Here is a 55,862-nt window from a genome sequence, read left to right as displayed (position 1 = left end):
TGCCTCGGCACCGAGGCGCCGAGGATGGCCTCGGAGTTGGTCCGGGTCAGCTCGCCCAGCCGGGACGACAGGGCGGGCAGCGCTCCGGTCGCCCTCATCTCGTGCAGCAGCCGCTGCGTGCCCAGCGCCCCGGCCGCGAAGACCACCTGGTCGGCGTGGACCACCCGGCGCCGCCGGCGCAGCCAGGCCCCGGTGCGCTCGGTGTGCACCTCGTACCCGCCGTCGGCGGCCGGGCGGACCGCCGTCACCGTGGTCAGTGGGTGGACCTGGACGCCGAGCCGTTCGGCCAGCCACAGGTAGTTCTTGACCAGCGTGTTCTTGGCGCCGTGCCGGCAGCCCGTCATGCAGGAGCCGCAGTGGGTGCAGCCGGTGCGCTCCGGGCCCGCGCCACCGAAGTACGGGTCGGCCACCCGCTCGCCGGGCCGGCCGATGTGCACCCCGACGGGGGTGGCGTGGAAGGTCTCCCCCACCCCCATCCGGTCGGCCACCGCCCGCATCGCCCGGTCCGCGCCGGTCATCCTCGGGTACGTGGTGACGCCGAGCATCCGCTTCGCCTGGTCGTAGTGGCGGGCCAGCTCGGCGCGCCAGTCGGTGATGTCCCGCCACTGCGGGTCGGCGTAGAAGGCGTCCAGCGGCTCGTAGAGCGTGTTGGCATAGACCAGGGATCCGCCGCCGACCCCGGCGCCGGAGAGCACCATGACGCCGCCGCCCGCCTTCCGGTCGGCCGCGCGCAGCAGGGTGATCCGTTGCAGGCCGTAACAGCCGAGCCTCGGCGCCCACAGGAAGCGGCGCAGCCGCCACGAGGTGCGGGGGAACTCGTCGTCGGCGAAGCGGCGGCCGGCCTCCAGCACCCCGACGCGGTAGCCCTTCTCCGCGAGCCGGAGCGCCGTGACACTGCCGCCGAAGCCGGACCCGATGACGACCACGTCGTACCGCATGGACGAATCATTACCGGCGGGTAGACATTGCGCCAGGGGACGATTCGACGCATCGTGCATGATCCACCCGGCGGCCGCAACCCGATGCCCGTCTCGGAGCGTTGAGTCACGTAGGAAAGGGGCGGGCATGGTCCTCGGAATGGGAGTGCCGCGGCGCCGCTGGCTGCTGGGCCTGGCCGTCCTCGCCGCGGTCCTGCTCACGGCGGGCACGGTGGCGGTGGTCCGGCTGACCGGCGACCGGGACGGGGGCCGGCCGGGACCGGCGAGCCCCGGGGCGAACGCACCGGCCGCCACCGCGACGCCCTCGCCGTCACCGACCGGGCCGCCACCGGGTGCGAACCTCACCGGTCCGTTGAACCTGCTGCTGGTCGGGGTGGACACCCGGGTCAGCCAGCCCGGCTGGGAGCCGCACGGCGACGCCGTCCTGGTGCTGCACGTGCCGACGGGGCTGGACCGGGCGTACCTGTTCTCGCTCCCCCGTGACCTGCTGGTCGACATCCCGGCCTTCCCGAAGGCCGGCTACCGGGGTGGCCGGACGAAGCTCACCCACGCGATGAGCTACGGCAGCCGGGTGCCCGGCAAGCCGAAGGAGCCGAGCGCCGCGCAGGGGTACGAGCTGCTGCGCAGCACGGTCAGCGGCTACACCGGGCTGCGGATCGACGCCGGCGCCGCCCTCACCTTCGGCGGCTTCGACGAGCTGGTGGACAGCCTCGGCGGAGTGGACATCTACGTCGACCAGAAGGTCGTGTCGCTGCACCGCCGCCCCGACGGCCGGCACCGGGACCCGCAGCCCGGCGGCGGCGGGTACGTCGGGCCGCAGATGGTCTACGAGAAGGGCGACCGGCACCTCAACGGCTGGCAGGCGCTGGACTACGCCCGTCAGCGCTACCTCACCGGCGGCGACTACGCCCGCCAGCGGCACCAGCAGCAACTCGTCAAGGCACTGGTCACCAAGATCCTCGGCGAGGACCTGGCCCGGCAGCCGGACCGCGTCGAGCAGGTCGTCGCCGCCCTCGGCGACGCGCTCCTCTACGCCGGCGGGCCGCGCATCGTCGACATCGCGTACGCCCTCGGGGGGATGTCCCCGGACCGGTTCGTCGCGGTGGGTCTGCCCGGCGCCTCCGTCGGCCGGGGCAGCGGCTACCGGGGCGAGCAGTTGACCCAGGTCGGCCGGACGTTCCTCACCGAGCTGCGCGCCGGTCGCGCCGAGGCGTACCTCGACGCCCACCCGGAGCTGCGCGTCCGCCGTTGATCACCGCGGCTCCGGGCGGGCCGGACGCTCGGTGCCGTAGAGCCACGCGTCGAAGAGCGGGTCCAACTCCTTGCCGGAGACCCGCTCGGCCAGGGCGACGAAGTCGGCGGTGGTGGCGTTGTCGTCGCGCTTCTGCGCCGACCAGGTCTTCACCAGCTCGAAGAACGCCTTGTCGCCGACGGCGACCCGCAGCGCGTGCACGGTCATCGCGCCCCGCTCGTAGACGGACTCGCTGAACAGGTTCTCCCTGCCCGGCCTGCCCGGCGGCGTACGCCAGACCGCACTCGACGAGCCGCCGTACGCCGCGTCGAACGCCTCCTGCGCGGTGCCCTCGCCGTCGTGCTCGGCCCAGAGCCACTCCGCGTACGTGGCGAGGCCCTCGTTGAGCCAGATGTCCTGCCACCTCGCCAGCGCCACGCTGTTGCCGAACCACTGGTGGGCCAGTTCGTGCGCGACGACCCCGGTGTTCTCGCCGCGGCGGAAGAACCCGGCCGAGTAGACCGGCCGGCTCTGCGTCTCCAGCGCGTACCGGATCCGTGAGTCGGAGACCACCACGCCGCCGTACGACTCGAACGGGTACGGTCCGAAGACGCTCTCCAGGTAGTCCGCGACCTTCACCGTCCCGGCGATGGACCGGTCCGCCGCGCCCTGCGGGATCGACGACGTCACCGCGTGGAACACCGGCCGTCCCTTGTGCTCCGCCTGGGTCAGCCGGAACTTCCCGATCACCACGGTGCTCAGGTAACTGGCCATCGGGCTGCGCTCCGCCCACTTCCAGGTGGTCCAGCCGCCGGAGGTGCTCTTTCCCTGCGGTACGCCGTTGCTCACCGCCGTCAGGTCCTGCGGCACGGTCACCGCGAAGTCGTACGTGGCCTTGTCGGAGGGGTGGTCGTTGACCGGGAACCAGGTGCTCGCGGACTCCGGCTGGCCCAGGGCGATCGCCCCGTCGTCGGTGTGCAGCCACCCACCGCCCCCGAGCACCTCGTTCTCCAACGGCTGCGGCTCACCCTCGTACGCGACCTCGACCACGAAGCCGTTGCCCGAGACCAGCCCGGCGGCCGGCGTGACGACCAGCTCGTCGTCGGTGCGGGTGTGCTTCGCGGGGGCACCGTCCACCTTGACCGACGTCACCGTCAGACCGGCCAGGTCGAGGTTGAACGCGGACAGGTCGGCGGTGGCGGCGGCCCGCACGGTGGTGGTGCCGGTCAGCCGGTCCTTCTCCGGGTCGTACCGGACCTGCACGACGTAGTGGCCGACGTCGTAGCCGCCGTTGCCGTAGGTCGGGAAGTACGTGTCGCCGACACCGGCCGCACCCGGCTTGAACTGGCGGGACGGGCTGGGCGCGGCACTGGCGGCGGTCGACGTCGGCTCGGCCGGCGATTCGCACGCCGTCAACGCGAGCACCCCGGTCATCAGCAGCCCGGTGCTCCGGCGCAACAACGTCATCGCCCTGTCCTCCCCTGTGCCGACGGCCCCTGTCGACGCGGGCAGCCTACCCAGCGAGGATCCACCGTGGGTCACGGCAGGGCGGGGGCGGAGGTCCCGGTCAGCCAGGTGTCGAGGAACGACCGGAGCGACCGCCCGGAGACCCGCTCGGCCAGCGCCACGAAGTCGTCGGTGGTGGCGTTGCCGTCCCGCCGCTCAGTGGTCCACGTGCGCAGGATCCGGAAGAACGCGTCGTCGCCGACCGTACGCCGCAACGCGTGCACGACCAGCGCACCCCGCTGGTAGACCGCCGTGCCGAACAGCCGTGCCCGGCCCGGGTCCAGTGAGGCCCGCGACCAGTCCGTGACCGCGTACTCCCGCTCGAAGCTCTGCTGCGCGGTCCGCCCGCCGTCGTGCTCGGTCCACAACCACTCCGCGTACGTGGCGAAGCCCTCGTTGAGCCAGATGTCGCTCCACCGGTTCAGCGCCACGCTGTTGCCGAACCACTGGTGGGCCAGTTCGTGCGTGACCACGTCCAGGTTGGGCCGGCCGTCCCTGAAGAAGCCGGGCCCGTAGACCGGCCGGGACTGCGTCTCCAGCGCGTACCCGATCCGCTCGTCGGTCACGGCGACCCCGCCGTACGAGGAGAACGGGTAGGGGCCGAAGCGGCTGGCCAGGAAGTCGGCGATCGGGCCGGTGCGCGCCAGCGACCGTGCCTGCGGGCTGTCCTCCGGCATGCTCGCCGGGACGGCGGTGACGATCGGCCGGCCGGCGTGGGTGCCGGTGGACACCCGGTAGTCACCGATCACCAGGAACGCCAGGTAACTCGCCATCGGCGACGCCTCCGACCAGCGCCAGGTGGTGCGGCCTCCGGCGCTGGTCCGCTCCCCCGGCACGCCGTTGGCCAACGCCTCAAGCCCGTCCGGAACGGTCACCTCGACGTCGTACGTGGCCTTGTCGGAGGGGTGGTCGTTGACCGGGAACCAGGTGGCCGCCGAGTACGGCTGGCCGAGCGCGATCGCCCCGTCGGCGGTGTGCAGGAACCCGCCGGTGCCGAGCTGGCCGTCGTCCTTCGCCGTCGGCACGCCCGCGTAGTCGACCTCGACGGTGAACCGGCCGCCCCGCGCGATCCCCGCGTCCGGTGTCACCACCAGTTCGTCGCCGTCGCGCCGGTGCTCGGCGGGGCCGTTCCCGACGCGCACGGCCGTGACGTCCAGGCCGGCGAGGTCCAGGTTGAAGCGGGACAAAGCCTCCGTCGCCGTCGCGGTGAGCACCGCCCGGCCGGTGAGCCGGTCGCTCGGCGGGTCGTAGCCGACCGCGAGGCGGTAGTGCGACACCTCGTAACCGCCGTTGCCGCTGCCCGGCACGTACGGGTCGGCGAGGTCCACGGCGCCGAGGCGGAAGCGGTCGCCGTCGTCGGACGCGATGCACCCGCTGACCACCAGCGCCGCCGCGACGGCCACGACGAGAGCCGGCCGGATCCGGTCCGAGGTACGACGCACCGGTCGAGCCTAGCGGCGCGACCGGTGCGTCTGCGGCGTCTTGGGACGGGTCAGCGGTCCAGGACCAGGCCGACCTTCTGGAACTCCTTGAGGTCGCGGTAGCCGCACTTGGCCATCGCGCGGCGCAGGCCGCCGAAGAGGTTGAGCTGGCCGTCCGGCTCGTCGGCCGGGCCGAACAACAGCCGCTCCATCGAGCCGAGCGGCTCGCCGGCCACCTCGAACGCGCCACGGGGCAGCGACGGGTGGCTGGCGGCGGAGTGCCACCAGGCGCCGCCGGCCGGGGCCTCCTCGCAGAGCGACAGCGCCTCGCCGAGCATGACCGCGTCCGCCCCGCAGCCCAGCGCCTTGGCGATGTCGCCGGAGGTCTGGATGTCGCCGTCGGCGATCAGGTGCACGTATCGTCCGCCGGTCTCGTCGAGGTAGTCCCGCCGGGCCGCCGCGGCGTCCGCGATCGCGGTCGCCATCGGCACCCGGATGCCGAGCACCGACTCGGTGGTCGACCAGTCGTCGCCACCGATGCCGACGATGACGCCGGCGGCGCCCGTCCGCATCAGGTGCAGCGCGGTCTTGTAGTCGGTGCAGCCACCGACGATGACCGGCAGGTCCAGGTCGGCGATGAACTCCTTGAGGTTCAGCGGCTCGTCGGTGGTCGAGACGTGCTCGGCCGACACAATGGTGCCCTGGATGACGAGGATGTCCACGCCCGCGTCGAGGATCACCGGGGCCAGCGCCAGGGTGTGCTGCGGGGAGACCCGCACCGCCACGGTGCCGCCGCCGGCACGCAGCTCACGCACCCGCTCGGCGATCAGGTCGGGGCGGATCGGCTCCGCGTACACCTCCTGGAGGCGCTTGGTGGTCCGGGAGTCCTCGTCCAGGCCGGCCAGCTCCTCCAGCACCTTGGTCGGGTTCTCGTAGCGGGTCCACAGGCCCTCGACGTTGAGCACGCCCAGGCCGCCGAGCTGGCCGAGCCGCACGGCGGACCCGGGGCTCATCGTCGCGTCCGAGGGGTGCCCGACGCAGGGGATGCCGAACGGGTACGCGTCGAGCTGCCAGGACGTGGAGACGTCGTCGACGTCCCGGGTCCGGCGGCTGGGCACGATGGCGATGTCGTCCAGGTGGTAGCCGCGCTGCGCGGTCTTGCCCAGCCCGATCTCGACCACGTCACGCATGGGGGACTCCAGGTGGTTGGGGGTGGTGGGTCAGCGGGTGTGGTAGTTGGGCGCCTCGACGGTCATCTGGATGTCGTGCGGGTGGCTCTCCTTGAGCCCGGCCGCGGTGATCCGGATCAGCTGGCCCCGGTGGTGCAGATCGGGGATGTTCTCCGCACCGGCGTACCCCATCGCCAGGCGCAGCCCGCCGACCAGCTGGTGGGCCACCCGGGAGAGCGGCCCCCGGTAGGGCACCTGACCCTCCACGCCCTCGGGGACCAGCTTGTCGTCGCTGAGCACGTCCTGCTGGAAGTAGCGGTCCTTGCTGTACGACTTGGCCTGGCCCCGGGACTGCATCGCGCCGAGCGACCCCATGCCGCGGTACGCCTTGAACTGCTTGCCGTTGACGAAGATCAACTCGCCGGGGCTCTCCTCGCAGCCGGCCAGCAGGCTGCCGAGCATCACCGTGTCGGCGCCGGCGACCAGTGCCTTGGCGATGTCACCCGAGTACTGGATGCCGCCGTCGCCGATCACCGGGACGCCCGCCGGCCGCGCGGCACGCGCGGCCTCCATGATCGCGGTGATCTGCGGTACGCCCACACCGGCGACGATCCGGGTGGTGCAGATCGCGCCCGGCCCGACCCCGACCTTGACGCCGTCGGCGCCGGCGTCGACCAGTGCCTTCGCCCCGGCGTAGGTGGCGACGTTGCCGCCGACGATGTCGACGGTCACGTCCTTCTTGAGCCGGCGGACCATGTCCAGCACGGCTCGCTGGTGACCGTGCGCGGTGTCCACGATGATCACGTCGACGCCCGCGTCGACCAGAGCCCGGGCCCGCTTGTACGCGTCCTCGCCCACGCCGATGGCGGCGGCGACCCGGAGCCGACCGGCGTCGTCCTTGGTGGCGTCCGGGTACTGCTCGCTCTTGGTGAAGTCCTTGACGGTGATGAGGCCACGCAGCCGGCCGGCGTCGTCCACGATCGGCAGCTTCTCGACCTTGTGCCGGCGCAGCAGGGCGAGGGCGTCGTCCTTGCTCACCCCGACCGGCGCGGTGACCAGCGGCGTCCGGGTCATGATCTCGTGGACCGGGGTGTCCGGCTCGGAGACGAAGCGCATGTCGCGGTTGGTGACGATGCCGACCAACTGGCCGTCGCGGTCGACCACCGGGACGCCGGAGATGCGGTACCGCCCGCACAGCTCGTCGACCTCGCGGAGGGTGTCGTCGGGGCTGGCCGTCACCGGGTTGGTGATCATGCCGGACTCGGAGCGCTTGACCAGGTCGACCTGGAGCGCCTGGTCCTCCAGGGACAGGTTGCGGTGCAGCACGCCGATGCCGCCCTGACGGGCCATGGCGATCGCCATCCGCGCCTCGGTCACCGTGTCCATCGCGCTGGACAGCAGCGGGATGGACAACTCGACGTTGCGGGTGAGCTTCGTCCGGGTGTTGACCCTGCTGGGCACCACGTCCGACTCGCCCGGCTGGAGCAGCACATCGTCGAAGGTCAGACCAAGCGGGACCACCCGGGCCGACCCGGCGGGCAGCTCCGGCAGGTGGCCGCCCAGCTCGCCGTTGTCGGCGCCGGCCGGAAGATCGGTGCTGGGCGAAATATCCACTGTTGCTCTCCTGAGCTGCTTGAACGGGCTTCAGCGAGGTGGCGCGGGCGGGCACCGGCGCACGCCGGGTGACGGCGCGTCGTCCCATCGTACCCAGTGGCCTGCCCGTCCCCCGTCGGTGGCGGGGCAGGTCACCGGGCGCACCGGGGGCGGGCGTGGGCGGGGCGTTGGGTCTACGGTGAGGGGGTGCACGACGAGCCCATCGACCCGTTCAACGGCGACCCGGCCGATCCGGCAGCGGGGCTGCACGATCCCGGCGACGACCCGCTCGACCCGCTGACCGACGTCGAGCGGCAGGACGTGCTGGAGGACCTCGCCGACCTGGAGATCTACCAGGCGCTGCTGGCGCCGATCGGGGTCCGCGGGCTGGTCATCGAATGCGAGGACTGCCGGGAGCCCCACTACTTCGACTGGGACCTGCTCCGGGGCAACCTGCGCCACCTGCTCAGCTCCGGTCGCCCCCGCGTGCACGAGCCGGCGTACGACCCGGACCCGGACCACTACGTCACCTGGGACTACGCGCGGGGCTACGCCGACGGGGTGCACGACACGCTGACCGAGAACGCCGACGAGGAGCCCGGCGACCGCTGAGCGGTAAGGAAGGGCCCCCTCTTAACGCCTGGTGTAGAGGAAGGGCCCCCTCTTAACGCCGCGCCGCCGTGCCGCCGTGCCGCCGTGCCGCCGCGATGTTCAGGCGACCAGGCCGGCCCGGAAGCCGGCGGCGACCGCATGGGCCCGGTCACGGGCGCCCAGCTTGCGGAAGAGCCGCCGGGCGTGGGTCTTGACGGTGTCCTCCGACACGAACAATTCGCGGCCGATCTCCGCGTTGCTCTTGCCCTCGGCCATACCGAGCAGCACCTGCAACTCGCGCTCGGTCAGCCCGACGGACGACCGGCCGTTGCGCCCGGTCACCCCGTTCCGCGTACCGCCGGTGGTGGCCTGCTCCGGCTCGGCGGCCGGGTCGCCCGGGTCGTCGCCGCGCTGTACGGGCACCATGGCCGGAGCGGCGCCGGTGCCGTCGGCCGTACCGGCCGGCCACGGCGTCGACTCGGCCGGTGACCGGCCCGGCGGCGTGGAGCGGGCCGTCCCGCCGACCGCCGCCGTGTCCCGGGCCGGATCGGTGATCCGGTGTCGCGCCGCCCGCCCGGGGGCGGAGAGCAGCAACAGGGCCTTGGCCACCGCGCTGGTCAGGTCGTGGTCGGTGCCCTGGATGAGTCCCCGGGCTCCGGCACTGATGGTGGCGGCGGCGGCCTCGGACTCCTCTGTCCCGAGGAGCACCACGGCGGCCTGCGGCGCGCGGGCGAGCACCCGCCGGACGAAGCCGGCGCTGTCCGGCCGGGTGAGCGCCGTGTCGGCGAGCACCACGTCGGCCGGGCGTTCTGCCAACCGCAACATCACCTCGGGGTCGGAGACGGCCGTCCGCACGACCGCGGCCAGTCCCAGCCGCGCCGCCGCGGAGGTCAGATGTTGCGCCGCAAGCGGTGTCCGAACGCACACGAGAACCGTACGCACAGTGGGTCTCCTCTCCGATCACGAGCAGACCACGAGCGGGTCGGCTCGGGAGGAGGTTCCGGGCAATCCTCCGAACTTTTCCGACATCTAGGGCATTTGCCGCGCGTTGTCCGACGTTTTCGATCACAGACGTGTGAGTCGGGAAGGACGGGGGTACCGGGACGTCAGGCCGGAAACGGCGCGCCTGCGCGGACCGCCGCCCGGACGCCGGTTCACATGATCTCCGCGGTGCCGCGCGGGAGGAGGGGTGCTGATGTCGAACGTACGCAGACTGCCCGGACCCATCGTCGACCTTTGGGACTGGCAGCGTCTCGGTGCCTGCCGGGGCCGCGACAGCGCCCAGTTCTTCCACCCGGACGGGGAGCGGGGCTCGTCCCGCCTGCGCCGGGAGTCCGGCGCCAAGGCCGTCTGCCGCGCGTGCCCGGTCCGGGCCGAGTGCGCCGCGCACGCCCTCTCCGTCCGTGAGCCGTACGGCGTCTGGGGTGGCTTCAGCGAGTCCGAGCGGCTCCGCCTGCTGGCGCTGGGCTGGGAGGACCTGGCCGACCGCCGCCAGAGCCGCGTCGACATCGCCCGGCTGGAGGCCCGCCTGGGCCGGCCGCACAAGTCGGCCGTCCCGGACCAGCGCAAGGTCGCCTGACCCAGCCACCCCCCGAAGACACCGACGCCGCGTCCCCGAACGGAGACGCGGCGTCGCGTCGTGCGCGTTCCTCTGACCCGCACGGCTAGATCCACTCGGGTTCAGTGAAGTCGGGGCATCCCGCGGGGCCGGACACCCCGACATCAATGAGGTCGAGTGGATCACGGGCGAGGTACCCGGGTCGGCGGGGCGGGCCGCCGGGCGGCGGGCCGCCGGACGCCGGGCGGCGGGCCGGCGGGCGGCGGGCGGCGGGCGGTCAGCGGACGGTCACGGGGACGGTGTGCCAGCCGGTGGCGCCGTCCGGGGCGACCGGCGTCCGTCGCTCCGCCTGGGTTTCACCGGTGGAGTCGGTCGCCCGGACCTGGAGGGTGTGGTCGCCCGGGGTCGCTTCCCACCGCCAGGACCACTGCACCCAGGTGTCCACCGACACCGTCGCCGCCAGCGCCGCCTCCTGCCACGGGCCCTCGTCGACGCGTACCTCCACGCGGCGGATGCCCCGCTGCTGGGCCCACGCCACGCCGGCCACGGTGACCGGCCCGGCGGTCAGGCGGTTACGCCGGCGGGGCGTGTCGATCCGGGACTGCGTCTTGATCGGCCCCTGGGCGGACCAGCCGCGCGGAACCCAGTACGCGTCGAAGTCCGCGAAGCTGGTCAGCTCCAGCTCGGTCACCCACTTGCAGGCCGACACGTACCCGTAGAGGCCCGGCACCACCATCCGCGCCGGGAACCCGTGCTCGACCGGCAGCGGCTCGCCGTTCATGCCGACCGCCAGCAGCGCGTCGCGGCCGTCGCGCAGCACCGCCGTGGGGGTGCCGCACGTCCACCCGTCGACCGACCGTCCGACGACCTGGTCGGCGCCGTCCTCCGGCTGCGCCTCGTCCAGCAGCTCGCGGATCGGCACCCCCAGCCAGCGGGCGTTGCCGATCAGGTCGCCGCCCACCTCGTTGGACACGCAGGCCAGCGTGATGTGGCGCTCGACCATCGGGCGGGCGAGCAGGTCGTCGAAGGTCAGCGTGATCGGGTTGCGGACCCGGCCGTGGATCCGCAGTTCCCAGGTGGTCGGGTCGACCTGCGGCACGACCAGTGCCGTGTCGATGCGGTAGAAACCGGAGTTGGGCGTCACGTAGGACGCGAGCTGGGCGAGCTTCAGGTCGGCCGCCGCCGGGACCGGCGACGCGACCGACGACGGCGTGGGCAGCGCCACCGCCGTCCGGGCCGCCGAGACACCCCGTTGGCCGGCCAGCCAGCGACCGCCCAGACCGGCCGCGCCGGCCGCGCCGAGGAGCACCGCCGTGGAGGTGAGGAAGCGCCGTCGCGACTCGGGGTCGGTGGCCCGTACCTCCGCCGGCCCGGCACCGGCCGCGGCGACCTCCGGCACGGCCGACGGTGACGCGGCGGCCGGTCCGTCGGGACCGGAGGCGGCCGGAGCCGGTGGAGACGCGGGGGCCGGCGAGGCCCAGGGCCAGGGGTCGAGCTCCAGGGGGCCCGCGACGAAGGCCCAGAGCACCACGGCCCCCAGCCCGGCGCCGACCAGCGACGGCAGGGCGTCGGCCGGGTCCGCGCCGGCCCGGGTCAGGGCCGCGGCCACGCCGAGGGCGGCGAAGGCCGCGATGCCGGCCAGGCCCACCCACAGCCGGCGCAGCGCCAGGACGCCGAGCAGCGCGGCGAACGCGCCGAGCAGCAGCGCCGTCCCCACCAGAAGAGCGATCTTGTCGTACGTGCCGAAGAGCGCGATGCCGAACTGCTTGAGCGGCTCGGGCACGGTGTCCACGACCAGTCCCCCGACCGCGACCAGGGGCGCCGAGCGGGGGCCGGTCAGCACCGCCACGATCTCGGCGGAGCCGATCGCCACGGCGGCGGCGGTGAGCCCGGCCAGGGCGGCGTACCGGGGGGTCGTGGTGCTCATCGGACCAGTCTTTCCGATCACGGGACCGGCGACCAGTCGCGTCAGCGTTCCGTAAGCACCGGGGCCCGAACGGCGTCGGGGCGCGCCGCCGAGTACCGGCGACGCGCCCCGACGAGGCGTACGGCGAGGGTCAGAAGCCCGGGCCGTGCTGGTGGCCGTGGCCGTGACCGTGACCACCGGCGGCGGCCGGCTCGGCCTTCTCCGGCTTCTCCACCACGAGGCTCTCGGTGGTGAGCAGCAGCCCGGCGATCGACGCGGCGTTGGAGACCGCGTTACGGGTCACCTTCACCGGGTCGAGGATGCCGGCCTTGGCCAGGTCGACGTACTCGCCGGTGGCGGCGTTGAGGCCGTGGCCCCAGTCCTTGCCGGCGACCTTCTCCACCACCACGTAGCCGTCGTGGCCGGCGTTCTGGGCGATCCAGCGCAGCGGCTCGACCAGCGCCTTGCGCACGATCGAGACACCCACCTTCTCGTCACCGGTGAAGCCGAGGTCGTCGTCGAGCACCGACCGGATCTGGACCAGGGCGGCGCCGCCGCCGGGGACCGTGCCCTCCTCGACCGCGGCCTTGGTCGCGGCGATGGCGTCCTCGATGCGGTGCTTGCGCTCCTTCATCTCGACCTCGGTCGCCGCGCCCACCTTGATGACGGCGATGCCGCCGGAGAGCTTGGCGAGCCGCTCGGAGAGCTTCTCCCGGTCCCACTCGGAGTCCGAGGCCTCGATCTCCTTGCGGATCTGGGACACCCGGTCGGCGACCTCGGCGGACTTGCCGCCGCCGTCGACGACGGTGGTGTTCTCCTTGTCGACCACGACACGCCGGGCGGTGCCGAGCACCTCCAGGCCGACTTGGTCGAGCTTGTAGCCCAGCTCCGGGGCGACCAGCTCGGCACCGGTCAGGACCGCCATGTCCTGGAGCATCGCCTTGCGGCGGTCACCGAAGCCGGGGGCCTTGACCGCGCAGACCTTGATGGTCTTGCGGATGGCGTTGACCACCAGGGTGGAGAGCGCCTGGCCCTCCACGTCCTCGGCGATGATGAGCAGCGGCTTGCTGTTCTGGAGGACCTTCTCCAGCAGCGGCAGCAGCTCCTCGATCGCCGAGATCTTCTGGGTGGTGATCAGGATGTACGGGTCCTCGAGGACCGCCTCCTGCCCCTCCACGTCGGTGACGAAGTTCGGCGAGATGAAGCCCTTGTCGAACTGGAGACCCTCGGTGACCTCCAGCTCGGTGGTCAGCGTGGAGCCCTCCTCGACGGTGATGACACCGTCGCGGCCGACCTTCTCCATCGCCTCGGCGATCAGCTCGCCGATCGTGGCGTCCTGCGCGGAGATCGTCGCGACCTGCGCGACCGACTCCTTGTCCGAGACCTCGACGGCCTTGCCGAGCAGCGCCTCGGAGACCTTGGCGGCGGCCGCGTCGACACCCCGCTTCAGGCCGGCCGGGTTGGCGCCGGCGGTCACGTTGCGCAGACCCTCGCGGACCATGGCCTGGGCCAGCACGGTGGCGGTGGTGGTCCCGTCGCCGGCGATGTCGTTGGTCTTGGTCGCCACCTCCTTGACCAGCTGCGCGCCAAGGTTTTCGTACGGGTTGGTGAGCTCGATCTCCTTGGCGATGGTCACGCCGTCGTTGGTGATCGTGGGCACACCGAATTTCTTGTCCAGGACGACGTTGCGCCCGCGCGGGCCGAGGGTGACCTTGACCGTGTCCGCGAGGGCGTTGACACCGTGCTCCAGCAGGTGTCGGGCGTCGTCCGAGAAGCTCAGGATCTTCGCCATGAATGTCCCTTCGAAGCGACGTTGCCCCGGCCCGGCGAGCCGGACCGGGGCAACGACACTGATCGGTTGCTTACTTCTCGATGACCGCGAGGACGTCGCGGGCGGAGAGCACCAGGTACTCCTCGCCGGCGTACTTGACCTCGGTGCCGCCGTACTTCGAGTAGAGAACGGTGTCGCCGACCTTCACGTCGAGCGGCACGCGGTTGCCGTTGTCGTCGATCCGGCCCGGGCCGACAGCGAGGACGGTGCCCTCCTGCGGCTTCTCCTTGGCGGTGTCGGGGATCACGATGCCCGACGCCGTGGTGGTCTCAGCCTCGTTCGCCTGGACCACGATCCGGTCCTCGAGCGGCTTGATCGCAACCTTGGTCGCGGTAGTCACGGGCATACCCTCCTGGGGTACTGGTTTCGTTACCGGTCGACCGGAGCCGACCAGCGTCAATCTGCCACATGCCACCGGGCGGGGCCGTCGTCGCGGGTGCCGGTCCGCCTGGCGTTCAACGACCGGGCGCAGGCCCGGAAGTTGGCACCCTCAGGGTGAGAGTGCTAATCGCAGGTTATTCCTCGGCTAGCACTCCGTCAAGGAGAGTGCCAACGGTCGCCGCTCCGTGTCGCCACTCCTGCGCCACTCTTCACCGCGACACGCCGGCACTCGCTTCCGTGCCGGGTGAGCGCGGCCTTACGTTCCGACACCAGTCGGCACACGGAGGGCAGCGAATGAGCGACGTACCAACCCTGGGATTCCTGCGCGACCAGTTGCGCCGGGCCCGGCAGGCACGCGGCCTCAGCCAGGAGGAGCTGGGCAGGCTGATCAACTACTCGTCGTCGGCGGTCAGCGCCGTCGAGGTCGGACACAAGCCGCTGAGCCCGGACTACCTGGCCCGGGTCGACACGGTGCTGGAGACCGGGGGTCTCTTCATGAGCCTGCTGGAGCTGATCCGGCTGCACGCCGCGCCGGACTGGTTCCGCCCGTGGGAGGAGGTCGAGCGGGACACCGTCTCGCTGCGCTGGTGCGATCCGACGGTGGTCCCCGGCCTGCTCCAGACCGAGGCGTACGCGCGGGCGATGCTCCGGGCCGGCCCGCTGCTGGCCGACGACGAGATCGACGAGCGGGTGCTGGCGCGGATGGCCCGGCAGGCGGTGCTGACCCGCGACCGGCCGCCGCAGCTCGTCGCCGTGGTGGACGAGCAGGCGCTGCGCCGGCTGGTCGGCGACCGGGCCACGATGCGGGAGCAGCTGGAACACCTGCTGACCCGTGGTGCCGAGCCGCACGTGCAGGTGCGGATCATCCCCGCCGAGACACCGTGGCACGTCGGGCTCAACGGCCCGTTCGTCCTGGCCCGGCTCGCCGACGGCACCGAGGTGGCACACCTGGACAACCAGCTCCGGGGCCACACCGTGGACGGCCCGAACGACCTTGCCAGCCTGGGACGGCGTTGGGAGACTGTGGCCGGTGAGGCGTTGCCGCGCCGGCAGTCCGCCCGCCTGATCGAGGAAGTGGCGAAGACATGGACCTGACCCGCGCCACCTGGCGCAAGTCCACCCGCAGCAACAGCAACGGCGGTGCCTGTGTCGAGGTCGCCGACAACCTGCCCGACATGGTCGCCGTCCGGGACAGCAAGGACCCGTCCGGGCCGGTGCTGTCCTTCACTCCGGCCACCTGGCGGGACTTCGTCGCCGCCGTTCCCACCTCGCACTGACACCGCCGTCCCGGCACCCCGACCGGGGCCGGAACAATGAGCGGGTGAACCTGGAACAGCTGGCCGCACTGCGTACGCCGGAGGGGTCGGCCGCACTGGACGCGGCCGCGCGCCTGGCCGGCGGTGATCCGCTGTCGGCGGCGGCCGCGCTGCGGTCCGGCGGTATGCCGCCCGGACTGGCCTCGGCGGCGCTCACCCAGGCCGAGTTGCGCCGCCGCGCGGTCGGCAAGTTCGGTCCGGCGGCGGCCGGCATGTTCCTCACCCGGGCCGGCCTGGAGCAGGCCACCCGCGGCGTCGTCGCGGCCCGGCGGGCGGACCGGCTGCGCGCCGCCGGCGTGACCCGCCTGGCCGATTTGGGGTGCGGGCTCGGTGCCGACGCGCTCGCCGCCGCCCGCGCCGGCATCCGCGTGTACGGGGTGGAGGCTGACCCGCTGACCGCCGCGATGGCCGCCGCGAACGCCGAGGCCGCGGGGCTGGCGGACCGGTTCACCGTGGAGTGCGGCGACGCCACCGCGTTCGACGTGTCCGGCGTCGACGGGGTGTTCTGCGACCCGGCGCGACGGAAGGCGGGCACCGGCCGGCGGATCTTCGACCCGAATGCCTACTCGCCGCCGTGGGACTTCGTCACCGGGCTGGCCGAGCGGGTGCCGCGCACCGTGGTGAAGGTGGCCCCGGGCCTGGACCACGCGCTGATCCCGGCCGGCGCGGAGGCCGAGTGGGTGAGCGTCGACGGCGACCTCGTCGAGGCGGCGCTGTGGTGCGGCGCCCTCGCCGAGGTCCCACGCCGCGCAACCATCCTGAAGGAAGGGCCCCCGCTTAACGCCTTCGGTAGAGGAAGGGCCCCCTGTTATCAGCTGACCGGCTCCGGCCGGGAGGAGGCGGCGGTCGGCCCGGTGCGGCGCTACCTGTACGACCCGGACGCGGCAGTGGTCCGTGCGCACCTGGTCGCGGAGCTGGCCGCCGACCTCGACGCCACGATCGCCGACCCGAGCATCGCCTACCTGTACGCCGACCACCCGACCGCGACGCCGTTCGCGCGCTGCCTGGAGGTCACCGACACGCTGCCGTTCTCGCTCAAGCGGCTGCGCGCGCTGCTGCGGGAGCGCGGCGTGGGGCGGGTGGAGATCCTCAAACGCGGCTCGGCCCTGGAACCGGAGAAGCTCCGCCGCGACCTGCGGCTCGCGGGCGGCGAGGCGGCGAGCCTGGTGCTGACGCGGGTGGCCGGGGCGCCGACGGTGCTGGTGTGCCGCCCGGTCGCGGCATGACGCGACCCTGCCGCCCGGTCGCGGCATGACGCGGCGGCGATTCCCGCTGGCCGGTCCGGGGTGGCGCGGCTAGGTTGACGATCGTGGCAGGACAGGGCACTCCGGCGACGGCGCTGCTGGCGAAGCGGAAGGTGGCACACCGCACCCATCCGTACGACGTCTCCCCCGACGCGCCGAATTACGGCGCCCTGGTGGCGGCGGCCCTGGGGGTGCCGCCGGAGCGCGTGTTCAAGTCGCTGGTCACCGAGGTCGACGGTGCGCTCGCGGTGGCGGTGGTCCCGGTGACCGGCGAGCTGGACCTGAAGGCCCTCGCCGCGGCCCTCGGCGGCAAGCGGGCCGCGATGGCGGACCGCACGGTCGCCGAGCGCGCCACCGGCTACGTCCGGGGCGGCATCAGCCCGCTGGGGCAACGCAAGCGACTCCCGACGGTGCTCGACGAGACGGCGCTGCGACACGACACCGTGTACGTCTCGGCCGGCCGCCGCGGCCTCCAGTTGGAGCTGTCCCCCGAGGACCTCGCAACCCTCACCAACGCCACCACAGCCCCCCTCTCCACCACCTGACCCGCTCCCCCAGCCCGGCCCGGCCCCGTCCGTGCGGCGATCTTGCCCATTCGGCGCCGGTGATCATGGGGTTGGCGGGTGGTGGAGGTCCGATTTCGCCCGTCAACCTCATGATCGACAGGCTTGCCCCGGCTGGGGTGGGATGAGAGCGCTTCCTGGTCGGTGACGCTGGGGCGTCGAGCGCGTTGCCGAATTGTTACCGCCCCCAACAAACTCGTGGCCTCGGCGGTCTTGTGTGCGGGGTCTCACGCGGAATACGTTGCCGGGCACAACAAAAGAACCACCATCCCCCACCCCCGAAAGGACCCTGCACATGCGCAAGGGCTTCCTCGCCGTCGCCGCCGTGGGCCTCCTGGCCACCGGCAGCATGGCGGCCTGTGGCGACAATTCCGGCGACGGCGACCAGGCCGGCGCTCAGCGGACACCGAAGATCGGCGTGATCCTTCCGGACAGCAAGTCCTCCGCCCGCTGGGAGGGCGCGGACCGCAAGTTCCTGGAGGAGGCGTTCAAGGCCGCCGGCGTCCAGTACGACATCCAGAACGCGCAGGGCGACAAGGCGAACTTCTCCACCATCGCCGACCAGATGATCACCAACGGGGCGACCGCCCTGATGATCGTCAACCTGGACTCCGGCACCGGCAAGGCCGTGCTGGAGAAGGCGAAGTCCCAGGGCGTCGCCACCATCGACTACGACCGGCTCACCCTCGGCGGTGGCGCGGAGTACTACGTCAGCTTCGACAACGAGGCAGTCGGCAAGCTCCAGGGCGAGGGCCTGAGCAAGTGCCTGACCGACAAGGCCGCCAAGAACCCGGTCGTGGCGTACCTGAACGGCTCGCCGACCGACAACAACGCGACCCTGTTCAAGAACGGCTACGACTCGGTGCTCAAGCCGAAGTTCGACGCCAAGGAGTACACCAAGGGCCCGGACCAGGCCGTTCCGGACTGGGACAACGCGCAGGCCGGCGTGATCTTCGAGCAGATGCTCACCTCGACCAAGGGCAAGATCGACGGCGTCCTCGCCGCCAACGACGGCCTCGGCAACGCGGCCATCTCGGTGCTCAAGAAGAACAAGCTCAACGGCAAGGTGCCGGTGACCGGTCAGGACGCGACCCCGCAGGGCCTGCAGAACATCCTCGCCGGTGACCAGTGCATGACCGTCTACAAGGCGATCCGCGAAGAGGCGAAGGCCGCCTCCGACCTGGCCATCGCCCTGGCCAAGGGCGAGCGCAAGAACACCGGCCAGACGGTCAAGGACCCGGAGTCCGGCAAGGACGTCGCCGCCGTCCTGCTCACCCCGAAGGCGATCTACAAGGAGAACGTCAAGGACGTCATCGCCGACGGCTTCGTGACCAAGGACGAGGTCTGCACCGGGGAGTACGCCAAGCTCTGCGCCGACGCCGGCATCAGCTGAACCCCGCCGTGGTGAGGCCGCCCGGCACGGGCAACCCCCGTGCCGGGCGGCCTGCCGCCACCGGACGGGCCCCGAGACCTCCCCTGAGCGCGTAAGGAGACCCCCGTGTCCGCGACCCCCCTGCTGGAGCTGCGCGGGATCGACAAGAGCTTCGGTCCCGTCCAGGTCCTGCGCGACGTCGCCTTCGCCGCCTACCCCGGCGAGGTGACCGCGCTGGTCGGCGACAACGGCGCCGGCAAGTCCACGCTGGTCAAGTGCATCAGCGGCATCTACCCCACCGACGCCGGGGAGTTCCTCTTCGACGGCGCGCCGGTGACCATCAACAGCCCCCGGGACGCCGCCTCGTTCGGGATCGAGGTCGTCTACCAGGACCTCGCGCTCTGCGACAACCTGGACATCGTGCAGAACATGTTCCTCGGCCGGGAGAAGCGCAGCGGTGTCGTGCTCGACGAGCCGACCATGGAGCAGATGGCCGCCGAGACCCTCGCCGGGCTCTCCGTCCGCACCGTGAAGTCCCTGCGCCAGCACGTCTCCAGCCTCTCCGGCGGCCAGCGGCAGACCGTCGCCATCGCCAAGGCCGTGCTGTGGAACAGCAAGCTGGTGATCCTGGACGAGCCCACCGCCGCGCTCGGCGTCGCGCAGACCGCGCAGGTGCTGGAACTCGTCCGCCGGCTGGCCGACAACGGCCTGGCCGTGGTCCTCATCTCGCACAACATGAACGACGTCTTCGCCGTGTCCGACCGGATCGCCGCGCTGTACCTCGGCCAGATGGTCGCCCAGGTGAAGACCACCGACATCACCCACGCCCAGGTGGTCGAGCTGATCACCGCCGGCCGGTCCGGCGGGCTCGGCCTCGGCGGGGGCAACGGGCAGTCCGACAACGGCGGCGAGCCCGCCGCCAGCACCCCGGGAGCCGTCCGATGACCACCACCACCGTCCGCCAGGAGGGGCCGGCGTCCGTCACCCCGGCGCCCACCGTCGGAGGTCACGTCCGCAACTACCTGGCCCGCGTACGCGGTGGTGACCTCGGGTCGCTGCCGGCGGTCACCGGCCTGCTCGTCCTCTGCGTCGTCTTCGCGATCGTCCGGCCGGTCTTCTTCTCGGCGGCGAACTTCGCCAACCTGTTCACCCAGGGCGCGGCCGTCACCGCCATCGCGATGGGCCTGATCTTCGTCCTGCTGCTCGGCGAGATCGACCTCTCCGCCGGCTTCGCCAGCGGCGTCTGCGCGGCGATCCTCGCCAACGTGGCGACGGTGCTCGGCTACCCCTGGTACGTCGCGGTCGCCGCCGCGCTCTTCACCGGCATGGTCATCGGCCTCACCCTGGGCGTCCTGGTCGCCAAGGTCGGGATCCCGTCCTTCGTGGTGACGCTCGCCGGCTTCCTCGCCTTCCAGGGCGTGGTGCTGCTGCTCATGGAGGAGGGCACCAACATCTCGATCCGCGACGAGACGATCATCGCGATCGAGAACCGCTGGGTCCCGCCGCTGATCGGCTGGGTGCTCGTCGCGGTCGCCGTCGGCGGGTACGCCGCCGCGCAGTTGCTGCGCCACCGCAACCGTACGGCGCGCGGCCTGGTCACCGACCCGATCATGGTGGTCGTCGGACGCATCGCCGCGCTGGCGGTCATCCTCGGCATCGCGGTGTACGTGCTCAACCAGGAGCGCAGCATCAACCCGCTGATCAGCTCCAACAAGGGCATGCCGATCGTGGTGCCGATCCTCGCCGTGCTGCTGGTCTTCTGGACGTTCGTGCTGAGCCGGACCGCGTACGGCCGGCACCTGTACGCGGTCGGCGGCAACCGCGAGGCGGCCCGGCGGGCCGGCATCAACGTGGACAAGATCCGCATCTCGGCGTTCGTCATCTGCTCCGTGATGGCGGCCGTCGGCGGCATCATCGCGGCCAGCCGGGACAGGTCGGTCGACCCCAACACCGGTGGCAGTAACGTGCTGCTCTACGCCGTCGGCGCGGCGGTGATCGGCGGCACCAGTCTCTTCGGCGGCAAGGGCCGGATCATCGACGCCGTGCTCGGTGGCGCGGTGGTTGCCGTGATCATCAACGGGATGGGCCTGATGGGGTACAGCTCCGGCGTCAAGTACGTGCTGACCGGCCTGGTGCTGCTGCTCGCCGCCGGTGTGGACGCGCTGTCACGGCGGCGGTCCGCGGCCACCGGCACCCGCTGACTCCGGCTTCACGGAAGTAACGACCCCATGCGCGCAGGACCCACTCAGGACGAGATCCGTCGGCAGAACCTGGGTGCCCTGCTGCGCCACGTACACGTGCACGGCGCGACCTCGCGGGCGGAACTCACCACCACGCTGGGGTTGAACCGGAGCACCATCGGCGCACTCACCACCGACCTCGCCGCGGCCGGCCTGGTGAGCGAGGGGGCGCCGAAGGAGACCGGCCGGGCCGGACGACCGTCGCTGGTCGTCCGGCCCGAGTCGGCCCGTGTGCACGCGTACGCGTACAGCATCGAGGTGGACCGGCTGCGGGTCGCGCGGATCGGTCTGGGCGGCGCGGTGCTCGACCGCCGGGAGCTGGCCCGGCCGCACAACCTCACCGCCGCGGAGGCCGCGCCGCTGCTGGCCGGCGCGGTGAAGGAGATGCGGCAGGTGGTGCCGCCGGACGCGATCTGCGTCGGCGCCGGCGTCGCCGTGTGCGGCATGGTCCGCCGCGACGACGGCCTGGTCCGGCTCGGGCCGACCACCGGCTGGGTGGACGAGCCGATCGGCGCGGCGCTCGGCGAGGAACTGGGGCTCGACGTGCCGGTCGTGGTGGGCAACGTCGCCGACGTTGCCGCGTTCGCCGAGCACGCCCGGGGTGCGGCGGCCGGCTGCGACAACGTCATCTACCTGTACGGGGACGTCGGCGTCGGCGCCGGCATCATCGTCGGCGGGCGGCGGCTGACCGGGCACGGCGGGTACAGCGGCGAGGTCGGGCACATGGTGGTGGTTCCCGGCGGGTCACGCTGCGCGTGCGGGTCCCGGGGCTGCTGGGAGACCGAGATCGGCGAGCACGGGCTGCTCCAGGCCGCCGGCCGCGCCGACGCCCGCGGCAAGGACGCCCTGCTGGCCGTGTTCGACGCCGCCGACCGGGGGGACGCGCGGGCCCAGACGGCCGTACGCCAGGCCGGTGACTGGCTCGGCTTCGGCGTGGCGAACCTGGTCAACATCTTCAACCCGGAGATGGTCATCTTCGGGGGCACCATGCGCGACCTCTATCTCGCGGCGGCGGCCCAGGTGCGCAGCCGGCTCAACTCGATCGCGCTGCCCGCCTGCCTGGAGCATGTCCGGCTGCGGACCCCGACGCTCGGCGACGACGCGCCCCTGCTCGGCGCGGCCGAGTTGGCCTTCGAGCGACTGCTGGCGGACCCGCTCGACGTCGGCTGATTCGCGATTCGCAGTGAACTGATTCGGCGCTCAATCCGTACCTGTGGACGGACGGGCGGCCGGTGGGTGCGGCGGCCCGGGCAACCTGTGTACCGGTCCGGCCCCGAGGAGGCACCGCAGACATGGCACCGCTCAGATCCGCCCGTAGCCGGCAGGGGCACCGGACCCGCGTCGCGGTGCTGCTCGTCACGATCGCCGCCGGGCTCGGGCTGCTGCCCGGCGCCGCCCTCGCCGCCCCGGCCGGGCAGCAGCTCAACGCCGCCGACGCGGCACTGCTCGCCGGCGTACGGCTGGCCGGCCTGTGGGAGATGCCGGCCGGTCAGATGGCCGCCGAGAAGGGCCAGAACCCGGTCGTACGCCAGATCGGTGCCGAGATCGCCAAGCAGCACGAGGAGTTGGACCGGATCACGGTCGACGCCGCCAACAAACTCGGCGCGGCCATCCCGACCGACCCGACCGCCGAGCAGCAGGGCTGGCTGAAGGAGATGAAGGACTCCACCGGCGCCCGCTTCGACCAGATCTTCGTGACCCGCCTGCGGGTAGCCCACGGCAAGATTTTCCCGGTGATCGGCGCGGTCCGCGCCAGCACCCGCAACCCGGTCATCCGCGACCTCGCCGAGGCCGCCAACACCTTCGTCAACGACCACATGACCATGCTGGAGAGCACCGGCCTGGTCCGCTGGGCCGAACTGCCGCCGGCCGCGCTGCCCGCCCCGGCCGAGGACGGCCTGCTCGCCGCCGCCTCGGCCAACACCGGCCCCCAGATGAGCGTCAGCACCACGGTGGTGTGGCTTGTCTTCCTCGCGGCGCTCGGCACCGGCGGCATCGCCACCTGGCGCATGCTCCGCCGCACCTGATCCCCCGGACACCGGCACCGCGATGTCGACGGTGACGTCCCCTGCCCGAGGAGAACCGCCGCACGGACGTACCCGTGCGGCGGTTCTGCTCGGGCTGGTCCTGGCCACCCTCGGCGGCGCACTGGCCCCGGCCGGCCCGGCCGCTGCGCACGCCGTCGTGGTCTCCACGGCGCCGCAGCACGACGCGGTCGTCGGCTACGCCCCGCGGGAGGTGGTGGTCACCTTCAGCGAGCCGGTGACGCCGGTACCGGGCCGGGTGCGGGTGCTCGCCCCGGACGGCAGGCGCACCGACGTCGAGAAACCGGAGGTACGGGGGACGACGATGCGGATCCCCGTCCGGGTTCCCGCGCGACCGCTCGGCACCTATCTCGTGAGCTACCGGGTCATCTCCGCGGACGGCCATCCCGTCGCCGGCAGCTTCACCTACTCCGCCGGGGCGCCCTCGGCCGCGCCACCGCAGCCCACGTCCGACGACGCGTCGCCCGGCGGGTCGTCGGTGCCGGTGGCCCGGTACCTCGGCTACCTGGGGCTCGTCGCGGCGGTCGGCCCGCCGCTGCTGGCCGCCACGATGTGGCCCCGCCGGCGCTCCCGTCGCGGGGCGCTCCTCCTGGCGTGGGCCGGTCTCGGCCTGGTCGCCGTCGCCACGGTCGCGACCTGGGCGGGGCAGGCCGCCGAGGCCGTCGGCGTACCGGTCGGCGAGCTGACCCTCGCGGATCTCCGGACGGCGTGGGCCGGCGGCGTCGGCCCGGTGCTCGCCGCGCGGCTGGCGCTGGTGGGCGTCGCCGCGGCGCTGCTGCCCGCCCTCGTCCGTGGCGCGGCGAGCCGGCGGCGCACCGCCGTGCTGGCGGTGGTGGGGCTGGCCGGGCTGGCCACCTGGCCGCTCGCCGGGCATCCGGTGGCCGCGCCCCTGCCGGCGGTGAGCGTCGCCCTGGCCACCGTCCACGTCGCCGGGGTGACCGTCTGGCTGGGCGGGTTGCTCACCCTCACGGTGTTCCTCCTGCGCCGGACCCACGAACGGGTGCTCGCCCGGATCCTGCCGGCCTGGTCCCGGTGCGCCACGGTCGCGGTGTGCTGGCTCGTCGTCGCCGGCCTGAGCCAGGCCGCGATCGAACTCGGCCGGCCGTCGGCGCTGCTCGGCAGCACGTACGGGCGGCTGCTGTGCGCGAAGGCGGGACTCCTGGTCGTCGTCCTCGCGGTGGCCGCCGGGCAGCGACACCTCGTCCGGCGCCGGGTCGCCGCGAACCGCCCCCGGTGGGTCGTCCGCGCGGCCGGTGTCGAGCTGGCCGTCACCGCGGTAGTGCTGGCTCTCACGGCGATGCTCGTGCAGATCCCACCGGGCCGCACCGCCGGCACGGAGGCCGCCGGAGCCGTCCGGGAGGGTGTCGCCCGGTCCCTCGACACCGACCTGCTCACCGTGCAGTTCGACGTCTACCCCGCACAGGCGGGCACACCGAACAGCCTGCACGCCTACGTCTACACACCGGAGGCCAGACCGCTGCCGGTCGTCGAGTGGACCGTCACCGCCGCCCTGCCGGCCGCCGGCATCGAACCGATCACCGTCGGAGTCGACACGCCGGAGCCGCACCACGCCAGCGCCGAGCTGCGTTTTCCCGTACCGGGCGACTGGACGGTGCGGATCACCGCCCGCATCTCCGACCTCGACCAGTCCACCGTGACCGCCACGGTGCCGATCCGCCCGTGACGCCGGCGGAGAGCGCTGGCGGCGCACCGTTAGGCTGCTGCGGAATGCGAGCCATCGACACTCCACAGTCGATCCAGGATCGAGGTGTCCCCGTGACCGACCAGTACGACCGGCCGGACGGCCTGCTCGGCCGCTTCACGGCCACCCGCGCCTCCGCCGTGGCGGCGGACGGCCTGGTGCACCTGACCGTCGACGGCACCGGTGACCTCCTCGACCTCGACCTCGACCCGCGCGCCCTGCGCCTACCGGCGGCGGACCTCGCGGCGGCGATCCTGGAGGCGTTCGCCGCGGCCCGCGCCGAGGTGCAGGCGGCCCTCCAGGAGCAGCTCACCGCCGCGCCGGTGACCCTCCCGGACGGGCTCGGCCCGCTGCTGCGCGACGTCGGCTCGACCGCGCAGAGGCGGCTCGACGACATGACCGCCGCGGCACAGCAGATCGCCGACCGGCTCGGCCGACCGAACTGACGGGAGACGCCTGATGAAGCCGATGCACACCGAACCGGAGGTGCTGGCCGGTTCGGCCCAGGCCATCGCCGGGGCCGCGGTCGAGCTGGAGGACGGGCTCGCCGCCCTGAGCGCCACGGTCACCTCCGAGAACCCGTGGGGCGCCGACGAGCCGGGCAGCGTCTTCGGTGCCGCCTACACGGAGGTGCTGTCACACGCCCTGGAGACGTACGGCTCGCACGTGCAGCAGCTGCTCGGCGCGGCCGAGGGGCTGGCCGACTGGGCCGCGCAGGTGGTCGAGACGGACCAGCGGTCGGGCGAGCTGTTCCAGTCGCTGCACGGCCGTCTCGGCGGCTGAGCCGTGGGCCTGGAGCTGCCGGCCGAGCTGACCGAACCGCTCAGCTGGGTCGGCCTGGAGTGGCCGGAGGCCGACGAGGAACTGCTCTTCGCCGCCGGGCAGCAGTGGCTGGCCTTCGGGGCGCGGTTGCAGGGTGCCGCCGACCGCGCGAACGACGCCGCCGACGCGGTGTGCCGGCACAACACCGGGACGACCACCGACGCGTTCGGGCGGTGGTGGAACGCCGACGACGGCCCACGGCGGCGCCTGCTGGAGGACGCGATCGCCGCCCAGCTCATCGGCAGCGTCCTCATCGTCTTCGCGGCCATGACGCTGGCCCTGAAGATCGCGTTCTTCGTCCAGCTCGTCATCCTGCTGGTCCAGGTGACGATGGCGATCGCCGCCGCGGTGGCGACCTTCGGCGCGTCCACCGCCACCGTGCCGGCGTTCATCGCCGCCACCCGCCTCGCCTGCCGTCAACTGGTCAAGCAGGTCGTCCAACAGGTTCGCACCCTGCTGAAACAGATCCTCGACCAGGCGAAGAAGCTGCTGAAGCTGGTGCGGACGGCCGGGGCGAAGCGGGCCGCCCGCAAGGTGGAGAAGCGCATCGCCGACGACCTCGCCCGGGTGAACCCGAAGTTCGACACCAGCACCCCGCACTACTCGGCCAACTGCACGCACTGCGTGCAGGCGTACGAGCTGCGCCGCCGGGGGGTCGACGCGGAGGCGACCGCCCTTCCCGACCGGTTCCACCTCTTCCGCGGACGCCCTCTCGCCGACCTGGAGAACGCGTGGGGCCGGACGTTCACCCCGGGGGCCAGGGGGGACATCGAAAAGGCGTTCGAGACCTTCGGGCCGGGGTCTCGTGGCGTGGTCTACGCCAAGTGGCAGGGCAACGGCGCCCACGTGTTCAACGTGGAGAACGTCGGCGGCACCGTGCGGTTCGTCGATGGTCAGAACGCCGGCGTGGACGTGGCCAGCTACTTCGACATCGCCAAGGACACGTCCTTCGTCCGCTTGGACGATGTCCCGACGCCGTCCCACCTCAGTGAGTTCGTCCGGACCCGCCGATAGGATCAGCCGCCATGACCGTCACGTACGAAGAGGCTCGCGAGATCGTCCGTCAGGCCACCGAGCCGGAATGGCCGTTCGGCACGTACTGCCTCGACGACCGGCAGATCACCGAGAACGACGAGCGGTACGTCTTCGAGGTCGGCTCCCGGGAGTACCTGCTCGACGGGAACCTGTCCTACGCGATGGCCGGCTCCGTGCCGACCGTCACCAAGAGCGACGGCACCCTGGAGTGGCTGCCGTCAGTCACCGTGGCGATGGACCGGTCCATGCGGACGCGACCCAATCCGGCTCCCACGCTGCGGGTCTGAGCACGGTCAGCGGTCGACCTGGGTGAAGTCCCAGGAGTGCGGTGGGCGGGCGAGCAGCATGGCGGGCGGGTCCGGCAGCGGTCGCGGGTTGCTGCGCCACTTGGAGATGACCACCACCCGGTGGTCGGTGGAGGAGAACACCTCGCTGGCCACGTGCAGCGGGTCGTGGTCGAAGTCCGGCAGGGCGGTGTCGCAGACCCAGGTGACGAGGTCCGCCATCCCGTACGGCTCCGCCCGCGCCTCCCACATCCGTACGATCACGTTGGCCGTCCCCTCCCTCACACGCTGACCCTGGTCAGCGGCATCGCCGAGTCGGCGGGCAGGTCCAGCCGGCTGGCCGCGACGCCCGCGGCGACGAGGTGCGAGCCGAGCGCGGCGACCATGGCGCCGTTGTCCGTGCAGAGCTTCGGGCGGGGCACCCGGACCCGGATCCCGTGCTTCGCCGCCCGGTGCTCGGCCATCGCCCGCAGCCGGGAGTTGGCGGCGACTCCCCCACCGATGACGAGGGTCTCCACGCCGTTGGTCCGGCAGGCGTCCAACGCCTTGCCGACCAGCACGTCGCAGACCGCCTCCTGGAAGGACGCGGCGACGTCGGCGACCGGCACCGGCTCGCCGGCCCGCTGCCGCGCCTCGACCCAGCGGGCCACCGCTGTCTTCAGCCCGGAGAAGGAGAAGTCGAAGCGGTGGGCGGCCAGGTCCTTGGGCGCGGTGAGCCCGCGCGGGAAGGCGATGGAGGCCGGGTCGCCGGCCCGGGCCTCCCGGTCGACGTACGGGCCGCCGGGGAACGGCAGGCCGAGCAGCCGGGCGATCTTGTCGAACGCCTCGCCGGCCGCGTCGTCGATGGTGGCGCCGAGCGGGGTCACGCCCCGCGCGAGGTCGTCGACGAGGAGCAGCGAGGAGTGCCCGCCGGAGACCAGCAACGCGACGGCCGGCTCGGGCAACGGACCGTGTTCGAGGGTGTCCACGGCGACGTGCGCGGCCAGATGGTTGACGCCGTAGACGGGCTTCTCGGCGGCCAGCGCGTACCCCTTGGCGGCGGCCACTCCGACGAGCAGGGCGCCGGCCAACCCGGGTCCGGCGGTGACGGCGATCGCGTCGACGTCGGCGAGGGTCACGCCCGCCTCGCGCAGGGCGCGGTCCATGGTCGGCACGATGGCCTCCAGGTGGGCGCGGCTGGCCACCTCCGGCACCACGCCGCCGAAGCGGGCGTGCTGGTCGACGCTGGAGGCGAGGGCGTCGGCGAGCAGGGTGTGCCCGCGGACGATGCCGACGCCGGTCTCGTCGCAGGACGTCTCGATGCCGAGGACCAGGGGTTCGTCAGCCATTGCTCACTGCCTCTTGTCGCTGCATGACCAGCGCGTCGGTGTTGCTGGGTTGGTAGTAGCCGCGTCGCACGCCGATGATCTCGAACCCGTACGACGCGTAGAGCTTCTGGGCCGGGCCGTTGTCCGCCGCGACCTCCAGCAGGGTGCTGCGGGCACCGAGCCGTGCGGCCTCGGCGAGCAGCGCCTCCAGCAGCAGGCGGCCGATGCCGCGCCGCTGGGCGTCGCGCCGGACCGCGACGTTCTGCACCCACGCCTCGTCGGACGGGGCGGCGGTGAGGCCCGCGTACCCGAGCACGGTGTCGTCGTCGACGGCGACCAGGTAGTGGTGGCCGTTGGCCAACTCGTTCCAGAACATCGCCGCCGACCACTGCTCCGCACCGAACAGGTCCGCCTCGATGGGCAGCACCTCGTCGATGTGCCACCAGCGGAACCGTTCCAGCCGTACCCCGCTCACGGCAGGACCGGCTTGCGCGCCGTGGCCGCCACGGCGTCGGGCCGACGCAGGTAGAGCGGCGTGAGCGTCTCGCCGGGCGCACCGGCCCGGATGCGCTCCGCCGCGAGGGCCGCCAGCACGCCCGCGTCCGGGTAGCGCGGCTCGGCCCGCACCGGCAGGCCCAGCGTGTCGGCGTACCGGTGGGCGCCGTCGCCGACGGCCACCGTGACCGCGAGGTCGCGGGCGCGCTCCGCGGCGACCGCCGGCGCCGACACCTCCGGCCCGACGATCCGCTGCCCGGCGCCGTCGTAGACCGCCCAGTAGATCTCCCGGCGGCGCGCGTCGCTCGCGGCCAGGACCGGTTCGCCGGCGGCCGCCGGGTGGCCGATCCCGTCCAGCGAGCAGACACCGTACGTGGGGACGCCGAGCACCTGCCCCATCGTGGCGGCGGTGACCAGTCCCACCCGCAGCCCCGTGAACGGTCCCGGGCCGAGCCCGGCGACGATCGCGCCCAGGTCGGCGACCCGCGCGTCGGAGTCGGCGAGGACCGCGTCCACCTGCGGGGCGAGCAGTTCGCCGTGCGCCCGCGCGTCGACCGTGCACCGGTGCGCCCGGAGCACGACGCCATCCGCCGAGACCTCCGCGAGGGCGGCGGTCACCGCGGGGGTCGAGCTGTCCACCACCAGTACGAGCACGGTGAACCAGCCTAGCCGCCCCCTTCCCCGGCCGACCGGCGACCGGAGGCGTGGTTGGCTCCGCGAGCCTTATACCTGACCGTCATATTCATGACTGCCAGGTATGAAGCACGTGCGCCATCATGCTCGGATGTCTGACGATCGCCTCGCGACCGCAATCGGGGCGCTCCTGCGGCGGGAACGAGGCTCGCGATTCCTGACCCAGCAGACACTTGCTGACCTGGCCGGAGTCAGCCAGGCCGCAGTGGCCCGTATCGAGCGCGGCGACCGGATCCCGAGCTTCCGGCTGATCGAGCAGATCCTGGACGCGATGGACCTGCAGCTCACCGTCGGCGTGGAGCCACTGGACGCGCAGGTCGACGCGCGGCTGGACGAGCTGGCCACGCAGTCGCCGGCCGAGCGGCTCGACGGGATCGGCCTGGATCGGATGATCGACCGGCTCGGCGACCTGCCGTTCGTGCTCACCGGGGCGACCGCCGCGCTACTCCAGGGCGCGCCGATCCCGGCGGACATGCCGGAGATCGCCCTGCGCTGGGCCGATGCGGCCCGGTTCACCGTCTGGCTCAACGCCGCCCTCGGCCAGCGGTGGAACGCCCGGTGGGAGGAGTACGGCGGCGTCCACGTCGAGCCCGAGGAGCCGGGCGAGCACCGGTGGCGGACGAAACACGGGGAGCTGCGGGCCCGGATGTGCGACGAGCTGCCGGAGTCGATCGAGGTGCGGCACGGCGAGCGGAGCTACCGGGTGGTGCCGCTGGTCGAGGTGGAGCTGACCGACCCCCACGCCGCCGAGCTGCTCCGCCGCCACCGCGACCGCCACCGGCAACGGCGGTCAGCCGGCTGAGCGTTCCCAGTCGACCGTCGGCAGGCCGGCGTCGGCGAGCGCCTTGTTGGCGGCGCTGAACGGGCGGCTGCCCAGGAAGCCCCGCGGGTTCATCGGGCTGGGGTGGCCGGCCTCCAGCACCACGTGGCGCGGGTTGGTGACCAGGCCCGCCTTCTTGCGCGCGTACCCGCCCCAGAGCAGGAAGACGACCCGTGACTCCATCGCGTCCAGGGCGCGGATGGTGGCGTCGGTGAACTCCTCCCAACCGGAGTTCGCGTGCGAGCCCGGCGTGGCCTCGCGGACGGTCAGCACCGCGTTCAGCAGGAGCACGCCCTGGGCGGCCCAGCCACTGAGGTTGCCGCTGCGCGGCTTCGGCGCGCCGACGTCCTCGCCCAGCTCCTTGAAGACGTTGCGCAGCGACGGCGGCACGCCGACCCCCTCGCGGACGCTGAAGCTGAGCCCGTGCGCCTGACCGGCCCGGTGGTACGGGTCCTGGCCGAGGATGAGCACCCGGCAGTCCTCGGGGCCGCACAGCCGGTAGGCCGAGAACAGGTCCTCCACCGGCGGGAAGACCGTGCGGGTGGCGTACTCCCGGGCGACGAACTCCGCGAGCGCCGCCGTGCGGGCCGGGTCGAGGTGCGGAGTGAGCACCCCCCGCCACTCCTCCGGCAGCAGCGCCAGCAGGTCCAGGGTGGGTGCGTCGTCGAGCATCGGCGGCCTCTCGGCGGTGGGATCAGGTCCCGGGCACTCTAAGCCGCCGGTACGACAGCGCTCAGCCGAGGGCCGCGAGGCGGCCGGCCCAGTCCCCGCCCACCGGCTCCAGCTCGACCACCCGCGTGTCGTCGTCGCGCCGGTCGATGCGGACCCGCAGGTGCGCGTCGACCAACTGCTCGACCAGCCCCTCGCCCCACTCGACGACGGTCACCGACTCGTCCACGGAGGCGTCGAGGTCGAGGTCGTCGATCTCGGCACGCGGATCGGCGGCGTCGCCCAGGCGGTACGCGTCGGCGTGCACCAGCGCCACCGTGCCGCCCCGCGCCGGATCCGGACGGTGCACCCGGGCGATGACGAACGTGGGCGAGGTGATGTCGCCGAGCACGCCGAGCCCCGCACCGATGCCCTGGGTCAGGGCGGTCTTGCCGGCCCCGAGCGGACCGGTCAGCAGCAGCAGGTCACCGGCGCGCAGCACCCCGGCGAGTCGGCGGCCGAAGTCCCGGGTGTCGTCGACCGTGGGCAGCTTCACCACGACGCTCACGACGCCGCCCCGCCGCAGGTGTCCAGGAAGCGCGTCAGCGCGGCGTTGACCTCGTCGGCGTGCTCCAGCATCACCACGTGCCCACTGTCGTGGATCTTGACGAACTCGGCGTGCGGCAGCCGCCGGACGATCTCCTCGGAGTGGACCACCGGCGTGATCATGTCCTTGTCGCCGACGATCACCACCACCGGCGTGTCGGCGAGCGCCGCCAGCGCCGGGAACCGGGAGTGCGTGGCGAGCGTGCGCAGGTAGCGCGTCACTGTATCGGCGGAGGTCCGCGAGTTCATCGTCTCGACGTACGACACCAGGGCCGGACTCGGCCGGGTCGTCCCGAACCCGTACTTGCGGGTGAGCAGCCAGGCGACGTTGGACGTGGACCGCCGCGCCCGGTCGATCACCGGCCCGCCGTAGCGGGTGACGTTGCCGACCATGTAGAGCACGGGCGCGCCGACCCGGCCGAGCAGCGCCGGTGCGACCAGCTTGGTCTCCGCCAGGAGGCCGCCCGACGTGGCCATCAGCACCGTACCCACCACGCGGTCGCCGAACATCTCCGGGAACAGCTCGGCGAACGCCATGATCGTCATGCCGCCCATCGAGTGCCCGACCAGCACCAGCGGCCCCTCCGGGGCGGTCCGGTCGATCACCGCGCGCAGCGTGCGACCGAGGGCGGTCAGGTCGTACTCGCCGGTCTCCAGCCGCCCCGACCGGCCGTGCCCCGGCTGGTCGTACGCGATGACGCGGTGCTCGCCCCGCTCGGCGAGCAGCTTGCGCTGGAAGTGGAAGGTGCCCATGTCCAGGCAGAATCCGTGCACCAGCACCACCGTCGGGTTGCCGGCCCTCGGGCGGGTCGGCTCCACGATCTCGACGTGGATGTCGGTGCCGTCCGGCATCTCCAGCTTGAACGCCTCGTCGTACCGCTGGTCATCGAAGGGCTCGTCGGCGTACGGATCGGTGGGGTCGGCCTTGAACCGGCGGACCAGGGCGCGCTCGGTGGCCACGCCCGCCGCGAGCCCCGCGGCGGCGACCCCGACGGCGGCCAACGCGCCGACGGCGGCCCGGGCGTGGCCGGACCGGGGCAGCGGGATGCGGGGGCGGCCGGTCACGGGCGTTCGCCGTCGTAGACGCGGGGCACCCGGGTGCTGCCGAACCGGGTGACGATCTCGTAGTTGATGGTGCCGACGGCCTCCGCCCAGTCGTCGGCCGTGGGCTCCCCGTCGGCACCGCTGCCGAAGAGGGTGGCGACGTCCCCGGCGGCGACCGCGTCGTCACCGCAGTCGAGCACGAACTGGTCCATGCAGACCCGGCCGGAGACGGTCCGGCGGGCACCGCCGAGCTGCACCGGGCCGCTGTTCGACGCGTGGCGCGGCACACCGTCGGCGTAGCCGAGCGGGATCACCGCGAGGTTCGCCTCCCGCTCCGTGGTGTAGGTGTGGCCGTAGGAGACCCCGGAGCCGGCCGGCACGCGCTTGGCGAGCATCACCCGGGCCCGGGCGGTCATCGCCGGGCGCAGGCCGTAGGTCTCCCCGGCCACCGGGGAGAGCCCGTAGACCGCCAGCCCGGGCCGGACCAGGTCGAAGTGGGTGTCCGGCCGGGTCAGCGTGGCGGCGGAGTTGGCCAGGTGCCGGTAGCGCGGGTGCAGCCCCGCCTTCTCCACCATGCCCAGCCCCTCGTGGAACACCGCGAGCTGCCGGTCCGTGGTCGGGTGGCCGGGCGAATCGGCGTACACGAAGTGGCTCCACACGCCGACGACCTCGACCAGCCCGTCGGCCTGGGCCTTGGCGGCGGCGTCGAGCAGCGTCGGCCAGTCGGCGACGGTCGCGCCACCACGGGCCAGCCCAGTGTCGATCTTGAGGTGCAGCCGGGCCGGACGACCCGCGATCCGGCTCGCCTCGACCATCTCGTCGAGCTGCGGCAGGCTCGCCGCCCCCAGGTCGACCCCGGCGGTGATCCCCTCGTGCAGGGGCAGCCCGGGAGTGAGCAGCCAGGCCAGCACCGGCACGGTGATCCCGGCCCGACGCAGCGTCAGTGCCTCGTCCAGCGTGCAGACGCCGAGCCAGTCGGCGCCGGCGTCGAGCGCCGCCCGGGCGGCCGGGACCATGCCGTGGCCGTACCCGTCGGCCTTGACCACCGCCATCAGCTCGGCGGCGGTGCCGGAGCGGAGCCGGCTCACGTTCTCACGGATCGCGTCAAGGTCGACGCGTACCTCGGCCTGCCACATGCGCACAGCCTACTTCCGGGCCGATCACCACAGGCCGCCAGCCGCCGGACGAGCGGTCCCGCGCCCGTCAGTCGTCGGCGAGGAGGTCGCCGGTGGTCGCGTCGACCTCGACTTCGCCCACCCGGGCACCGGACAGGTCCATCTTCCAGATCGGCCGGCCACCCTCGGAGTCCAGCTCGGCCCGGACGACCTGACCGCCGAACCGGTCGGTGACGATCTCCGCCGCCTGCACGGCGTTGACCTGGCGAGGGCCGAACCGCGCGTCCAGCTCCGGGTCGATGCGCAGCTCGAAGGCCGGCCCGCCGGGCGGTGTGGCCACCCGGTCCCGCCCGTCCTTCGCCGAGGCCAGGGCCGTACCGACGATCAACGGCACCGCGACACCGACGGCGGCGACGGACCAGGTGAGGGCTCTGCGCATGGTTGCTCCTCCGGGAACGCGTGCGGCCGGCCGCGTCCTCGACGCCCGCACGCCGAGGGGTACGGCCGGGCGACGCCCCCGGTTCAACGCGGGCGTCGCCTCACGGCAGGCGGGCCAGCACCGGGCGCAGCGCCGCCGCCACGTCGGGCGCGGTCACCGGGCCGCCCCGGGCCGCCTCCCGGCCGGCCAACCCGTGCAGGTACGCCGCCGCGACGGCCGCCCGGTCGGCCGGCACGCCGGCCGCCAGCAGCGAGCCGAGCAGCCCGGCCAGCACGTCGCCGGTGCCCCCGGTGGCCAGCGCCGGGGTGCCGGTCGGATTGACGTACGCCCGGCCGTCCGGCGTGCCGACCACCGTGCGGTCCCCCTTGAGCAGCACCACCGCGTTCATCCAGGCGGCCAGCCGCAGCGTGGCGGCGACCCGGTCGGCGCCCGGCATCTCCCCGCACAGCCGGGTGAACTCCCGGTCGTGCGGCGTCACCACGATCGGCGCGTCCCGCCCGCGGAGCCGGTCGGCGAGGGAACCGTCGACCAGCAGGGTCAGCGCGTCCGCGTCGAGCACCACCGGCACCGGCGCGGCGAGCACCGCCCGCAGTTCCCCCGCCGCGTCCTCGCCGGTGCCGAGTCCCGACCCGCAGACCCAGGCCTGCACCCGGCCGGCGTCGGCGACCCGGTCGGTGGCGATCACCGAGGGGTGGTGGTGCACCACGTCGGCCCGGGCCGACCCCGCGTAGCGGACCATGCCGGTGGGGCCGGCCAGCGCACCGCCGACGGAGAGGATCGCCGCCCCCGGGTACGTCGCCGAACCCGTCGCGACTCCCACCACGCCCCGCGTGTACTTCTCCGACGCCGGGCCCAGCCGGGGCCACCAGTCGACCACGTCGGACCACTCGGTCACCCGCAGCGCGGGGCTGCCCCGCAGCCACGGCGCCAACCCGATGTCGACCAGCTCGACCTCGCCGGCGAGGGCGGCGGCCGGTCCGACCACCAGCGCCGGCTTCAACGCGCCGAACGCCACCGTCACGTCGGCGCGTACGGCGGTCGGGCGACCCGACGCGGACAGCGGCACGTGGCCGGTGTCCACCGCGACGCCGCTCGGCACGTCGACCGCCACCACGGTCGCCCGGCCGCCGTCACGGCCACGCAGATCGTCGAGGCCGGCCACCAACCGGTCGGCGGCCTCGCGCAGGCCGCCGGTGCCGCCGATACCGACGATGCCGTCCACCACCAGGTCGACCACGGCCGGCGGCTCTCCGACGACCCGTCCCCCGACGGCACGCAGCGCGGCCAGCCCCTCGGCGTGCGCCCGGCCGGGCGTCAGCGGCAGAGCCGACACGGCCGCGCCGCGGCGGGCGAGATGCACACCGGCGAACAGGGCGTCGCCGCCGTTGTCGCCGGAACCGACCAGCAGGAGCACCCGTGCCGCGTACACACCGCCCCGCTCGGCGAGGAGCAGCGCGCACCGGCGGGCCAGGCCGGCGGCGGCGCGCTGCATCAGCGTCCCGGCCGGGAGGGTGGCCATCAGGCCGGCCTCCGCCGCGCGTACGTCGGCCACCCGCCACACCGGTCTCATGCCACCCCGTCCCGTCCGTGTCCCGGCGTGCCCGGCGGCACGCCGCCGATCTCAGCGTTCCGCGACCACCATCGCCGACGCGATCCCGCCGTCGTGCGACAGCGACAGGTGCCACCGGTTGACGCCCCGCTCGGTGGCCGCCGCCGCGACGGTGCCGGAGACGGTCAGCCAGGGCCGGCCGTCGGGGTCCGGCACGATCTCGCAGTCGTGCCAGCTCAGGCCGGCCGGGGCACCCAGCGCCTTGGCCACCGCCTCCTTGGCGGCGAACCGGGCGGCCATCGACTCGGGCGACCGCGGGTTGCCCGAGCGGGTGTACCGCTCGGCCTCGGTGAAGAGCCGGTCGGCGAGCAGCGGGGTGCGCGCCAGGGCCCGGGCGAACCGGTCGACGAGCACGACGTCGATGCCGACAGCGACGATCACGGGCCCCACCCTACCGGCGCGCGGGGCCGCACATTAGCCGCCGGCTCCGCCCGGGGCAATGCCTGTGGATGACCGGGGCGTACGGCGGGACGCGGTTGTCCACAGGGCACGCGCGACGGGACCCGGGCCGCCTAGCGTCGCCGTCGTCGCTGTCGTCGTGCCACGGGGGGCCGGAGATGACCGAGGAGACGTTGACCGTCCGACCGGAGGTGCTGCGCCGGGGCGCGGGCGCGCTCGGCGACGACGCGTACCGGCTGGCGCACGGGCTGACGGGCGTGCCCGGGCTGGTGCCGTCCGCGCCGGAGTGGGCGACGGGCGGCGCCCTGGCCGGGCTGGAGGCGGCGGTGCACGGCTGGTTCGGCGGTGTCGCCGCCCGGGTGGCGGCGACCGGTGCGGCGGTCCGGGCGGCCGTGGAGGCGTACGAGGCGGTGGACGACCGGGCGGCTCGCCGGTTCACCGTGCTGCCGCGGTGACCGCCCCGACGACGGCGCCCCCGGTTCCGGCGGCGGGCGTCGGCTACCGGCAGCTCTGGGCGGCCGATCCGGGCGCGTGGCGGGCCGCGGGTGCCGCCTGGCGTAGTGGGATCGGGCTGGTCGGGCGGCGGGCCGACGAACTGGCCGCCGACGCCGCCGCCCTGCGGCGGGGCTGGGTCGGTCCGGCCGCCGGTGCCGCCGACGCCCGGCTCACCGGCGTGCGGAGCGAGTTGGCCACGGTGGTCCCCGCCCTGGTCGAGGTCGACCAGGTGCTCGACGGGTTCGCCGTCCGCCTGGGCGCGGCGAAGGCCCGACTGGAGGCGGCGGTCACCCTCGCCGACCGGAACGGTGTACTGGTGGACCGGCACGGGCGGGCGAGCGCCGATCCGGCCCGTCCGGCGACGGAACGGGCGGGACCGGCGGTGGCCGGTGTCGCCACGGCTGTCCGTGCCGCACTGGACCTCGCCACGGCGGCCGACCGGGAGGCGGCCGGACGGCTGGCCGGGCTCGCGGCGGCGGCCCGCTCGACGTGGGTGTCACCGCCACCGGCGGGCCGGCCGACACCCGGGACGGGTCCCGCCCTCGTCCGGGCCTGGTGGGCGGGGCTCACCCCGGCGCAGCGCCGATGGCTGGTGGCGTACGAGCCGGAGCTGGTCGGGAGCCTCGACGGGGTGCCGGTGGCGGCGCGGGACCAGGCGAACCGGCTGCTGCTCGCCACACGTCGGGAGGACCTGCTGGCCGAGCACCGGCGGCTGCGGGAGCGGATCCCGCCCGGGCCGGTCGAGCTGGCCGGTTTGCAGCGGGTCGACGGGTCCCTCGCCGGGCTGGACGCGCTGGCCGAGCGCCTGACGGCCACCGAGGGCCCGCGGGCGTACCTGCTGGGCCTGGGGACCGGCGGCGAGGGTCGGGCGGTGGTGGCGCTGGGCGACCCGGACCGGTCCGAGCGGGTCCTGACGTACGTCCCGGGGATGACGGCGGGGCTGGACGACGTGCCCGGCGAGCTGGACCGGGCGGGGAGGGTGCTGGCCCGCTGCGGCGCGCTCGCGCCCGGCGAGGAGAGCGCGGCGGTGCTCTGGCTCGACTACGACGCCCCGGACTTCCTGCACGAGGCGGCGGGGTCGAGGCAGGCCACCGATGCCGGGCCGGCGCTGCACCGGTTCCAGGAGGGCCTGCGGGCCACCCACGACGGGCCGCCGGCCCGGCAGACCGTGCTCGGGCACAGCTACGGGTCGCTGGTGGTCGGCGCGACGGCCCGCGACCACGGGCTGGCGGCCGACGCGCTGGTCTTCGTCGGCTCGCCCGGTGTCGGCGTGGCGCACGCGGCGGAGCTGGGTGTCCCGCCCGGGCAGGTGTGGGCGAGCACCGCGCCGGACGACGTGATCCGGCTGGTGCGGTCGCCGGACGAGCTGCTGCGGCATCCGTTGCTGGCCGCGCCGCCGCTCGGCGCGGCGGTCTCGCTGGTCGGCGGGTCGCGGGACGAGCTGTGGTTCGGCCGTGACCCGGCCGATCCGGGGTTCGGTGGGCGCACCTTCACGAGCGGTCGGCACGGCCACACCGGCTACTGGGAGGCGGACAATCCCGCCCTGGACGGGATGGCCCGGGTGGTGCTGGGGCGGTGACGACGCGGCGGCCCGGCTGACCGGCGGCGGTGGGCCCGCCGGACGCGACGGACCCCGGGTCACCGTGGTGGTGGCCCGGGGTCGGCGTCGGCGCGGGGTGCGGTTACTCGACGGTGACCGACTTGGCCAGGTTGCGCGGCTGGTCGACGTCGTGGCCCCGGGCGGCGGCGATCTCGGCGGCGAGCACCTGGAGCGGCACGGTGGTCACCAGCGGGGCGAGCAGCGTCGGCGTACGCGGCACGTAGATCAGGTGGTCGGCGTAGCGGACGACCGCCTCGTCGCCCTCCTCGGCGATCACGATGGTCCGGGCGCCCCGGGCCCGCACCTCCTGGATGTTCGAGACGACCTTGTCGTGCAGCATGCCCCGGCCCACCGGGGACGGCACGATGCAGATCACCGGGGTGCCCTCGTCGATCAGCGAGATCGGGCCGTGCTTCAGCTCGCCGGCGGCGAAGCCCTCGGCGTGCATGTACGCCAGCTCCTTGAGCTTGAGCGCGCCCTCCAGGGCCACCGGGTAGCCGACGTGCCGGCCGATGAACAGCACGGTCGGCTCGGCCTTCAGGTCGCGGGCCAGCTCGCGCACCGGCTCGATCCGCTCCAGCAGCTCGCGCAGCTTGCCCGGCATCTCCTGGAGCTGGGACACCACTGCGGCGACCTCGTCGGCGAACTTGATCCCGCGCACCTGGGCCAGGTGCAGGCCGATCAGGTAGCAGGCGACGATCTGGGTGAGGAAAGCCTTGGTGGAGGCGACGGCGATCTCGGGGCCGCCGTGGGTGTAGAGGACCGCGTCGGACTCACGCGGGATGGTGGAGCCGTTGGTGTTGCAGATGGCCAGCACGCGGGCCTTCTGCTCCTTGGCGTGGCGCAGCGCCATCAGGGTGTCCATCGTCTCGCCGGACTGCGAGATCACCACGATGAGCGTGGACCGGTCGAGGACCGGGTCGCGGTAGCGGAACTCGCTGGCCAGCTCCACCTCGCAGGGGATCCGGGTCCAGTGCTCGATGGCGTACTTCGCCACCATGCCGGCGTGGTAGGAGGTGCCGCAGGCGACGATGAAGATCTTGTCGACGTCGCGCAGGTCCTGGTCGCTGAGCCGGACCTCGTCGAGCATGATCTCGCCGGTCTCGGTGAGCCGGCCGAGCAGCGTGTCGGCGATCGCCTCGGGCTGCTCCTCGATCTCCTTGAGCATGAACCAGTCGTGACCGCCCTTCTCGGCGGCGGAGGCGTCCCAGTCGATGTGGAAGTCCTTGCCGCTGGCGGGCTGGCCGTCGAAGTCGGTGATCTCGATGGTGTCGCCGGTGATCAGGACGATCTGGTCCTGGCCCAGCTCGACGGCCTCGCGGGTGTGCTCGATGAACGCGGCCACGTCGCTGGCGAGGTAGTTCTCCCCGTCGCCCCGGCCGACGACCAGCGGCGAGTTGCGGCGGGCGCCGACGACCGCGCCGGGCACCGAAGCGTCGACGGCGAGCAGCGTGAACGCGCCCTCCAGGCGCTGGCAGACCACCCGCATGCCGGCGGCGAGCAGCTGCGGACCGTCCGGCTGGCCGGCGGCGCGCAGGTCGGCCAGCGCGGCGGAGAGCAGGTGCGCGGCGCACTCGGTGTCGGTGTCGCTGGTGAACTGGACGCCGTCGGCCTCCAGCTCGGTGCGCAGCTTCCCGAAGTTCTCGATGATGCCGTTGTGGATGACGGCGACGCGGCCGTCGGGCGCCAGGTGCGGGTGGGCGTTGCGGTCGGTCGGCCCGCCGTGGGTGGCCCAGCGGGTGTGCCCGATGCCGGTGGTGCCGTCGCCGATGCCGATCGGGCTGGCGGCGCAGGAGGCCGGGTCCTCGGCGGCCCGCTCCGAGAGCACCTTCTCCAGGTTGGCCAGCTTGCCGGCCTTCTTCTCGGTCAGCAGCACGTCGTCGCAGACAATGGCGACGCCGGCCGAGTCGTAGCCGCGGTACTCCAGCCGCCGCAGTCCGTCGAGCACGATGCCGAGCGCCGGGCGCGCGCCGGCGTAACCCACGATTCCACACATGAAAGGCAGCGTAACCCAGTTTCGCTCATCATGTCTGCTCGGAAGTCGGCGAAACGATCAGTTACTTTGAGCGAAGAGAACTATCCGCTACTCGCGGTGACGAATTCCTCGGGTTGATCGGGCGGCCGGAGTCCGTAGGCTGGCGGCGTGACGACCACCGATGTCGACCCGCTGGTCGAGCGGATGCGCCCGTTCGGAACGACGATCTTCGCCGAGATGTCCGCTCTCGCCGTCCGCACCGGCGCGGTGAACCTCGGCCAGGGCTTCCCCGACACCGACGGCCCGCCGGAGATGCTGGCCGCCGCCGAGGCGGCCCTGCGGGGCGGGCAGAACCAGTACCCGCCGGGTCCGGGCGTCCCGGCGCTGCGCGCGGCGGTGGCCGCGCACCAGCGCCGGTTCTGGGGCCTGGAGTACGACCCGGACGGCGAGGTCGTGGTGACCGCCGGCGCCACCGAGGCGGTCGCCGCCGCGATCCTCGGCCTGTGCGAGCCGGGCGACGAGGTGGTCTGCTTCGAGCCGTACTACGACTCGTACGCGGCCTCGATCGCCCTGGCCGGCGCGGTCCGGCGGCCGGTCACGCTGCGCCCCGCCGCCGACGGCCGGTACGCCTTCGACCCGGACGCGCTGCGCGCCGCGTTCGGCCCACGTACCCGGCTGGTCCTGCTCAACTCCCCGCACAACCCGACCGGCAAGGTCTTCACCCCGGCCGAACTCGCGCTGGTCGCCGAGCTGTGCCGGGAGCACGACGCGTACGCGGTCACCGACGAGGTGTACGAGCACCTGGTCTTCACCGACGCCGCGAGCGGCCACGTGCCCCTGGCGACGCTGCCCGGGATGCGGGAGCGGACCCTGCGGATCTCCTCGGCCGGCAAGACGTTCTCCTGCACCGGCTGGAAGGTCGGCTGGGCGAGCGGGCCGGCGGCCCTGGTCTCCGCGGTGCTGCGGGTGAAGCAGTTCCTCACCTTCGTCAACGCGGCACCGCTGCAACCGGCGGTCGCGGTGGCGCTGGCCCTGCCGGACGGCTACTTCACCGGTTTCCGGGACGACCTCCAGGCCCGCCGGGACCTGCTCGTTGGCGGGCTCACCGACGCCGGGTTCCAGGTGCTGGCACCGGAGGGGACGTACTTCGTCACCGCCGACGTGACCGCCCTGGGCGGTCGGGACGGGGTGGAGTTCTGCCGGACGCTGCCGGAGCGCTGCGGGGTGGTGGCGGTGCCGACGCAGGTCTTCTACGACGACCCGGAGGCGGGCCGCCGACTGGTCCGGTTCGCGTTCTGCAAACGCCCGGAGGTGCTGACCGAGGCGGTCGGCCGCCTGCGCGGGCTGGCGGCCTCCCGATGAGCGGCTCCCGCCCGTACGCGGAAACAGCCCGCCTCCTGACGGCGCTGCGCGCGTGTGACACCGTGCTCTCCGGCACCCGGCCGGCCTCGGTCGCCGAGCAGGTCGACGCGATGCGTGCGGCGGCGACCGATCCGCTGCCCGACGTCTACGGCGAGGGCGGCGCGGTGGAGACGTTGGAGCGCCGCGTCGCCGACCTCCTCGGCACCGAGGCGGCGGTCCTCCTCCCCACCGGCACGATGGCCCAGCAGATCGCCATGCGGTACGGCGCCGAGCTGACCGGCCGGGCGGCGGTCGGGCTGCACCCCCTCAGCCACCCGCTGGTGCACGAGCGGGACGCGTACGCGGTGCTCGGCGGCCTGCGGGCGGTGCTCACGACCTCCGCGCTCCGCAACCCGGTCGCCGCGGAGGTCGCGGAGCTGCCCGAGCCGGTCGGGACCCTGCTGCTGGAGCTGCCGCTGCGCGACGCCGGTTTCGTCCTGCCCACCTGGGACGAGCTGGTCGACGTCGTCCGGGCGGCGCGGGCAACCGGCGCGCGGGTGCACCTGGACGGTGCCCGCCTCTGGGAGTCGACGGTGCACCTGGGCCGGCCGCTTCCCGAGGTGGCCGCGCTGGCCGACAGCGTCTACGTCTCCTTCTACAAGTCCCTGGGCGGCATCTCCGGCGCGGCGCTGGCCGGTGACGCGGCGCTGGCCCGGTACGCGCGGGTCTGGCGGCACCGCTACGGGGGCATGCTGTTCCAGCAGTGGCCGGCGGCCCTGACCGCACTGCACGGGCTCGATCACGAACTGCCCCGCCTCGCGGGCTACGTGGCGCACGCCCGGACGGTCGCGGAGGTGCTCGCACGCCTGCCGGGGGCGCGGGTGTTCCCGTCCCCGCCGCACACCCACCAGTTCCGGCTCTGGCTGCCGTACCCGGCGGACACCCTCAACGACGCCAACCTCGCGCTCGCCGAGGAGGAGAAGGTGTGGTTCGCCGGCAGGTGGCGGGACGGCGAGGTGCCGGGGCTGGCGATGACCGAGGTGACGGTGGCCGGCCCGGCGCTGGCGTTGGACGCCGACGCGATCACCGACCTGGCCGACCGCTTCCTGCACCGGGTGACGAAGGGCTGACATCCCCGCCGGGTCCGCCGTCGCGCCCCCACCCTGACCCACGAACCACGAACCACGCGGACGCTCACGGGCGACAACTTCGGGGAAGGTGCTGGCTTCGCTGCGCGGAAGGGGACATCTTCCCCGAAGTTGTCGGCTCGTGGCTGACGATGGCGGGGCTGGCGGGTCAGACCGCCGGGCTGGCGGTACGGACCTGCTCGGCGATGCGCTCGGCCACCTCTCGGGCGGTGTGCTCGGTGGCGGCCTCGACCATGACCCGGACCAGCGGCTCGGTGCCGGACGGGCGCAGCAGCACCCGCCCGGTCTCGCCCAGCTCGGCCTCGGCGCGCTCGACCTCGGCCCGGACGGCGGGCGCCGCCGCCCCGACGGTGCGGTCGCCGACCGGCACGTTGATCAGCACCTGCGGCAGCCGGGTGATGGCACCGGCCAGCTCGGCCAGGGACTTCCCGGTGGCCGCCATCCGGGACATCAGGTGCAGGCCGGTGAGGACGCCGTCGCCGGTCGTCGCGTACGCCGGCATGACGATGTGACCGCTCTGCTCCCCGCCCAGCGCCAGCCCGGAGGCGCGCAGCTCCTCCAGGACGTACCGGTCGCCGACCTTGGTCTCGACCAGCCGGATGCCCTCCCGGGACATCGCCAGACGCAGGCCGAGGTTGCTCATGACGGTGGCCACGAGGGTATCCCCGGTCAGCGTGCCGGCCTCCCGCATGGCGAGGGCGAGGATGGCCATGACCTGGTCGCCGTCGACCTCGTCACCGTCGGCGGTCACCGCGAGGCAGCGGTCCGCGTCGCCGTCGTGGGCGATGCCCAGGTGAGCGCCGTGCTCGACCACGGCGACGCGCAGCGCCTCCAGGTGGTTGGAGCCGCACTCGTCGTTGATGTTGAGGCCGTCCGGCTCGGCGTAGATCGCGACGACCTCCGCGCCGGCCTCCCGGTACGCGACCGGGGCCACCTCGGCCGCCGCGCCGTTGGCGCAGTCCACGACGACCTTGATCCCGTCCAGGCGGTGACCGACGGTGCCCACCAGGTGCTGCACGTAGTGGTCGGCGCCGTCGAGCAGGTCGTGCACCCGACCGACGCCGGCACCGATCGGCCGCTCCCAGGCGGTGGTGGCGTTCGCCTCGACGGCCGCCTCGATCTTCATCTCGATCTCGTCCGGCAGCTTGTGCCCGCCGGCCGCGAAGAGCTTGATCCCGTTGTCGGGCATGGGGTTGTGCGACGCGGACAGCATCACGCCCAGGTCCGCCTTGGCCTCGGCGGTGAGGAACGCCACGGCCGGGGTGGGCAGCACGCCGACCCGGACCACGTTCGCGCCGGCGCTGGTGAGCCCGGCCACCACGGCGGCCTCCAGCATCTCGCCGCTGGCGCGGGTGTCCCGGCCGACCACGGCCAGCGGGGGATGACTCCGGTCCGACTCGGCGAGCGTGTGGGCGGCGGCGACCGCCACCGCGAGCGCCAACTCGGGCGTGAGATCCGCGTTCGCGCGTCCGCGTACGCCGTCCGTGCCGAACAACCGGCCCATACCCGCCAACCTCCGATGAAGTGCGCCGATGGAAGAAAAAGCGGAACGGCCGGAGCACCTCCCGTCGTGGGGAGGCGGTCCGGCCGTCCGTCAGAAGTACAACGCGACGCTGAAGGTCAGCGCTTCGAGTACTGGGGAGCCTTACGGGCCTTCTTGAGGCCGTACTTCTTGCTCTCCTTGACCCGGGCGTCCCGGGTGAGGAAGCCGGCCTTCTTGAGGGCCGGGCGGTCGTCCGGCTCGTTGACGATCAGCGCCCGGGCGATGGCCAGGCGGAGCGCACCGGCCTGACCGGTGGTGCCGCCACCCCGCAGGTTGGCGATCACGTCGAACGCCTCGGGCTTCTCGGCGGTGACCAGCGGGTCCTTGATGAGCTGCTGGTGCACCTTGCTCGGGAAGTACGCCTCGAGGTCACGGCCGTTGCAGGTGATCTTGCCGGTGCCCGGGACGATGCGGACCCGGACGATGGCCTCCTTGCGGCGGCCGACGGTCTGGATCGGCCGGTCACCACGGGGCGCGCGGGCGACGGGCGCCGGCGCCTCGGTGGCCTCGGGGGCGACCTCGGTGACGGTGATGTCGGTCATGCTGCTTTCCTCGCCCGCGCTCACTGCGCGATCTGCTTGATCTCGAACGGCTCCGGCTGCTGCGCGCCGTGCGGGTGCTCGGCACCGGCGTAGACCTTCAGCTTCTTGATGAGCTGACGGCCGAGCTTGTTGTGCGGGAGCATCCCCTTCACGGCCAGCTCGACGGCCCGCTCGGGACGCTTGGTCAGCAGCTCGTCGTAACCGACCTGCTTCAGACCACCCGGGTAACCCGAGTGGCGGTAGGCGATCTTCTGCTGACGCTTGTTGCCGGTCAGCGCGACCTTGCCCGCGTTCACGATGACGACGAAGTCGCCCGTGTCGACGTGCGGCGCGAAAGTCGGCTTGTGCTTGCCGCGCAGCAGCGTGGCGGCGTGGGTGGCCAGGCGGCCCAGCACGACATCAGAGGCGTCGATGACGTGCCACTGACGCTCGATCTCACCCGGCTTCGGGCTGTACGTACGCACAGGTCTACCTTGTCTCGTCGTCGGTCTGGGGTCGCGCGCCGAGGTGACCGGAAGTACCAGGCCGGACCAGCGCGCACGAACGACCAAGCGTACCTCAGGCGGCACGCCTCTGGATGTCGTACAACAGCAGGCAACGATACCCGCAGCCCCGTCGGCAGGTCAAAACGGGGTCCCGCCACGCCTGACCTGCCGAGGAACGTTACCGGCATCACACCCCGGGCAGCGCACGACGGCCGGGCCGCAGGTAGACCAGCCACGTCAGGGCGAAGCAGACGGCGTACGCGGCGATGAAGGCGACGTACGCCGCGTCGGCGCTCCCCCGGGTCAGGAACGACTGCCGAAAGGCGATGTTGACCAGCACGCCGCCGGACGCGCCGACCGCTCCCGCGATGCCGATCAGCGCCCCGGTCATCCGGATCGACCAGCGCCGCGCGGCCTCCGGCTCCCGTCGGCCGTTGTCGACCGCCTCCATCGCCCGGGCCCGGAAGATCGCCGGGATCATCTTGTACGTCGAGCCGTTGCCGATCCCGGAGAAGACGAAGAGCGACAGGAATCCGATCAGGTAGAGGGGGAAGGAGCGCTCGCGGGCGGCGTAGAGGACCAGGCCGGCGCCGGCCGCCATGGCCACGAAGTTCCAGAAGGTGACCCGCGCCCCGCCGAGCCGATCGGCGAGGTGGCCGCCGACCGGGCGGATCAGCGAGCCGACCAGCGGGCCGAGGAACGTCAGCCAGGCCGCGTCGACCGGGGTCGGGAAGCGGTCGGCGAACTGGAGCTGGAGCACCTGGCCGAACGCGAAGCCGAAGCCGATGAACGAGCCGAAGGTGCCGATGTACAGCAGCGACATGATCCAGGTGTGCGGGTCCCGGGCGGCCTCGCGCAGCGCACCGGGCTCGTTGCGCGCACCGGGGATGTTGTCCAGCCACCGCGACGCGGCCAGCGCGGCCAGCACGATCAGCGGTATGTACACGGCCGGGACCAGGCGGGGGTACGCGGCACCGGCGGTGGCCAGCACCGCCAGCCCGACCAACTGCACCGCCGGCACGCCCAGGTTGCCGCCACCGGCGTTGAGACCGAGTGCGCGGCCCTTGAGTCGCTGCGGGTAGAAGAGGTTGATGTTCGCCATGGAGGAGGCGAAGTTGCCGCCGCCGACACCGGTGAGGCAGGCGAGCACCATGAGGGTGCTGTAGGAGACGCCGGGCTCCAGCAGGACGGCCATCGGGATGGTCGGCACGAGCAGCATCAGTGCGCTGACGATGGTCCAGTTCCGTCCACCGAATCGGGCCACCGCGAGGGTGTACGGCAACCGCAGCACCGCGCCCAGCGCGGCCGGCACGGCGGTGAGCAGGAACTTCCCGGCCGGGTCGATGCCGTACGCGGGGCCGAGGAAGAGCACGGTCACCGACCAGAGGCTCCACACCGAGAACCCGATGTGCTCGGCGAAGATCGAAACCCACAGGTTGCGCCGCGCGATCGGCGCGCCGGTCGTACGCCAGAAGTCGGGGTCCTCGGGCCGCCAGTCCTCGATGCGGTGCCGGCGGCCGGTCGCGGCCGGCACCTGGGTGACGGCGGGGGCAATTGTGCTCACGGCGGTTCCTCCTCGTCGGTGACCTGGAGGAACGCTAGGAATCCGGGATTACCCGACAGTGCCCGTCGCGCGTCGTTCCGGAAACGGAGATCGCACCTGCGGCCGGAACGAACGGTGAGATGTCAGAGCTGTTGCAGGATGCGCAGCGCTCGCGCGACGCGCTGCATGGTCTCGGTGTCGGCGACGTCCACGCACTCCGTGAACCACTTCTTCATCGGCGAGGAGAGCCGGTCGGGCATCACCACGTACGCGCCCATCGGCACCGCGAGCGGCGAGTCCCGCAGCAGCGACTCCTGGACCACCTCGGCCACGATGACGATCGGCACGTCCGTGGAGTTGTAGACGTCGGAGCTGATGACCAGTCCCAGCCGCTCCCGGGCACCGGCGATGCGCCAGACCTCACCCCTACGCAGCACGCGGGCGACCACCGGAGAGCAGGTCGTCGACCATGCCCACCTCGCGGGCGTCGGCGAGGGCGGCGGCCTCCAGGGCGGCGCCGGCCCGGTTGACGACGGCGGCGTGCGCGGCGAAGACCTCGCGCAGCGCCTTCTCCCGGGCGGCCTGGTCCATCCAGGCGGAGAGGGAGAGGCCCTCGCGCTTGGCGAACCGCCGGGCCTCCTCGATCGTCTCGTCGGAGAACGACAGTGTCACCTTGGCAGTCATGCCGGTGAGACTACCCCCGGTATGACCGTTAGTCATTCCCCCGGTGGGGCATCTTCGCGCCGGCCGCCGAACACGGCGAACCGCCAGTCCTTGAAGAAGCAGTCGACGTCGACCAGGCCGGCTTCGCCGAGCCACCGGCACTGTTCGGCGACGGGTGCCGGACGGTCGTGCCGCATCCGTTCCCGGGCGGCGGCGATCTCGTCGGCATCGGAGCCGAGCGCGGTGATCCGGTCGGTCCACACCTCGTCGTACCGCCGGTCCAGGGCGGGCGTGGAACCGGCGACCTGCTCGGCGTTGACGAACACCCCGCCCGGCACGAGCGCGTCGGCCGCCCGCCGGTAGAGGTCCCGCTTGCCGTCGTCGTCGAGGTGGTGGATGGCCAGGGCGGAGACCACCGCGTCGTAGCGGCCGGACGGCAGCGGGTCGGCCAGGTCGGCGTGGACGGTCCGGTGTGTCACACCGCGCGAACCCAGGTGGTCGGCGGCGACGGCGAGCATCGCCGGCGCGGCGTCGACGAGGGTCAGCCGCACCCTGGGGACGGTCGCGGCCAGCAGCAGGGAGAGCAGCCCGGTGCCCGCGCCCAGGTCCAGCACCTCGGGCGCACGCCCCGACGCGAGCGCGGCCCGCAGCGGCGGCGCGGCGACCTCGACGGCCGTGCCGTAGAAGGCGTCGAAGCAGGGCACCAGCCGGCGCCGGGCCCCGTCGTAGGTCCCCGCCACCGCGTCGAACGCCGCCGCCACACTCATGACCTGCTCCCAGAATGCGAGAAGTTTGTCTCACATCATAGACCAATCCGAGCCTCCTCCAGCTCCCGTGCGGTGTGAGGTGCTCTTGACAGGACCGAAACAGACGAGACCCGGTCCGGAAACCGCCCGGCGGCACGCTTCACGGGCATGACAGACGGTGCACGCTCCGCGACTGCCCAGGGGGACACACCCCGGGAGGCGGCGACGCACTGCCCATACTGCGCGCTGCAGTGCGGGATGACCCTGCGCGTGGAGAACGGCCGGACGGCCGTCACGGCCCGGCAGTTCCCCACCAACCGTGGTGGCCTGTGCCAGAAGGGCTGGACCGCGGCCGACCTGCTCGACCACCCCGAGCGGCTGACCACCCCGCTGGTCCGCGACCGGCCCGGCGGAGAGCTCCGCCCGGCGAGCTGGGACGAGGCGCTGGACCGGATCGTCACCGGCGTCCGCGCCGTCCAGACCGGACACGGCCGGGACGCGGTCGCCGTCTTCGGCGGTGGCGGCCTCACCAACGAGAAGGCGTACGCGCTGGGCAGGTTCGCCCGGGTGGCGCTGCGGACCCGGCACATCGACTACAACGGGCGGTTCTGCATGTCCTCGGCGGCGGCGGCCGGGATGCGCGCCTTCGGCGTCGACCGGGGCCTGCCGTTCCCGCTGGCCGACCTCGGCCGGGCCGACACCCTGCTGCTCGTCGGCGCGAACCCCGCCGAGACGATGCCACCGCTGATGCGCTGGGTCACCGAGCAGCGGCAGCGCGGCGGGAAGCTGATCGTCGTCGACCCCCGGGTCACCGCCACCGCCCGGCAGGCCGACCTGCACCTGCAACCCCTGCCCGGCACCGACCTGGCGGTGGCCAGCGCACTCCTGCACGTCGCCGTCACCGAGGGCTGGGTCGACAAGGCGTACGTGGACGCCCGCACCACCGGGTTCGAGGCGGTACGCCGCAGCGTCGCCGGATGGTGGCCGGCCCGCGCCGAGGCGCTCTCCGGGGTGCCGGTGGCCGACCTGGAGGCCACCGCCCGCGCCCTCGGCACCGCCGAACGGGCGATCATCCTCACCGCGCGCGGCGCGGAGCAGCACGCCAAGGGCGTCGACACGGTCAGTGGCTTCGTGAACCTGGCGCTCGCCCTCGGTCTGCCCGGCCGCCCCGGCTCCGGCTACGGCTGCCTCACCGGGCAGGGCAACGGGCAGGGCGGGCGGGAGCACGGCCAGAAGGCCGACCAGCTCCCCGGCTACCGGCGCATCGACGACCCCGCCGCTCGCGCGCACGTCGCCCGGGTCTGGGGCGTACCGGCCGAGGACCTGCCCGGTCCGGGTGTGCCCGCGTACCAGCTGCTGGACTCGCTCGGCACCGACGAGGGGCCGAAGGCACTGCTGGTCTTCGGCTCCAACCCGGTCGTCTCCGCTCCCCGGGCGGCCCGGATCGAGGGCCGCCTGCGCGACCTCGACCTGCTGGTGGTCGCCGACTTCCTGCTCTCCGAGACGGCCGCGCTGGCCGACGTGGTGCTGCCCACCGCCCAGTGGGCCGAGGAGGACGGCACGATGACCAACCTGGAAGGCCGGGTGCTGCGCCGTCGGGCGCTGCGGGAACCCCCGGCCGGCGTCCGTACCGACCTGGCGATCCTCGCCGACCTCACCCACCGCCTGTCGGCGCGAGGAAGGACCGCGGACGCCGCCGATCCCCGCGCGGTCTTCGAGGAGCTGCGGCGGGCGTCAGCCGGCGGGACCGCCGACTACGCCGGGGTGACCTGGGCGCGGATCGACGAGTCCGACGGGGTGTTCTGGCCCTGCCCGGACACCGACGGGCCGGACACGCCCCGGCTCTTCGCCGACCGGTTCCCCACGCCGGACGGGCGCGCCCGCTTCCACGCCGTCGAGCACCGGCCGGCGGCCGAGGAGGTCTGCGCCGCGTACCCGCTGCACTTCACCACCGGCCGGGTGCTCGCGCAGTACCAGTCCGGCACCCAGACCCGGCGGGTCCCCGCGCTGCGCCGGGCGGCACCCGAGGCGTTCGTCGAGCTGCACCCCGACCTGGCCGAGCGGCTCGGCGTCGCCGACGGCGAGCCGGTCCGGGTGGTCTCCCGGCGGGGCGAGATGGTGGCGCCGGCCCGGCTCAGCCCGGCCATCCGCCCGGACACCGTCTTCGCACCGTTCCACTGGGGCGGCGCGGCGCGGGCCAACTCGGTCACCAACGACGCCGTCGATCCCGTCTCCGGCATGCCCGAATTCAAGATCTGCGCCGTCCGCGTGGAGAGGGTGGGAGAGTCGTGAGCGAAAAGATCGTGATCGTGGGCAACGGGATGGCCGGTGCCCGGCTCGCCAGCGAGCTGCACGCCCGGGGCGGTGACCGGAAGGTCACGGTGCTCGGGGCGGAGCCGCACCGGGCGTACAACCGGATCATGCTCTCCACCCTGTTGGCCGGGAAGATCGGCGAGCCGGACGTGGAGCTGGCCGAGGTCGCCGGGCAGGGCGTGGACCTGCGGTTCGGAGTCACCGCGACCGCGATCGACCGCGCCGCCCGCACGGTGGCGACCGACGACGGCGACCGGATCGCGTACGACCATCTGGTGCTCGCCACCGGCAGCCGCGCGCTGGTCCCGCCGCTGCCCGGCCTGGACGGGCCCGAGCTGCCGCCGCGTATCGTGCCGTTCCGCACCCTCGACGACTGCCGGCGGATCCTCGCCGTCGCCGAGGGCGCCCGGCGCGTCCTGGTGCTCGGCGGTGGGCTGCTCGGTCTGGAGGCCGCGCGGGGGCTCGCCGCCCGGGGGCTCGACGTCGCCGTCGTGCACCCCGTGCCGTACCTCATGGAGCGGCAGCTCGACCCGGCCGGCGCGGCCGTGCTCGCCGGCACGCTCGCCGGCCTCGGGGTGACCACCCACCTGGCCGTGGCGGCGACGGCGGTCGCCGCGGACGCCGACGGCGTCCGGCTCGACCTCGCCGACGGCCGGTCGCTGCACGCCGACCTCCTGGTCCTGTCCTGCGGGGTACGCCCCGACACGACGCTCGCCGCCGCCGCCGGACTGGCGGTGGAACGGGGTGTGCTGGTCGACGACCGGATGCGCACCAGCGACCGGCGCATCTCGGCGATCGGCGACTGCGTGCAGCACGACGGCACGGTGACGGGGCTGGTCGCACCGGCCTGGGCGCAGGCCCGGGTGGTGGCGCAGGTGCTCACCGGCGAGGATCCGCTGGCCCGCTACCGCCCGCGTCCGCCGGTGACCCGGCTCAAGGCCGCCGGCATCGACCTGGCCGCCATGGGCGACCCGGGCGGCACGGACGGCGACAGCGAGGGCGAGGAACTCACCTTCGCCGACCCGGCGCGGGGCACCTACGCGCGGCTGCGCATCACCGACGAACGGCTGACCGGCGCGATCCTGCTCGGCGACAACCCGGCGGTCGGCACGGTGATCCAGCTCTTCGACCGGGGGCAGCCGGTGCCCTCCGACCGGCGGGCGCTGCTCCTCGGCCGGGCGCTCGGCGTCGCGCCGGCCGAACCCGCCGCGACCCCGGCACTGATGCCGGACGCGGCGACGGTGTGCCAGTGCAACAACGTCAGCAAGGGAGCGCTGGTGGCCTGCTGGCGCTCGGGGGCACGGACGGTCGACGCCGTGGTGGCGGGGACCCGGGCCGGCACCGGTTGCGGAAGCTGCCGGGACGCCGTCGCGGGAATCGTCGGCTGGCTGTCCGACGTCGACTCGGTGGAGGTGGCGCGATGAGCGAGTTCAGCAGAGTGGTCGTCGTCGGCAACGGCATGGTGGGACAACGCTTCGTCGACGCGCTGCGGGCCCGCGACACGGACCGCCGCTGGCGGGTCACCGTGCTCGCGGAGGAGAGCCGGCCGGCGTACGACCGGGTGCGGCTCTCGGCGTGGTTCGACGGGGTGGACGCCGAGGAACTGAACCTGCACACCCCGGACGACGGGGTGGACCTGCGCCTCGGCGAGGCGGCCACGGCCGTCGACCGGGCGCGGCGGGTCGTGACGACGGCGACCGGCGAGCACCCGTACGACGCGCTGGTGCTGGCCACCGGCTCGTCCGCGTTCGTCCCGCCGGTCGACGGCACGGACCTGCCGGGGGTGTTCGTCTACCGGACGCTGGACGACCTGGCGGCGATCCGGGAGCACGCCCGGGACCGGCGGACCGGCGCGGTGATCGGCGGCGGGCTGCTCGGACTGGAGGCCGCGAACGCGCTGCGCCTGCTCGGCCTGACCACGAGCGTGGTGGAGTTCGCGCCCCGGCTGATGCCGGCGCAGATCGACACCGCCGGTGGGGCGCTGCTGCGTCGTTACGTCGAGGAGCTGGGCGTCAGCTGCCACCTGGGGGTGGCCACCACCGCCCTGCAGTCCGGCCCGGACGGCACGGTGGCCGGGCTGGAGCTGGCCGACGGCACGGTCCTCGACGCCGACCTGGTGGTGGTGGCGGCCGGCATCCGTCCCCGCGACGAGCTGGCGCGGGCCGCCGGCCTGCCGCTCGGCCCACGCGGCGGGGTGCTGGTGGACGACACCTGCCGGACGGCCGACGAGCGGGTCTGGGCGGTGGGCGAGTGCGCGGCGGTGGACGGCATCTGCCACGGCCTGGTCGCCCCCGGGTACGCGATGGCCGAGGTGGTCGCCGACCGGCTGGTCGGCGGCGCGGCCACCTTCCCCGGCGCGGACACCGCCACGAAACTGAAGCTGCTCGGGGTGGACGTGGCCTCGTTCGGGGACGCGCACGGCGCGACACCGGGCTGCCTCGACGTGACGTACACCGACCCGGCCACCCGCGTGTACGCGAAGCTGGTCCTCTCCGACGACGCGTCCACCCTGCTCGGCGGTGTGCTGGTGGGCGACGCGAGCGCGTACCCGACGCTGCGGGCGAGCGTCGGCGGCCCGCTGCCCGGTCCCCCGCTGGCGCTGCTCGCGCCTGCCGGTTCGGAGGGCGCGGGCCTGGCGGCACTGCCCGGCACCGCGCAGGTCTGCTCCTGCAACGCGGTCACCCGCGACGACATCGACGCCGCCATCGCCGAGGGTGCCGCCGACGTGCCCGCGCTGAAGGCGTGCACCCGGGCCGGCACGAGCTGCGGATCGTGCGTGCCGATGCTCAAGCAGCTCCTCGACGCGGCCGGGGTGCAGCAGTCCACCGCGCTGTGCGAGCACTTCGACGTCAGCCGGCGGGAGCTGTTCGAGATCGTCCAGGTGCGCGGCATCCGGACCTTCTCCCAGCTCATCGCCGAGCACGGCCGAGGTCGCGGCTGCGACATCTGCAAGCCGGTGGTCGCCTCCATCCTCGCCTCCCTCGGCACCGGCCACGTGCTCGACGGCGAGCAGGCGTCGTTGCAGGACACCAACGACCACTTCCTGGCCAACCTGCAACGCGACGGCAGCTACTCGGTGGTGCCCCGGATCCCCGGTGGCGAGATCACCCCGGAGAAGCTCATCGTCATCGGGGAGGTCGCCCGCGACTTCCAGCTCTACACGAAGATCACCGGCGGGCAGCGCATCGACCTGTTCGGCGCCCGCGTGGAGCAACTGCCGGAGATCTGGCGCCGGCTGGTGGACGCCGGCTTCGAGTCCGGGCACGCGTACGGCAAGGCGCTGCGCACCGTGAAGTCCTGCGTCGGCGAGACCTGGTGCCGGTACGGCGTCCAGGACTCGGTGGGGCTCGCCATCGCCCTGGAGCTGCGCTACCGGGGCCTGCGCGCACCGCACAAGCTCAAGTCGGCGGTGTCCGGCTGCGCCCGCGAGTGCGCCGAGGCGCGGAGCAAGGACTTCGGGATCATCGCCACCGAGACCGGCTGGAACCTCTACGTCGGCGGCAACGGCGGCTTCCGGCCCCGGCACGCCGACCTGTTCGCCACCGACCTGTCCACCGAAGCACTGGTCCGGCTGATCGACCGGTTCCTGATGTACTACGTCCGCACCGCCGACCGGCTGCAGCGCACCGCCGCCTGGATCGAGGCGATGGACGGCGGGCTCGACCACCTGCGGGCGGTGATCGTGGACGACTCGCTGGGGCTGTGCGCCGACCTCGACGAGGCGATGGCCCGGCACGTCGCCACGTACTCCGACGAGTGGCGGGACGTGCTGGAGGACCCGGACCGGCTGCGCCGGTTCACGTCCTTCGTCAACGCGCCGGACGTACCCGACCCGTCCATCACCTTCACCGAAGAACGCGGCCAACCGGTGCCCGCCGTGGCGCGGACGACGCCGGTCGCCCTGGGAATGCCGGAGGTACGGCGATGACCATCACGATCACCCCCACGACGCTGACCTGGACGACGGTCTGCCCACTCGACCGGCTGGACACCGACCGGGGCGTCGCCGCCCTGGTCGACGGGGTGCAGGTGGCCCTCTTCCGCACCGCCGACGGGCTCTTCGCCGTCGACAACCGGGACCCGGTCACCGGCGCGTACGTCCTCTCCCGGGGGATCGTGGGCAGCCGGAGCGGGGTGCCGACACTCGCCTCCCCGCTGCACAAGCAGGTGTACGACCTGCGCACCGGGCACTGTCTCGACCTGCCGGGGCTCTCCGTCGGCCGGCACGACGTGCGCTGCCGGGACGGTCTGGTCGAGGTGCGGCTGCGACAGGAGACCTGATGCGCGACGAACTGGCCGGCTTCACCATCGGGGTCACCGCCGACCGGCGGCGGGACGAGCTGGCCGCGCTGCTGCAACGGCGGGGTGCGCGGGTGGTGCTCGCCCCGGCCCTGCGGATCGTGCCGCTGGCCGACGACACGGAGCTGCGCGAGGCGACCCGCGCCTGCCTCGACCGGCCGCCGGACATCCTGATGGCCAACACGGGCATCGGCATGCGCGGTTGGCTGGAGGCGGCCGAGGGTTGGGGGCTGGCCGAGCCGCTGCGCTCGGTGCTCGGCGAGGCGTACGTGGTGGCGCGCGGCCCGAAGGCCCGTGGGGCGATCCGGGCCGCCGGCCTGCACGACCAGTGGTCCCCGGCGTCGGAGAGCTGCGACGAGGTGGTCGCCCACCTGCGCCGGCGCGGGGTGGCCGGGCAGGTCATCGCCATGCAGCTGCACGGCGAGCGGCAGCCGGAGTGCACGATGGCGCTGGAGGACGCCGGTGCCACCGTCATCGAGGTGCCGGTCTACCGGTGGGCCCCGCCCACCGACCCGGCGCCCCTGCACCGGCTGATCGACCTGGTCACCGGGCGGCTGGTCGACGCGGTCACCTTCACCTCCGCACCGGCCGCCGAGGCGCTCCTGCGCAGCGCCGGCGACCGCACCGAAGCGGTGCTCGACGCGTTCCACGGCGACGTGCTGGCCGCCTGCGTGGGCGCGGTCACCGCCGAGCCCCTGCTGCGTCGGGGCGTGCCGGTCAGCGCGCCGAACCGGGCCCGGCTGGGTGCCCTGGTCCGCACGCTCGTCGACGAACTGCCCCGACGCACCGTCACGCTGAAGGCGGCCGGTCACCTGCTCACCCTGCGCGGCCACGCGGCCGTGGTCGACGGGGAGCTGCGACCGCTCGCGCCGGCCCCGATGGCCGTGCTCCGGGCGTTGGCCGACGCCCCCGGGCGCGTCCTGTCGCGTACCGCCCTGCTGCGGACCCTGCCGCGTGGCGCGGACGAGCACGCGGTGGAGATGGCGGTCGCCCGGCTGCGCGCCGGGCTGCGCGCGCCCCGGGTGGTGCAGACCGTCGTCAAGCGGGGCTACCGCCTGCGCGTCGACTGAAAGGAAGGGCCCCTTCTTAACGTCTCCGGTAGAGGAAGGGGCCCCTTTTAACACTGGCCGGCCGTGGCCGTCTGCCCTGCGGCGGACGGCCACGAACGGCGTCAGCCGACCGGCGCCGGGAAGCCCCGGTCGTGCTCGGCCTGGAGCCGGAGCATGGCGTGCTCCACGACGGTGAC

56 protein-coding genes (2 of these 56 running past the window's edge) are annotated in these 55,862 nt (G+C 73.5%); 27 read left to right on the top strand and 29 right to left on the bottom strand.

All coding sequences use genetic code 11. The annotated features are described in order from the left end of the window. Positions 1 to 938, bottom strand: partial view of a GMC family oxidoreductase gene (locus ACIBR0_RS01060; protein WP_357031624.1) — the 5' portion only. It extends 757 nt beyond the left edge of the window; the window shows 938 of its 1,695 coding nt (coding positions 1–938); its start codon is at positions 936 to 938; the stop codon falls past the left edge of the window. Positions 939 to 1,077: 139 nt separating this feature from the next. On the opposite strand from ACIBR0_RS01060, the gene ACIBR0_RS01055 reads away from it, so the two are divergent. Continuing rightward, entirely contained in the window at positions 1,078 to 2,190 is a 1,113-nt protein-coding gene (locus ACIBR0_RS01055) for an LCP family protein (RefSeq protein WP_396711948.1), read from the top strand. Here the strand turns inward: ACIBR0_RS01055 and ACIBR0_RS01050 are convergent, their stop codons facing one another. From ACIBR0_RS01050 to guaB, 4 genes are all read right to left on the bottom strand, one after another. After that, positions 2,191 to 3,603, bottom strand: a complete 1,413-nt coding sequence (locus ACIBR0_RS01050) for a M1 family metallopeptidase (protein ID WP_396712432.1) — start codon at positions 3,601 to 3,603, stop codon at positions 2,191 to 2,193. Positions 3,604 to 3,707: 104 nt separating this feature from the next. Then, positions 3,708 to 5,117, bottom strand: coding sequence for a M1 family metallopeptidase (locus ACIBR0_RS01045; protein WP_396711947.1), 1,410 nt, complete (start codon positions 5,115 to 5,117; stop codon positions 3,708 to 3,710). A gap of 50 nt (positions 5,118 to 5,167) precedes the next feature. Beyond that, positions 5,168 to 6,286 (bottom strand): GuaB3 family IMP dehydrogenase-related protein, encoded by a 1,119-nt coding sequence (locus tag ACIBR0_RS01040; protein ID WP_396711946.1) that lies wholly within the window; start codon positions 6,284 to 6,286, stop codon positions 5,168 to 5,170. Positions 6,287 to 6,316: 30 nt separating this feature from the next. Continuing rightward, positions 6,317 to 7,879 carry an IMP dehydrogenase gene (gene guaB, locus ACIBR0_RS01035; RefSeq protein ID WP_357031608.1) on the bottom strand — a complete coding sequence of 521 codons (1,563 nt, stop codon included), beginning with the start codon at positions 7,877 to 7,879 and terminating at the stop codon, positions 6,317 to 6,319. Positions 7,880 to 8,065: 186 nt separating this feature from the next. On the opposite strand from guaB, the gene ACIBR0_RS01030 reads away from it, so the two are divergent. Beyond that, positions 8,066 to 8,470 carry a DUF5319 domain-containing protein gene (locus tag ACIBR0_RS01030; protein ID WP_396711944.1) on the top strand — a complete coding sequence of 135 codons (405 nt, stop codon included), beginning with the start codon at positions 8,066 to 8,068 and terminating at the stop codon, positions 8,468 to 8,470. Between the two features lie 99 nt (positions 8,471 to 8,569). On the opposite strand, the gene ACIBR0_RS01025 is transcribed toward ACIBR0_RS01030, so the two are convergent. Then, complete coding sequence (locus ACIBR0_RS01025; protein WP_396711942.1) at positions 8,570 to 9,391, bottom strand: response regulator transcription factor; 822 nt, start codon at positions 9,389 to 9,391, stop codon at positions 8,570 to 8,572. A 253-nt stretch (positions 9,392 to 9,644) separates the two neighbouring features. Here ACIBR0_RS01025 and ACIBR0_RS01020 point away from each other — a divergent pair, with 253 nt between their 5' ends. Continuing rightward, a complete protein-coding gene (locus tag ACIBR0_RS01020; RefSeq protein ID WP_357041335.1) occupies positions 9,645 to 10,028 on the top strand; it encodes a WhiB family transcriptional regulator in 384 nt (127 codons plus the stop codon). 256 nt (positions 10,029 to 10,284) lie between these two features. Here ACIBR0_RS01020 and ACIBR0_RS01015 read toward each other — a convergent pair whose 3' ends face one another. The 3 genes from ACIBR0_RS01015 to groES form a co-directional block, all read right to left on the bottom strand. Continuing rightward, positions 10,285 to 11,934, bottom strand: a complete 1,650-nt coding sequence (locus ACIBR0_RS01015) for a molybdopterin-dependent oxidoreductase (protein ID WP_396711940.1) — start codon at positions 11,932 to 11,934, stop codon at positions 10,285 to 10,287. A 130-nt stretch (positions 11,935 to 12,064) separates the two neighbouring features. Beyond that, complete coding sequence (gene groL, locus ACIBR0_RS01010; RefSeq protein ID WP_396711938.1) at positions 12,065 to 13,705, bottom strand: chaperonin GroEL; 1,641 nt, start codon at positions 13,703 to 13,705, stop codon at positions 12,065 to 12,067. 70 nt (positions 13,706 to 13,775) lie between these two features. After that, entirely contained in the window at positions 13,776 to 14,090 is a 315-nt protein-coding gene (gene groES, locus ACIBR0_RS01005; RefSeq protein WP_084757526.1) for a co-chaperone GroES, read from the bottom strand. A gap of 329 nt (positions 14,091 to 14,419) precedes the next feature. Between groES and ACIBR0_RS01000 the strand changes: the two genes are divergently transcribed. From ACIBR0_RS01000 to ACIBR0_RS00935, 14 genes are all read left to right on the top strand, one after another. Beyond that, complete coding sequence (locus tag ACIBR0_RS01000) at positions 14,420 to 15,220, top strand: Scr1 family TA system antitoxin-like transcriptional regulator (protein WP_396711936.1); 801 nt, start codon at positions 14,420 to 14,422, stop codon at positions 15,218 to 15,220. Further along, complete coding sequence (locus tag ACIBR0_RS00995; protein ID WP_396711934.1) at positions 15,211 to 15,402, top strand: DUF397 domain-containing protein; 192 nt, start codon at positions 15,211 to 15,213, stop codon at positions 15,400 to 15,402. Before ACIBR0_RS01000 ends, ACIBR0_RS00995 begins: the two co-directional genes overlap by 10 nt. Before the next feature lie 44 nt (positions 15,403 to 15,446). Next, positions 15,447 to 16,667, top strand: a complete 1,221-nt coding sequence (locus ACIBR0_RS00990) for a methyltransferase domain-containing protein (RefSeq protein WP_396711933.1) — start codon at positions 15,447 to 15,449, stop codon at positions 16,665 to 16,667. Between the two features lie 83 nt (positions 16,668 to 16,750). Beyond that, positions 16,751 to 17,230, top strand: a complete 480-nt coding sequence (gene ybaK / locus ACIBR0_RS00985) for a Cys-tRNA(Pro) deacylase (RefSeq protein ID WP_396711931.1) — start codon at positions 16,751 to 16,753, stop codon at positions 17,228 to 17,230. A 313-nt stretch (positions 17,231 to 17,543) separates the two neighbouring features. Then, on the top strand, positions 17,544 to 18,641 hold the full coding sequence (locus ACIBR0_RS00980) for a sugar ABC transporter substrate-binding protein (RefSeq protein WP_396711929.1): 1,098 nt from the start codon (positions 17,544 to 17,546) through the stop codon (positions 18,639 to 18,641). 105 nt (positions 18,642 to 18,746) lie between these two features. Further along, positions 18,747 to 19,565, top strand: coding sequence for an ATP-binding cassette domain-containing protein (locus ACIBR0_RS00975; RefSeq protein ID WP_396711927.1), 819 nt, complete (start codon positions 18,747 to 18,749; stop codon positions 19,563 to 19,565). Then, positions 19,562 to 20,821 (top strand): sugar ABC transporter permease, encoded by a 1,260-nt coding sequence (locus ACIBR0_RS00970; RefSeq protein WP_396711925.1) that lies wholly within the window; start codon positions 19,562 to 19,564, stop codon positions 20,819 to 20,821. Before ACIBR0_RS00975 ends, ACIBR0_RS00970 begins: the two co-directional genes overlap by 4 nt. Before the next feature lie 27 nt (positions 20,822 to 20,848). Then, positions 20,849 to 22,030, top strand: a complete 1,182-nt coding sequence (locus ACIBR0_RS00965) for an ROK family protein (RefSeq protein WP_357029623.1) — start codon at positions 20,849 to 20,851, stop codon at positions 22,028 to 22,030. A gap of 122 nt (positions 22,031 to 22,152) precedes the next feature. Then, positions 22,153 to 22,887, top strand: a complete 735-nt coding sequence (locus ACIBR0_RS00960; protein WP_396711923.1) for a DUF4142 domain-containing protein — start codon at positions 22,153 to 22,155, stop codon at positions 22,885 to 22,887. A 22-nt stretch (positions 22,888 to 22,909) separates the two neighbouring features. Then, a complete protein-coding gene (locus ACIBR0_RS00955; protein ID WP_396711921.1) occupies positions 22,910 to 24,589 on the top strand; it encodes a copper resistance protein CopC in 1,680 nt (559 codons plus the stop codon). A gap of 92 nt (positions 24,590 to 24,681) precedes the next feature. Next, positions 24,682 to 25,053 (top strand): YbaB/EbfC family nucleoid-associated protein, encoded by a 372-nt coding sequence (locus ACIBR0_RS00950; protein WP_396711919.1) that lies wholly within the window; start codon positions 24,682 to 24,684, stop codon positions 25,051 to 25,053. A 13-nt stretch (positions 25,054 to 25,066) separates the two neighbouring features. After that, entirely contained in the window at positions 25,067 to 25,390 is a 324-nt protein-coding gene (locus ACIBR0_RS00945) for a hypothetical protein (protein ID WP_357037104.1), read from the top strand. A 3-nt stretch (positions 25,391 to 25,393) separates the two neighbouring features. Next, positions 25,394 to 26,443 carry a toxin glutamine deamidase domain-containing protein gene (locus ACIBR0_RS00940; protein ID WP_396711917.1) on the top strand — a complete coding sequence of 350 codons (1,050 nt, stop codon included), beginning with the start codon at positions 25,394 to 25,396 and terminating at the stop codon, positions 26,441 to 26,443. An 11-nt stretch (positions 26,444 to 26,454) separates the two neighbouring features. After that, the gene (locus ACIBR0_RS00935) at positions 26,455 to 26,751 is read left to right on the top strand and encodes a hypothetical protein (protein WP_396711915.1); all 297 of its coding nucleotides are present in this window, start codon (positions 26,455 to 26,457) and stop codon (positions 26,749 to 26,751) included. Between the two features lie 6 nt (positions 26,752 to 26,757). Here ACIBR0_RS00935 and ACIBR0_RS00930 read toward each other — a convergent pair whose 3' ends face one another. Genes ACIBR0_RS00930 through tsaB form a run of 4 tightly spaced genes read right to left on the bottom strand, consistent with a single transcriptional unit; the run spans position 26,758 to position 29,204 of the window. Further along, positions 26,758 to 27,012, bottom strand: coding sequence for a hypothetical protein (locus ACIBR0_RS00930; protein WP_396711914.1), 255 nt, complete (start codon positions 27,010 to 27,012; stop codon positions 26,758 to 26,760). A gap of 17 nt (positions 27,013 to 27,029) precedes the next feature. Beyond that, positions 27,030 to 28,076, bottom strand: a complete 1,047-nt coding sequence (tsaD, locus tag ACIBR0_RS00925) for a tRNA (adenosine(37)-N6)-threonylcarbamoyltransferase complex transferase subunit TsaD (RefSeq protein WP_357037116.1) — start codon at positions 28,074 to 28,076, stop codon at positions 27,030 to 27,032. Then, a complete protein-coding gene (rimI, locus tag ACIBR0_RS00920) occupies positions 28,069 to 28,530 on the bottom strand; it encodes a ribosomal protein S18-alanine N-acetyltransferase (RefSeq protein ID WP_357037119.1) in 462 nt (153 codons plus the stop codon). Before rimI ends, tsaD begins: the two co-directional genes overlap by 8 nt. Continuing rightward, complete coding sequence (tsaB, locus tag ACIBR0_RS00915; RefSeq protein ID WP_396711912.1) at positions 28,527 to 29,204, bottom strand: tRNA (adenosine(37)-N6)-threonylcarbamoyltransferase complex dimerization subunit type 1 TsaB; 678 nt, start codon at positions 29,202 to 29,204, stop codon at positions 28,527 to 28,529. The genes rimI and tsaB overlap by 4 nt, the downstream gene beginning before the upstream one ends. Positions 29,205 to 29,334: 130 nt before the next feature. Here tsaB and ACIBR0_RS00910 point away from each other — a divergent pair, with 130 nt between their 5' ends. After that, the gene (locus tag ACIBR0_RS00910) at positions 29,335 to 30,045 is read left to right on the top strand and encodes a helix-turn-helix domain-containing protein (RefSeq protein ID WP_396711910.1); all 711 of its coding nucleotides are present in this window, start codon (positions 29,335 to 29,337) and stop codon (positions 30,043 to 30,045) included. Here ACIBR0_RS00910 and ung read toward each other — a convergent pair. The 7 genes from ung to ACIBR0_RS00875 all read right to left on the bottom strand — a co-directional run bounded on the left by ung (position 30,034) and on the right by ACIBR0_RS00875 (position 35,905). Further along, positions 30,034 to 30,735, bottom strand: a complete 702-nt coding sequence (gene ung / locus ACIBR0_RS00905) for a uracil-DNA glycosylase (protein ID WP_396711908.1) — start codon at positions 30,733 to 30,735, stop codon at positions 30,034 to 30,036. The two genes, ACIBR0_RS00910 and ung, sit on opposite strands and share 12 nt — an antisense overlap. Positions 30,736 to 30,796: 61 nt before the next feature. Next, entirely contained in the window at positions 30,797 to 31,279 is a 483-nt protein-coding gene (gene tsaE, locus ACIBR0_RS00900; RefSeq protein WP_357040082.1) for a tRNA (adenosine(37)-N6)-threonylcarbamoyltransferase complex ATPase subunit type 1 TsaE, read from the bottom strand. After that, positions 31,276 to 32,382: an alpha/beta fold hydrolase gene (locus tag ACIBR0_RS00895; RefSeq protein ID WP_396711906.1), complete on the bottom strand. Its 1,107-nt coding sequence runs from the start codon at positions 32,380 to 32,382 to the stop codon at positions 31,276 to 31,278. The genes tsaE and ACIBR0_RS00895 overlap by 4 nt, the downstream gene beginning before the upstream one ends. Then, the gene (alr, locus tag ACIBR0_RS00890; RefSeq protein ID WP_396711904.1) at positions 32,379 to 33,497 is read right to left on the bottom strand and encodes an alanine racemase; all 1,119 of its coding nucleotides are present in this window, start codon (positions 33,495 to 33,497) and stop codon (positions 32,379 to 32,381) included. Before alr ends, ACIBR0_RS00895 begins: the two co-directional genes overlap by 4 nt. 67 nt (positions 33,498 to 33,564) lie before the next feature. Next, entirely contained in the window at positions 33,565 to 33,915 is a 351-nt protein-coding gene (locus ACIBR0_RS00885; RefSeq protein WP_357042202.1) for a PepSY domain-containing protein, read from the bottom strand. 100 nt (positions 33,916 to 34,015) lie between these two features. Beyond that, on the bottom strand, positions 34,016 to 35,485 hold the full coding sequence (locus tag ACIBR0_RS00880) for an NAD(P)H-hydrate dehydratase (protein ID WP_396711902.1): 1,470 nt from the start codon (positions 35,483 to 35,485) through the stop codon (positions 34,016 to 34,018). 51 nt (positions 35,486 to 35,536) lie between these two features. Further along, a complete protein-coding gene (locus ACIBR0_RS00875; protein WP_396711900.1) occupies positions 35,537 to 35,905 on the bottom strand; it encodes a holo-ACP synthase in 369 nt (122 codons plus the stop codon). 176 nt (positions 35,906 to 36,081) lie between these two features. On the opposite strand from ACIBR0_RS00875, the gene ACIBR0_RS00870 reads away from it, so the two are divergent. Next, positions 36,082 to 36,378: a hypothetical protein gene (locus tag ACIBR0_RS00870; RefSeq protein WP_396711898.1), complete on the top strand. Its 297-nt coding sequence runs from the start codon at positions 36,082 to 36,084 to the stop codon at positions 36,376 to 36,378. Further along, complete coding sequence (locus tag ACIBR0_RS00865; RefSeq protein ID WP_396711895.1) at positions 36,375 to 37,997, top strand: alpha/beta hydrolase; 1,623 nt, start codon at positions 36,375 to 36,377, stop codon at positions 37,995 to 37,997. The genes ACIBR0_RS00870 and ACIBR0_RS00865 overlap by 4 nt, the downstream gene beginning before the upstream one ends. A gap of 103 nt (positions 37,998 to 38,100) precedes the next feature. On the opposite strand, the gene glmS is transcribed toward ACIBR0_RS00865, so the two are convergent. Continuing rightward, positions 38,101 to 40,014: a glutamine--fructose-6-phosphate transaminase (isomerizing) gene (glmS, locus tag ACIBR0_RS00860; RefSeq protein WP_396711893.1), complete on the bottom strand. Its 1,914-nt coding sequence runs from the start codon at positions 40,012 to 40,014 to the stop codon at positions 38,101 to 38,103. Between the two features lie 147 nt (positions 40,015 to 40,161). Between glmS and ACIBR0_RS00855 the strand changes: the two genes are divergently transcribed. Together ACIBR0_RS00855 and ACIBR0_RS00850 are read left to right on the top strand one after the other, a co-directional pair. Beyond that, on the top strand, positions 40,162 to 41,355 hold the full coding sequence (locus tag ACIBR0_RS00855; protein ID WP_396711891.1) for a pyridoxal phosphate-dependent aminotransferase: 1,194 nt from the start codon (positions 40,162 to 40,164) through the stop codon (positions 41,353 to 41,355). Continuing rightward, positions 41,352 to 42,464, top strand: coding sequence for a threonine aldolase family protein (locus ACIBR0_RS00850; protein ID WP_396711890.1), 1,113 nt, complete (start codon positions 41,352 to 41,354; stop codon positions 42,462 to 42,464). The genes ACIBR0_RS00855 and ACIBR0_RS00850 overlap by 4 nt, the downstream gene beginning before the upstream one ends. A gap of 166 nt (positions 42,465 to 42,630) precedes the next feature. On the opposite strand, the gene glmM is transcribed toward ACIBR0_RS00850, so the two are convergent. The 7 genes from glmM to ACIBR0_RS00815 form a co-directional block, all read right to left on the bottom strand. Next, positions 42,631 to 43,986 carry a phosphoglucosamine mutase gene (gene glmM, locus ACIBR0_RS00845; protein WP_396711888.1) on the bottom strand — a complete coding sequence of 452 codons (1,356 nt, stop codon included), beginning with the start codon at positions 43,984 to 43,986 and terminating at the stop codon, positions 42,631 to 42,633. A gap of 116 nt (positions 43,987 to 44,102) precedes the next feature. Then, a complete protein-coding gene (gene rpsI, locus ACIBR0_RS00840; RefSeq protein WP_357030390.1) occupies positions 44,103 to 44,567 on the bottom strand; it encodes a 30S ribosomal protein S9 in 465 nt (154 codons plus the stop codon). Positions 44,568 to 44,587: 20 nt separating this feature from the next. Continuing rightward, positions 44,588 to 45,031 (bottom strand): 50S ribosomal protein L13, encoded by a 444-nt coding sequence (rplM, locus tag ACIBR0_RS00835; protein WP_357030392.1) that lies wholly within the window; start codon positions 45,029 to 45,031, stop codon positions 44,588 to 44,590. A gap of 208 nt (positions 45,032 to 45,239) precedes the next feature. Then, a complete protein-coding gene (locus ACIBR0_RS00830; protein ID WP_396711886.1) occupies positions 45,240 to 46,616 on the bottom strand; it encodes an MFS transporter in 1,377 nt (458 codons plus the stop codon). 122 nt (positions 46,617 to 46,738) lie between these two features. Further along, positions 46,739 to 47,044, bottom strand: a complete 306-nt coding sequence (locus tag ACIBR0_RS00825) for a type II toxin-antitoxin system PemK/MazF family toxin (protein WP_396711884.1) — start codon at positions 47,042 to 47,044, stop codon at positions 46,739 to 46,741. Continuing rightward, on the bottom strand, positions 47,022 to 47,279 hold the full coding sequence (locus ACIBR0_RS00820; protein ID WP_396711882.1) for a DUF6364 family protein: 258 nt from the start codon (positions 47,277 to 47,279) through the stop codon (positions 47,022 to 47,024). The genes ACIBR0_RS00825 and ACIBR0_RS00820 overlap by 23 nt, the downstream gene beginning before the upstream one ends. Positions 47,280 to 47,311: 32 nt before the next feature. After that, positions 47,312 to 48,025, bottom strand: a complete 714-nt coding sequence (locus ACIBR0_RS00815; RefSeq protein ID WP_396711881.1) for a class I SAM-dependent methyltransferase — start codon at positions 48,023 to 48,025, stop codon at positions 47,312 to 47,314. A gap of 147 nt (positions 48,026 to 48,172) precedes the next feature. On the opposite strand from ACIBR0_RS00815, the gene ACIBR0_RS00810 reads away from it, so the two are divergent. The 5 genes from ACIBR0_RS00810 to ACIBR0_RS00790 are packed head-to-tail and all read left to right on the top strand — an operon-like array spanning position 48,173 to position 55,686. Further along, positions 48,173 to 50,296 carry a molybdopterin oxidoreductase family protein gene (locus ACIBR0_RS00810; protein ID WP_396711879.1) on the top strand — a complete coding sequence of 708 codons (2,124 nt, stop codon included), beginning with the start codon at positions 48,173 to 48,175 and terminating at the stop codon, positions 50,294 to 50,296. Next, a complete protein-coding gene (locus tag ACIBR0_RS00805; protein WP_396711877.1) occupies positions 50,293 to 51,741 on the top strand; it encodes an FAD-dependent oxidoreductase in 1,449 nt (482 codons plus the stop codon). The genes ACIBR0_RS00810 and ACIBR0_RS00805 overlap by 4 nt, the downstream gene beginning before the upstream one ends. Continuing rightward, complete coding sequence (gene nirB / locus ACIBR0_RS00800; protein WP_396711875.1) at positions 51,738 to 54,245, top strand: nitrite reductase large subunit NirB; 2,508 nt, start codon at positions 51,738 to 51,740, stop codon at positions 54,243 to 54,245. Before ACIBR0_RS00805 ends, nirB begins: the two co-directional genes overlap by 4 nt. Continuing rightward, entirely contained in the window at positions 54,242 to 54,598 is a 357-nt protein-coding gene (nirD, locus tag ACIBR0_RS00795; RefSeq protein ID WP_396711873.1) for a nitrite reductase small subunit NirD, read from the top strand. Before nirB ends, nirD begins: the two co-directional genes overlap by 4 nt. Beyond that, positions 54,598 to 55,686 (top strand): uroporphyrinogen-III synthase, encoded by a 1,089-nt coding sequence (locus tag ACIBR0_RS00790; RefSeq protein WP_396711871.1) that lies wholly within the window; start codon positions 54,598 to 54,600, stop codon positions 55,684 to 55,686. Before nirD ends, ACIBR0_RS00790 begins: the two co-directional genes overlap by 1 nt. 101 nt (positions 55,687 to 55,787) lie before the next feature. On the opposite strand, the gene ACIBR0_RS00785 is transcribed toward ACIBR0_RS00790, so the two are convergent. Further along, a protein-coding gene (locus tag ACIBR0_RS00785) for a GTP-binding protein (protein ID WP_396711870.1) crosses the window boundary here: on the bottom strand, positions 55,788 to 55,862 show its final stretch. 549 nt of this gene lie beyond the right edge of the window; only the last 75 of its 624 coding nucleotides appear in the window; its start codon lies beyond the right edge, outside the window; it ends in the stop codon at positions 55,788 to 55,790.

It is taken from the genome of Micromonospora sp. NPDC049497, from assembly GCF_044465805.1.
GTDB lineage: Bacteria > Actinomycetota > Actinomycetes > Mycobacteriales > Micromonosporaceae > Micromonospora.
This window is presented reverse-complemented; position numbering and strand designations above follow the sequence as displayed.

Bases quoted from the DNA above. Each gene is read 5' to 3' on its own strand.
- ACIBR0_RS01055 (WP_396711948.1), top strand. From the start codon at position 1,078: ATGGGAGTGCCGCGGCGCCGCTGGCTGCTGGGCCTGGCCGTCCTCGCC.
- ACIBR0_RS01050 (WP_396712432.1), bottom strand. From the start codon at position 3,603: ATGACCGGGGTGCTCGCGTTGACGGCGTGCGAATCGCCGGCCGAGCCG.
- ACIBR0_RS01040 (WP_396711946.1), bottom strand. From the start codon at position 6,286: ATGCGTGACGTGGTCGAGATCGGGCTGGGCAAGACCGCGCAGCGCGGC.
- ACIBR0_RS01020 (WP_357041335.1), top strand. From the start codon at position 9,645: ATGTCGAACGTACGCAGACTGCCCGGACCCATCGTCGACCTTTGGGAC.
- ACIBR0_RS01015 (WP_396711940.1), bottom strand. From the start codon at position 11,934: ATGAGCACCACGACCCCCCGGTACGCCGCCCTGGCCGGGCTCACCGCC.
- groL (WP_396711938.1), bottom strand. From the start codon at position 13,705: ATGGCGAAGATCCTGAGCTTCTCGGACGACGCCCGACACCTGCTGGAG.
- groES (WP_084757526.1), bottom strand. From the start codon at position 14,090: ATGCCCGTGACTACCGCGACCAAGGTTGCGATCAAGCCGCTCGAGGAC.
- ACIBR0_RS01000 (WP_396711936.1), top strand. From the start codon at position 14,420: ATGAGCGACGTACCAACCCTGGGATTCCTGCGCGACCAGTTGCGCCGG.
- ACIBR0_RS00995 (WP_396711934.1), top strand. From the start codon at position 15,211: ATGGACCTGACCCGCGCCACCTGGCGCAAGTCCACCCGCAGCAACAGC.
- ACIBR0_RS00980 (WP_396711929.1), top strand. From the start codon at position 17,544: ATGCGCAAGGGCTTCCTCGCCGTCGCCGCCGTGGGCCTCCTGGCCACC.
- ACIBR0_RS00970 (WP_396711925.1), top strand. From the start codon at position 19,562: ATGACCACCACCACCGTCCGCCAGGAGGGGCCGGCGTCCGTCACCCCG.
- ACIBR0_RS00965 (WP_357029623.1), top strand. From the start codon at position 20,849: ATGCGCGCAGGACCCACTCAGGACGAGATCCGTCGGCAGAACCTGGGT.
- ACIBR0_RS00960 (WP_396711923.1), top strand. From the start codon at position 22,153: ATGGCACCGCTCAGATCCGCCCGTAGCCGGCAGGGGCACCGGACCCGC.
- ACIBR0_RS00955 (WP_396711921.1), top strand. From the start codon at position 22,910: ATGTCGACGGTGACGTCCCCTGCCCGAGGAGAACCGCCGCACGGACGT.
- ACIBR0_RS00945 (WP_357037104.1), top strand. From the start codon at position 25,067: ATGAAGCCGATGCACACCGAACCGGAGGTGCTGGCCGGTTCGGCCCAG.
- ACIBR0_RS00935 (WP_396711915.1), top strand. From the start codon at position 26,455: ATGACCGTCACGTACGAAGAGGCTCGCGAGATCGTCCGTCAGGCCACC.
- tsaD (WP_357037116.1), bottom strand. From the start codon at position 28,076: ATGGCTGACGAACCCCTGGTCCTCGGCATCGAGACGTCCTGCGACGAG.
- ACIBR0_RS00910 (WP_396711910.1), top strand. From the start codon at position 29,335: ATGTCTGACGATCGCCTCGCGACCGCAATCGGGGCGCTCCTGCGGCGG.
- ung (WP_396711908.1), bottom strand. From the start codon at position 30,735: ATGCTCGACGACGCACCCACCCTGGACCTGCTGGCGCTGCTGCCGGAG.
- alr (WP_396711904.1), bottom strand. From the start codon at position 33,497: ATGTGGCAGGCCGAGGTACGCGTCGACCTTGACGCGATCCGTGAGAAC.
- ACIBR0_RS00885 (WP_357042202.1), bottom strand. From the start codon at position 33,915: ATGCGCAGAGCCCTCACCTGGTCCGTCGCCGCCGTCGGTGTCGCGGTG.
- ACIBR0_RS00880 (WP_396711902.1), bottom strand. From the start codon at position 35,485: ATGAGACCGGTGTGGCGGGTGGCCGACGTACGCGCGGCGGAGGCCGGC.
- ACIBR0_RS00870 (WP_396711898.1), top strand. From the start codon at position 36,082: ATGACCGAGGAGACGTTGACCGTCCGACCGGAGGTGCTGCGCCGGGGC.
- glmS (WP_396711893.1), bottom strand. From the start codon at position 40,014: ATGTGTGGAATCGTGGGTTACGCCGGCGCGCGCCCGGCGCTCGGCATC.
- ACIBR0_RS00850 (WP_396711890.1), top strand. From the start codon at position 41,352: ATGAGCGGCTCCCGCCCGTACGCGGAAACAGCCCGCCTCCTGACGGCG.
- glmM (WP_396711888.1), bottom strand. From the start codon at position 43,986: ATGGGCCGGTTGTTCGGCACGGACGGCGTACGCGGACGCGCGAACGCG.
- rpsI (WP_357030390.1), bottom strand. From the start codon at position 44,567: ATGACCGACATCACCGTCACCGAGGTCGCCCCCGAGGCCACCGAGGCG.
- ACIBR0_RS00820 (WP_396711882.1), bottom strand. From the start codon at position 47,279: ATGACTGCCAAGGTGACACTGTCGTTCTCCGACGAGACGATCGAGGAG.
- ACIBR0_RS00815 (WP_396711881.1), bottom strand. From the start codon at position 48,025: ATGAGTGTGGCGGCGGCGTTCGACGCGGTGGCGGGGACCTACGACGGG.
- ACIBR0_RS00810 (WP_396711879.1), top strand. From the start codon at position 48,173: ATGACAGACGGTGCACGCTCCGCGACTGCCCAGGGGGACACACCCCGG.
- nirB (WP_396711875.1), top strand. From the start codon at position 51,738: ATGAGCGAGTTCAGCAGAGTGGTCGTCGTCGGCAACGGCATGGTGGGA.
- nirD (WP_396711873.1), top strand. From the start codon at position 54,242: ATGACCATCACGATCACCCCCACGACGCTGACCTGGACGACGGTCTGC.
- ACIBR0_RS00790 (WP_396711871.1), top strand. From the start codon at position 54,598: ATGCGCGACGAACTGGCCGGCTTCACCATCGGGGTCACCGCCGACCGG.